This window comes from Sphingomonas sp. SORGH_AS_0789 (genome assembly GCF_031453055.1).
In the GTDB taxonomy this organism is placed as follows: domain Bacteria; phylum Pseudomonadota; class Alphaproteobacteria; order Sphingomonadales; family Sphingomonadaceae; genus Sphingomonas.
This window is the reverse complement of the sequence record NZ_JAVIYV010000001.1, coordinates 3,219,710-3,277,380: the sequence shown is the minus strand read 5'-3', so window position 1 is coordinate 3,277,380 and position 57,671 is coordinate 3,219,710. Positions and strand designations below refer to the sequence as shown.

General features: G+C 65.3%; 47 protein-coding genes (1 of these 47 cut by a window edge). 18 read left to right on the top strand and 29 right to left on the bottom strand.

All coding sequences use genetic code 11. From position 1 onward, the window contains the following. Window positions 1-80 precede the first annotated feature (80 nt). From QE360_RS15000 to QE360_RS14990, 3 genes are all read right to left on the bottom strand, one after another. Entirely contained in the window at window positions 81-983 is a 903-nt protein-coding gene (locus tag QE360_RS15000) for a restriction endonuclease (protein WP_309702758.1), read from the bottom strand. Window positions 984-1,511: 528 nt separating this feature from the next. Beyond that, window positions 1,512-2,324 carry a DUF6250 domain-containing protein gene (locus QE360_RS14995; protein WP_309702756.1) on the bottom strand — a complete coding sequence of 271 codons (813 nt, stop codon included), beginning with the start codon at window positions 2,322-2,324 and terminating at the stop codon, window positions 1,512-1,514. Between the two features lie 2 nt (window positions 2,325-2,326). After that, window positions 2,327-5,512, bottom strand: coding sequence for a TonB-dependent receptor (locus tag QE360_RS14990; RefSeq protein ID WP_309702755.1), 3,186 nt, complete (start codon window positions 5,510-5,512; stop codon window positions 2,327-2,329). A 400-nt stretch (window positions 5,513-5,912) separates the two neighbouring features. On the opposite strand from QE360_RS14990, the gene QE360_RS14985 reads away from it, so the two are divergent. Both QE360_RS14985 and QE360_RS14980 read left to right on the top strand, forming a co-directional pair. Next, window positions 5,913-8,552 (top strand): TonB-dependent receptor domain-containing protein, encoded by a 2,640-nt coding sequence (locus QE360_RS14985; protein ID WP_309702754.1) that lies wholly within the window; start codon window positions 5,913-5,915, stop codon window positions 8,550-8,552. Next, window positions 8,552-9,631 (top strand): histidinol-phosphate transaminase, encoded by a 1,080-nt coding sequence (locus QE360_RS14980; protein WP_309702752.1) that lies wholly within the window; start codon window positions 8,552-8,554, stop codon window positions 9,629-9,631. The genes QE360_RS14985 and QE360_RS14980 overlap by 1 nt, the downstream gene beginning before the upstream one ends. 58 nt (window positions 9,632-9,689) lie before the next feature. On the opposite strand, the gene QE360_RS14975 is transcribed toward QE360_RS14980, so the two are convergent. Next, window positions 9,690-10,583 (bottom strand): LysR family transcriptional regulator, encoded by an 894-nt coding sequence (locus QE360_RS14975; protein WP_309702751.1) that lies wholly within the window; start codon window positions 10,581-10,583, stop codon window positions 9,690-9,692. 126 nt (window positions 10,584-10,709) lie between these two features. Between QE360_RS14975 and QE360_RS14970 the strand changes: the two genes are divergently transcribed. After that, window positions 10,710-11,681: a quinone oxidoreductase gene (locus QE360_RS14970; RefSeq protein ID WP_309702748.1), complete on the top strand. Its 972-nt coding sequence runs from the start codon at window positions 10,710-10,712 to the stop codon at window positions 11,679-11,681. On the opposite strand, the gene QE360_RS14965 is transcribed toward QE360_RS14970, so the two are convergent. Then, on the bottom strand, window positions 11,581-12,090 hold the full coding sequence (locus QE360_RS14965; protein WP_309702747.1) for an efflux RND transporter permease subunit: 510 nt from the start codon (window positions 12,088-12,090) through the stop codon (window positions 11,581-11,583). The two genes, QE360_RS14970 and QE360_RS14965, sit on opposite strands and share 101 nt — an antisense overlap. Between QE360_RS14965 and QE360_RS14960 the strand changes: the two genes are divergently transcribed. Next, window positions 12,071-13,225 carry a nitronate monooxygenase family protein gene (locus QE360_RS14960; RefSeq protein ID WP_309702745.1) on the top strand — a complete coding sequence of 385 codons (1,155 nt, stop codon included), beginning with the start codon at window positions 12,071-12,073 and terminating at the stop codon, window positions 13,223-13,225. The genes QE360_RS14965 and QE360_RS14960 overlap by 20 nt on opposite strands. Continuing rightward, on the top strand, window positions 13,225-13,539 hold the full coding sequence (locus QE360_RS14955) for a 2Fe-2S iron-sulfur cluster-binding protein (protein ID WP_309702742.1): 315 nt from the start codon (window positions 13,225-13,227) through the stop codon (window positions 13,537-13,539). Before QE360_RS14960 ends, QE360_RS14955 begins: the two co-directional genes overlap by 1 nt. 206 nt (window positions 13,540-13,745) lie before the next feature. Here QE360_RS14955 and QE360_RS14950 read toward each other — a convergent pair whose 3' ends face one another. Next, window positions 13,746-16,193: a TonB-dependent receptor gene (locus tag QE360_RS14950; RefSeq protein ID WP_309702737.1), complete on the bottom strand. Its 2,448-nt coding sequence runs from the start codon at window positions 16,191-16,193 to the stop codon at window positions 13,746-13,748. Between the two features lie 216 nt (window positions 16,194-16,409). Here QE360_RS14950 and QE360_RS14945 point away from each other — a divergent pair, with 216 nt between their 5' ends. After that, a complete protein-coding gene (locus QE360_RS14945; protein ID WP_309702735.1) occupies window positions 16,410-17,984 on the top strand; it encodes an alkaline phosphatase D family protein in 1,575 nt (524 codons plus the stop codon). Window positions 17,985-18,088: 104 nt separating this feature from the next. Here QE360_RS14945 and QE360_RS14940 read toward each other — a convergent pair whose 3' ends face one another. The 5 genes from QE360_RS14940 to QE360_RS14920 form a co-directional block, all read right to left on the bottom strand. Beyond that, window positions 18,089-19,201: an S-(hydroxymethyl)glutathione dehydrogenase/class III alcohol dehydrogenase gene (locus QE360_RS14940; RefSeq protein ID WP_309702733.1), complete on the bottom strand. Its 1,113-nt coding sequence runs from the start codon at window positions 19,199-19,201 to the stop codon at window positions 18,089-18,091. 73 nt (window positions 19,202-19,274) lie between these two features. Continuing rightward, a complete protein-coding gene (locus QE360_RS14935; RefSeq protein ID WP_309702731.1) occupies window positions 19,275-21,857 on the bottom strand; it encodes a TonB-dependent receptor domain-containing protein in 2,583 nt (860 codons plus the stop codon). A gap of 189 nt (window positions 21,858-22,046) precedes the next feature. Continuing rightward, window positions 22,047-23,705 (bottom strand): AMP-binding protein, encoded by a 1,659-nt coding sequence (locus QE360_RS14930; RefSeq protein ID WP_309702729.1) that lies wholly within the window; start codon window positions 23,703-23,705, stop codon window positions 22,047-22,049. Between the two features lie 200 nt (window positions 23,706-23,905). Then, window positions 23,906-24,772 (bottom strand): cupin domain-containing protein, encoded by an 867-nt coding sequence (locus QE360_RS14925; protein ID WP_309702728.1) that lies wholly within the window; start codon window positions 24,770-24,772, stop codon window positions 23,906-23,908. Between the two features lie 174 nt (window positions 24,773-24,946). Next, window positions 24,947-25,453 carry an antibiotic biosynthesis monooxygenase gene (locus QE360_RS14920; protein ID WP_307098714.1) on the bottom strand — a complete coding sequence of 169 codons (507 nt, stop codon included), beginning with the start codon at window positions 25,451-25,453 and terminating at the stop codon, window positions 24,947-24,949. A gap of 179 nt (window positions 25,454-25,632) precedes the next feature. Here QE360_RS14920 and QE360_RS14915 point away from each other — a divergent pair, with 179 nt between their 5' ends. Both QE360_RS14915 and QE360_RS14910 read left to right on the top strand, forming a co-directional pair. After that, window positions 25,633-27,126: a PLP-dependent aminotransferase family protein gene (locus QE360_RS14915; RefSeq protein WP_309702726.1), complete on the top strand. Its 1,494-nt coding sequence runs from the start codon at window positions 25,633-25,635 to the stop codon at window positions 27,124-27,126. Window positions 27,127-27,263: 137 nt separating this feature from the next. Further along, window positions 27,264-28,670, top strand: coding sequence for an aldehyde dehydrogenase family protein (locus tag QE360_RS14910; RefSeq protein WP_309702724.1), 1,407 nt, complete (start codon window positions 27,264-27,266; stop codon window positions 28,668-28,670). Window positions 28,671-29,101: 431 nt separating this feature from the next. Here the strand turns inward: QE360_RS14910 and QE360_RS14905 are convergent, their stop codons facing one another. The 4 genes from QE360_RS14905 to QE360_RS14890 all read right to left on the bottom strand — a co-directional run bounded on the left by QE360_RS14905 (window position 29,102) and on the right by QE360_RS14890 (window position 34,303). Next, entirely contained in the window at window positions 29,102-29,824 is a 723-nt protein-coding gene (locus QE360_RS14905; protein WP_309702722.1) for an NTP transferase domain-containing protein, read from the bottom strand. After that, window positions 29,821-30,918, bottom strand: coding sequence for an inositol-3-phosphate synthase (locus QE360_RS14900; protein WP_309702719.1), 1,098 nt, complete (start codon window positions 30,916-30,918; stop codon window positions 29,821-29,823). The genes QE360_RS14905 and QE360_RS14900 overlap by 4 nt, the downstream gene beginning before the upstream one ends. Window positions 30,919-30,924: 6 nt before the next feature. Further along, window positions 30,925-31,773, bottom strand: a complete 849-nt coding sequence (locus QE360_RS14895; protein ID WP_309702717.1) for a CDP-alcohol phosphatidyltransferase family protein — start codon at window positions 31,771-31,773, stop codon at window positions 30,925-30,927. Between the two features lie 199 nt (window positions 31,774-31,972). Further along, window positions 31,973-34,303, bottom strand: a complete 2,331-nt coding sequence (locus QE360_RS14890; RefSeq protein ID WP_309702716.1) for an FdhF/YdeP family oxidoreductase — start codon at window positions 34,301-34,303, stop codon at window positions 31,973-31,975. 129 nt (window positions 34,304-34,432) lie between these two features. On the opposite strand from QE360_RS14890, the gene QE360_RS14885 reads away from it, so the two are divergent. Then, window positions 34,433-34,678: a hypothetical protein gene (locus QE360_RS14885; RefSeq protein WP_309702713.1), complete on the top strand. Its 246-nt coding sequence runs from the start codon at window positions 34,433-34,435 to the stop codon at window positions 34,676-34,678. Between the two features lie 95 nt (window positions 34,679-34,773). On the opposite strand, the gene QE360_RS14880 is transcribed toward QE360_RS14885, so the two are convergent. From QE360_RS14880 to QE360_RS14860, 5 genes are read right to left on the bottom strand one after another with little or no spacing between them, the layout of a single operon-like run. Beyond that, the gene (locus QE360_RS14880) at window positions 34,774-36,195 is read right to left on the bottom strand and encodes an efflux transporter outer membrane subunit (protein WP_309702712.1); all 1,422 of its coding nucleotides are present in this window, start codon (window positions 36,193-36,195) and stop codon (window positions 34,774-34,776) included. Further along, window positions 36,192-37,085 carry an HlyD family secretion protein gene (locus tag QE360_RS14875; RefSeq protein ID WP_309702710.1) on the bottom strand — a complete coding sequence of 298 codons (894 nt, stop codon included), beginning with the start codon at window positions 37,083-37,085 and terminating at the stop codon, window positions 36,192-36,194. Before QE360_RS14875 ends, QE360_RS14880 begins: the two co-directional genes overlap by 4 nt. A gap of 4 nt (window positions 37,086-37,089) precedes the next feature. Next, complete coding sequence (locus QE360_RS14870; protein WP_309702708.1) at window positions 37,090-37,314, bottom strand: DUF1656 domain-containing protein; 225 nt, start codon at window positions 37,312-37,314, stop codon at window positions 37,090-37,092. Further along, complete coding sequence (locus tag QE360_RS14865) at window positions 37,311-39,320, bottom strand: FUSC family protein (protein ID WP_309702707.1); 2,010 nt, start codon at window positions 39,318-39,320, stop codon at window positions 37,311-37,313. The genes QE360_RS14870 and QE360_RS14865 overlap by 4 nt, the downstream gene beginning before the upstream one ends. Window positions 39,321-39,324: 4 nt before the next feature. Then, on the bottom strand, window positions 39,325-39,744 hold the full coding sequence (locus QE360_RS14860; RefSeq protein ID WP_307098736.1) for a MarR family winged helix-turn-helix transcriptional regulator: 420 nt from the start codon (window positions 39,742-39,744) through the stop codon (window positions 39,325-39,327). 215 nt (window positions 39,745-39,959) lie between these two features. Between QE360_RS14860 and QE360_RS14855 the strand changes: the two genes are divergently transcribed. Continuing rightward, entirely contained in the window at window positions 39,960-40,400 is a 441-nt protein-coding gene (locus QE360_RS14855) for a hypothetical protein (RefSeq protein ID WP_309702705.1), read from the top strand. Continuing rightward, window positions 40,397-41,323 carry a cation transporter gene (locus QE360_RS14850; RefSeq protein ID WP_309702703.1) on the top strand — a complete coding sequence of 309 codons (927 nt, stop codon included), beginning with the start codon at window positions 40,397-40,399 and terminating at the stop codon, window positions 41,321-41,323. The genes QE360_RS14855 and QE360_RS14850 overlap by 4 nt, the downstream gene beginning before the upstream one ends. 6 nt (window positions 41,324-41,329) lie before the next feature. Here QE360_RS14850 and QE360_RS14845 read toward each other — a convergent pair whose 3' ends face one another. Next, window positions 41,330-43,153 carry a DUF885 family protein gene (locus tag QE360_RS14845; RefSeq protein ID WP_309702701.1) on the bottom strand — a complete coding sequence of 608 codons (1,824 nt, stop codon included), beginning with the start codon at window positions 43,151-43,153 and terminating at the stop codon, window positions 41,330-41,332. A gap of 77 nt (window positions 43,154-43,230) precedes the next feature. Then, window positions 43,231-43,686, bottom strand: a complete 456-nt coding sequence (locus tag QE360_RS14840) for an Lrp/AsnC family transcriptional regulator (RefSeq protein ID WP_309702699.1) — start codon at window positions 43,684-43,686, stop codon at window positions 43,231-43,233. Window positions 43,687-43,778: 92 nt separating this feature from the next. Here QE360_RS14840 and QE360_RS14835 point away from each other — a divergent pair, with 92 nt between their 5' ends. Continuing rightward, window positions 43,779-44,090, top strand: a complete 312-nt coding sequence (locus QE360_RS14835; protein ID WP_309702697.1) for a cupin domain-containing protein — start codon at window positions 43,779-43,781, stop codon at window positions 44,088-44,090. Window positions 44,091-44,309: 219 nt separating this feature from the next. On the opposite strand, the gene QE360_RS14830 is transcribed toward QE360_RS14835, so the two are convergent. The 4 genes from QE360_RS14830 to purM are packed head-to-tail and all read right to left on the bottom strand — an operon-like array spanning window position 44,310 to window position 46,891. Further along, window positions 44,310-44,909, bottom strand: a complete 600-nt coding sequence (locus QE360_RS14830; RefSeq protein ID WP_309702695.1) for a hypothetical protein — start codon at window positions 44,907-44,909, stop codon at window positions 44,310-44,312. Further along, the gene (locus QE360_RS14825; RefSeq protein ID WP_309702693.1) at window positions 44,906-45,193 is read right to left on the bottom strand and encodes an MmcQ/YjbR family DNA-binding protein; all 288 of its coding nucleotides are present in this window, start codon (window positions 45,191-45,193) and stop codon (window positions 44,906-44,908) included. The genes QE360_RS14830 and QE360_RS14825 overlap by 4 nt, the downstream gene beginning before the upstream one ends. Then, entirely contained in the window at window positions 45,190-45,768 is a 579-nt protein-coding gene (purN, locus tag QE360_RS14820) for a phosphoribosylglycinamide formyltransferase (protein WP_309695423.1), read from the bottom strand. The genes QE360_RS14825 and purN overlap by 4 nt, the downstream gene beginning before the upstream one ends. Then, window positions 45,758-46,891: a phosphoribosylformylglycinamidine cyclo-ligase gene (gene purM / locus QE360_RS14815; protein ID WP_309702691.1), complete on the bottom strand. Its 1,134-nt coding sequence runs from the start codon at window positions 46,889-46,891 to the stop codon at window positions 45,758-45,760. Before purM ends, purN begins: the two co-directional genes overlap by 11 nt. Before the next feature lie 59 nt (window positions 46,892-46,950). Between purM and QE360_RS14810 the strand changes: the two genes are divergently transcribed. From QE360_RS14810 to QE360_RS14795, 4 genes are read left to right on the top strand one after another with little or no spacing between them, the layout of a single operon-like run. After that, window positions 46,951-48,210, top strand: a complete 1,260-nt coding sequence (locus tag QE360_RS14810) for a heavy-metal-associated domain-containing protein (RefSeq protein WP_309702689.1) — start codon at window positions 46,951-46,953, stop codon at window positions 48,208-48,210. Then, window positions 48,207-48,815: a chromosomal replication initiator DnaA gene (locus QE360_RS14805; protein WP_307098758.1), complete on the top strand. Its 609-nt coding sequence runs from the start codon at window positions 48,207-48,209 to the stop codon at window positions 48,813-48,815. The genes QE360_RS14810 and QE360_RS14805 overlap by 4 nt, the downstream gene beginning before the upstream one ends. 24 nt (window positions 48,816-48,839) lie before the next feature. After that, on the top strand, window positions 48,840-51,005 hold the full coding sequence (locus QE360_RS14800) for an RNA degradosome polyphosphate kinase (protein ID WP_373424612.1): 2,166 nt from the start codon (window positions 48,840-48,842) through the stop codon (window positions 51,003-51,005). Window positions 51,006-51,022: 17 nt separating this feature from the next. Next, a complete protein-coding gene (locus QE360_RS14795; protein ID WP_309702687.1) occupies window positions 51,023-52,504 on the top strand; it encodes a Ppx/GppA family phosphatase in 1,482 nt (493 codons plus the stop codon). On the opposite strand, the gene QE360_RS14790 is transcribed toward QE360_RS14795, so the two are convergent. Both QE360_RS14790 and rnd read right to left on the bottom strand, forming a co-directional pair. Continuing rightward, entirely contained in the window at window positions 52,482-52,784 is a 303-nt protein-coding gene (locus tag QE360_RS14790) for an I78 family peptidase inhibitor (protein WP_309702685.1), read from the bottom strand. The genes QE360_RS14795 and QE360_RS14790 overlap by 23 nt on opposite strands. After that, on the bottom strand, window positions 52,781-53,959 hold the full coding sequence (gene rnd / locus QE360_RS14785; RefSeq protein ID WP_309702683.1) for a ribonuclease D: 1,179 nt from the start codon (window positions 53,957-53,959) through the stop codon (window positions 52,781-52,783). Before rnd ends, QE360_RS14790 begins: the two co-directional genes overlap by 4 nt. Before the next feature lie 149 nt (window positions 53,960-54,108). Between rnd and aspS the strand changes: the two genes are divergently transcribed. Continuing rightward, complete coding sequence (gene aspS / locus QE360_RS14780; RefSeq protein ID WP_307098767.1) at window positions 54,109-55,923, top strand: aspartate--tRNA ligase; 1,815 nt, start codon at window positions 54,109-54,111, stop codon at window positions 55,921-55,923. 95 nt (window positions 55,924-56,018) lie between these two features. Here aspS and QE360_RS14775 read toward each other — a convergent pair whose 3' ends face one another. After that, window positions 56,019-56,669: a carbonic anhydrase gene (locus QE360_RS14775; RefSeq protein ID WP_309702680.1), complete on the bottom strand. Its 651-nt coding sequence runs from the start codon at window positions 56,667-56,669 to the stop codon at window positions 56,019-56,021. A 153-nt stretch (window positions 56,670-56,822) separates the two neighbouring features. Here QE360_RS14775 and lipA point away from each other — a divergent pair, with 153 nt between their 5' ends. Then, window positions 56,823-57,671, top strand: partial view of a lipoyl synthase gene (lipA, locus tag QE360_RS14770; RefSeq protein WP_307104519.1) — the 5' portion only. 75 nt of this gene lie beyond the right edge of the window; the window shows 849 of its 924 coding nt (coding positions 1-849); the start codon lies at window positions 56,823-56,825; the stop codon falls past the right edge of the window.

Below are 57,671 nucleotides of genomic sequence, written 5' to 3'. Positions count from 1 at the left end.
TATGACCGGCCCAAGTCTTGGTTTGGTCGATCGAAGAAGAGGGCGCAGAACCTTGCCGTTCACTTGCCAGCGACGCGTGCCTAACTTGCGGGCGCCAAGAAATAGACCGGAACGATCGGCAAGCGACGGCGCGCCTGATCGGCCAGTTTGGAGTAATTCTGAACCCAAAGATCGAAAAAGCGCCGGGCATCGATCAGCGTGACGCGTCGCGTCTCCTGATTGCGGGCATAATCCTGCGCATCCTTCGTGAAACCGGCCAGGCAGATATAGATGCCGACGTCGCCGGGTGACAGCGTGGCCAGAAACGACTTCAGCCCATCGCTATCGACCTTGGACTGCCAGCGCTTCACCTGTGCCTTGATCCGTGGCCCGACGGTGGCCAGGGGATCGGTGAAGGCGATGATGTCGACGCCGTTATCCTTGCCAGGCGGCGAGACCCAGGAAACGTGATAGCCCATGCCGCGCAACAGATCGGCGACCATCTCCTGAAATTCGAACGGGTCGCTGGAGTGCAGGAACTGGGAAATTTCGGTCCAGGCGTGATCGAGGGCCGCTTCCACGGTGACGCTGAGTTTCTCTGCCGCTTCTTCAATCGCATCGGGCTGCGCCGCTTCGCCGGGCATCACCTCTGACGCATCGCGCTGGGCCTTCCATGCGCCATACAGCCGACACGCTTCCTTGTAGAAGGCTTCGGGATCGACATGGGTTTTATAGGCCTTCTGCCCGATGTCCGTGACGCTCCAGACCCCGCCGCTCTTCAGGAGCCAGCCAGCCTTCACGCAGTCGACCGTCGCAAAGCGCAGGATCTTTTCGAACCGCTCGCCGCCGGAGGGATAGTGCCCCTTCTCGAATGCAGTGAGCGGGATGGCGGTGCGGACGGCATTCATGGCGGCTGCGGCGGCCATACCCTCCGGCTCGGCAAGAAGGGCTTCGAACAGCTTGCGCAGAAACTCACCTGTCCGACGCCGTGTGATGTTCGCCATGTTTCGCTTCGTATCCTTGAGCGTTCGCTCGCCTGATCGCTGCTCTTTATCGTCTCAAATACAGCCCGCATACCGCTTCAGGTTCGTCAAAGACATTCTCCGCCATCATCGGGCGATAGACAGCAATCGATGTGTCTGGCCGATCTTATCCTCGAAGTCCCGGAACGCAGGCGGCGGGGTCGATGACCAATGTCGCAAATAGGATCTGGCGCAAGGCGGAGGCTTGCTCGGCTGTACGCCATACTGTACCCCTCGCTGTGCAACCTGCGGACAGACGGGTTGCACGGTAACGCAAAATCAATGACTTAGCGCGCGGTAAAATTAGGTCAGGAATCCTGTCTCCCCGACCATTTCCAAGAATCTCAGTTTTCGGCCGTTTTTTGATGGCCGGGCCGACGCTCTACGTAGCACATTTACGTAGCAGTCCAAAAAATGGTCGCTCATCCCGGCATCTTCGCGAGGCGTGAATCAGATCGCGACGCTCACATCAATCAGGCCCGCTCGCGGTGGGTCGGTCGCATCGGTGGTCTACTCCAGATTACGGCCAGAGGTGATGGAGATAGGGCGCAGGCGCCAATGGCTCTGCGTCGTGCGAAAGGCGAACCAGCCTTGCCGATAGGGCGCCGCGTCACGATAGGCGAAGAGTAGGCGGCCGTCGCGCGTCACGGAAATCCCCTCGTGATCGGCGGTCAGCACGATCCGGGTCCATCGATTGGGGTATAGCAGGTCGCGCGAGCGGGCGGGCGCACGCTCTCCGATCAGCGGACGGTTGCCAGGCTGACCCACATAACGCCGCATCCGAACGGTCGTAACGATCCGGGTCCATCGATTGGGGTATAGCAGGTCGCGCGAGCGGGCGGGCGCACGCTCTCCGATCAGCGGACGGTTGCCAGGCTGACCCACGTAACGCCGCATCCGAACGGTCGTATTCCGATTGCCACCGATGCCGACATAATAGGTGGCGAGGGCGTCATAATCCTCGAACCTGCCATGGCGACCGGCAGCCAACACCGAACCGTCCGCGACGGCGGGGTCGGTTGCCATCCAGAAGGCGTTGAGGTCGCTCACTTGATCGTTGGGTCCGCCCGCCGCGACAGCCTTTGCCTCGAACACGATGCGAACCGGCATCGCCAGACGGCGGGCGTACCACAGGGTCAAACCGCGCGCCGTGTCGATCTCGACTCCGTCTCCACCGAGGAAGGTGACACGCGCCGCCGGGTCCTCCGCCTCGATCCGCCATGCGGACGGCGGCGGCGTTCGGGCCCGAACACAGGCGGCAGACGCGCTCTTCGCGAGCAGCGCAAGACCGACCAGCCCGGCTGCGATCAGAACCACCCGCATATTTACAGTTTCAGCTGCGCGCCAAGGAACACGCGCCGTCCGACATCGGTAAATTCGATCGGCCGCGCATCGTCGATATAGGATCGCGTCAACTGATTGGTCAGGTTCATCGCCTCGACAAAGACCGAATAATGGACGCCCAGGCGAAGCTGTACCTTGGCATCGACATAGGTTTCGCCGCGCCGGTACACGGGGCTGTTGCCGTTGTTTGCGCTGGCGGCCTGATAAAGCCAACTGCCCCGCCGGTTGTAATTGATCCGGGCGTTGAGCCAGTGGCGGTCGAAGAAGATGCTGGCATTGTAGGTGAATTTGGACAGTCCGGGGAATTCGGACAGCGGCTCGCCCGTCGCTTGGTTGGTGAGGCCGCTGTTGATCGAGCGGCTACAAGTGATGTTCCCGCTGAGCCCGAACCCGTCAAATGGCGCGGGCAGGAAGCCGAGCACGGTCTGGGCACTTGCCTCGATCCCGTCGAGCTTCGCGCCGAAGCCGTTGAGCGGTTGGCGTACCGTGTACAGCGTGCCGTCGCGAAAAAGGTCCACGCCCGCCACCGTCGCGGGGGGCAGCACGAAGCTCTGGATGTCCTTGTAGTAATAACCGATACTGATCGCGGTATCGCGGTTGGGATACCAGGCGGCATTCAACTCATACTGGTCGGCACGATAAGGTTTCAGATAGGGATTGCCTGCCGAGCAGGTGTCCTCACCCGCGATCGTATCTGCCGTGTCGATCACGCAGTTGATCGCGGGGGAAAGATCGCTGGGCTTGGGCCGTGCCAGGTTCTTGGCATAGCCCAGTCGAATGAAAAGGTCGGGCCGTACTTCCAGTGCGGCATTCGCGGCGGGCAACCAGTCATGATAGCGATTTTGCAGCGTGATCTGCTGAACCGCGACCGTCGCGGTTTCGATCACCGCCGGGATGGTGCCGACCCCGGTTCCCGGCCGTACGCGATTTTCGCGGCGCGTGTTGCTGCTGACCGAGCGGTCGCGGGTCGCCGTATAGCGCACCCCGACATTGCCCGTCAGCGGCATTCCGAACAGACGTGTGTCGATATCGGCCTTCAGATAGCCCGCGACGATACGCTCGTTGATGACGTAATCGGGAATTTGGGGAAGGCCGTCCGCAAAGCGCACGCGATCCTGGTTGAATCCCGACAGGTCATAGGAACGCGACAAATTGGCATAGTCGAACAATGGGATGGCCAGTCTCTGGGGCGCGCCCTCCGCTCCTGAAATCCCGGTGAACAGCGGCGCTCCGCCGGTCAGCCCGCTATTGGCCGCGAGGAACTGCTGATACTGCGCTGTGGTGAGGTAATAGGTGTTGGCCGCCGCTCCGCCCGCGGGAACCGGGCCGATCACGGTCGTATAGGATATGTTGTTGTTATACTGGTAGACGGCGGGCGATGCGGCGATCCCGGCAGACGGAACCGCGGTCACGGCCGCCCTCAGCAGGCGGGCGCCACCCGCCCCGTAGGATACCAGATCCTGGTTCCGAAACTGACCACCAAAAGCGATGGCCTTGAGCGGCCCCCAACTGACGGCATAGGTCGCATCCAGCTTCAACTGGTCTTCCGAGGCATCGTTCTGGCCGGGGCGATATTGCAGCACGGGGCCCGTCTGATTGAGCAACTGCCCATTCGCGCCGCGCCGCGTGGCGTCGGCATAGCTGAATATGGCGGCGGGATCGAACGCCGCCGGAAACTGAAGGATGGGCAGACCGTCGGGGTTGCGCCGGTCGATCATGATACCCGGTACGCACGTGGTGATCCCCACCAAGTTCGTCTCATCGATCCGCGACGCCCTGGAGGTTGAGGCTAGGCCGATCAGGTGCAGCCGGTCCAGATCCCATTCGAACCCGGTCTGGAAATAGCGGCTTTCCTCGTCGTAGCGAAAGTCGCGGCGCTGCACCCCGACGATGCCGTTCGCGCCACGATAATTGGCAGTCGCGCCATCGGTTGCGGCGTTTACGCCGTTCAGCGCGGTCAGCACGCTGGTCAATACATGGTTCTCGGTCGTGACCGTTCCCACCGTCGGACGCGGACGGGAAGCGCCGCCGGCGGCGTTGGTGGCCAGCGGCGCGTCCAGGTTATAGCGCGTCAGGTCCAGGGTCCTGCCAGTCCCGCTGCTCAGATTGACGGTGTAGTTGGTGTCGCGCATCCGTTGGTTGCGCCAGTTAAGCTGCGCCTGGGTCCAGATCGTGAAGTTATCGGCGACGCGATACTGCAACTGCCCGTCGAACGAGGTCCGGGCATCGAATCGATCCAGCACCCGGTATCGTGCGGAGTTGGGAGCCCAGTCGAAGAACTGGGTCTCGCACGCCAGCCGTGCGGCGGTGGCCTTGGCGGCGGTTCCGCCCGTCGTGCCCGCACAGCTTTCATAGGTCGAATAGGCCGCATAGTCCGGGTCGGCGACGGTCTTTTCGCTCGACCGGTCGAGATCGAAATACCGCCGCCAGTCGGTATTTGCGATGGAGTCGCCGCGTGTGTCGACCTGACTGTGTGTCACGTTGAGCAGCACGCCGAGCCGACCGTCCAGCAGGTCGGCGCGGCCCGCGGTAAGATTGACGCGCGGGCGCCATTTCTGCGCCAGGTTCAGCCGCTGCGCCTCGCCCTTGATGCTGAAGATGGGCTTGAGCAGTTCGAGCGGACGACGGGTCTCGACGCGCACCGTCCCGCCGATACCCCCCTCGGTCAGATCGACCGTATAGCCCTTATAGACATCGATCGACTTGACCAGCTCGACCGCCAGTTCGCGAAAGTCGCCGCTCCGCTCGCCGCCGGCGCTCTGCTGGCTGACGCCGTTGATCTCGATTCGGTTCAGATCGGGCTCGACGCCGCGGATCGACACCTTGCTGCCCTCGCCGAAGTCGCGCTGCAGCTGCACGCCGGTGATTCGGGCCAGCGCCTCGCCGACGTTCTTGTCGGGGAAGCTGGCGATGTCGTCGGCGACGATCGAATCGACCACCGTATCCGCCTGCTTCTTGCGCGCGATCGCCGAACGTAGCGAGGCCCGCGTCCCGACGACCGTGATGTCGGCCGCAGTGGCCAGGGGATCGGTCGGAGAAATCTGATCATCAGCGGGGGCCGCCAAACGCCCTTTTTGCTGTGCCAGCCCCGGTTGCGCCATCGCGATCAGCGCCGCACCGGACATGGCGAATTGCACCGCTCGACGGCGGCCGATGACCAACGACATTATGATACCCCCTTATTCAGATGGGAGTTAGGTAGAAAAGCGGTGAGCGGTCCCGCGACAAAGTTTTTCCTGCGTCCGAGCAGCTAATAGTTGGGACGGGGGAGGGGGCATGGTCTGAAGCGGCACTCGCCCGAGTGCGTGCAAGCCTTCGCTGAAGATCGGCTTCAATCCTTATGCATGCTGGCCAAGTGCCGTTTGAGCGCGGATATTCGCATGGGCTGGAAGCAGCCCGGCCGCCTGGCGGAATGGACATTCCAAGGCGGCGGCGCGGCAGGAGCGAAAGGTGGGTCTGAGCTTGCCCGTACACAATCATTTCTATCAAAAGCCTATCGAACCGATAGGATATTATGTCGATGCAAATGCCAACAGGCGTCGCAGGGTCGGCAAGGGGGGTTGATGGATGAAGATCGTCGTGATGAGTCTGTTGGTCGGCGCATCGCCCATGGCGACCGCAGCGGCACAAGACGCGGCCCCTCGAGCGAGTATAGAAGAGTCGAAGACGGGCGACGAGATCGTGGTCACCGGGACGCGCACTGGCGAACGTACCGTCACGACTTCACCGGTACCGATCGACGTACTGCGCGGCGACGACCTCCGCGCCTCGGGCTATCAGGAGACGAGCGAGGTGCTCCGCCAGCTTGCGCCGTCCTTCTCCTTCGCCAATCCGACGACGCCGGACGGCAACACCCATATCCACTCCGCTTCGCTGCGGGGGCTGTCACCCGACGAGACGCTGGTGCTGGTCAACGGCAAGCGCCTCCATGGCGCGGCCTGGGTGAACACCGGTGGCACGATCGGGAAGGGCGCGACGCCGACCGACCTCAACCAGATTCCGGCGGCAGGGATCGGCCGTATCGAGATCCTGCGCGACGGTGCCTCGGCGCAATATGGCTCCGACGCGATCGCAGGCGTCATCAACATCCTGCTTCGGACCGATACCGCACTGCACGCCACGGCCAGCGCGGGCACGACCTATGACGGCGGTGGCGACACCTATGAGGTCTCGCTGGGTGGCGGGCTGAAGCTGGGCGAGGGCGGCTTCGTCAACGTCACCGGCTATTATCGCGATCATCAGGCGGCGAACCGTGCCCAGCCGGACACGCGGCAATTCTATTTCGGCCTTTCGCCCACGGGCGCGCCTCAGCCATTGTCGTCGCGCTATGGGGCGGGGATCGGGCTCAATCCGCCCGGCGGCGTCACGGGAACGCGGCTCGACCCGCGCGAGGCCAGCGTCGACCGCAACGTCTGGCGCTTCGCCGATCAGGGTGACATCAAGGACGGCTCCGTCCTGGTCAATCTCAGCAAGCCGCTCGGTAGCGTCGAACTCTATGGATTTGGCGGCTATCGCTTGAGCGAGGCGAAGAGCAACGCCTCCTTCCGCCGCCCGGGGCAGGACGAGAATGTCCGTGCGATCTACCCGAACGGCTTCCTGCCTTTCGTCGATACCGAAAGTACAGACTATACCGGCGCGCTCGGCCTGCGCGGCGATCTGGCCGGTTGGAAGTGGGACCTGTCCAGCGTCTATGGCGGCAACCGCATCGAGTATCGGACACGGAACACGCTCAACGCCACGCTGGGGACCGCCAGCCCCACGCGCTTTTACAACGGCCGCTATGGCAATTCGCAGTGGACGACCGACCTGACCCTGTCGAACAGTGTCGAGGCGGGGCTGGCTGCGCCGATCGACGTCGCGATCGGTGCCGAATATCGCCGTGACGGCTACAAGATCGGTGCCGGCGAGCTGGCCAGCTATCAATATGGGTCCGCACGCGTACTCGACGGCCCCAATGCCGGCGCGATCCCGACGATCGGGTCGCAGGGTTTCGCGGGCATTCAGCCGAGCGACGTGGTCGATGTCCACCGCGACGCGATCAGCGCCTTTGCGGAAGCCGGACTGGAACCGCTGCGCGGCTGGACGGTCGATCTCGCCGGACGCTATGAGCATTATTCGGACTTCGGCGACACCTGGAACGGGCAGGCGTCGACGCGCTTAGCCTTGCCTGCGGGGTTCGCCCTGCGCGGGTCCATCGGCACCGGCTTCCACGCGCCCAGCCTCGCCCAGCAATATTTCAGTTCGACCAGCAGCCGGACGATCGTCAACAACACGACCGGTTTCCCCGAATTCGTCCTCGTCCGCACCGCGCCGGTCGGCTCGGCCCTCGCCAAGGCGCTCGGCGCCCAGGCCTTGAAGCCCGAGACGTCGACCAACTTCGGCGGTGGCCTGACGTACGCGGCTGGCCATCTGACGGCGTCGGTCGACTATTATCATATCGACATCGACGACCGGATCATGCTGTCGTCCAACTATGTCGATGCGTCGGGCAGCCGCCGTCTGCGCGACTATCTCGCCGGCATCGGCATTCCGGGCGTGACCAGCGTCCGCTACTTCACCAACGCGGTCGACACCCGGACGCAAGGTGTCGACGTGACCGCGGCCTATGCGACTCCGCTGGGCGGATGGGGCGATCTGAAGCTGACGGCAGCGTATAATCATAACCGGACACGGCTGCGCCGTATCGCGGCGACGCCCCCGCAAATTACGGCGCTGGGTATCACCACGCCGCTGTTCGACGTCGTCGAACGGACGCGCGTCGAGCGCGGCCAGCCGCGCGACAAGGTAGCGCTGGGGACGACCCTCCGGACCGGGCCGATCACCTTCGATGTGCGCGCCACCCGCTATGGCCGGGTCGAGCAAGTGGCGCTGACCAACCAGACGCCTGCCGCCGTCGCCCTGATCGCGCAAGGATCGACGCCCTATCGCACATTGCCGACCCAGTCCGGGACGCGGGGCAATGTCGATGTGATCCAGCAGCTGGAGCCGAAATGGGTGACCGATTTTAGCTTCACCGGGCAGGTCAACCGCAACCTGGCGGTGACGGTGGGCGCCAACAATCTGTTCAACGTCTACCCGACCGAGAACATCCGGTCGACCGCCGCGCTGACCGGCGCCGATACGTTCGGCGTCTTTCCGTACAGCGAATTCTCACCCTTCGGATTTAGCGGTGCCTTTTATTATGTTCGTGCCCGAGTGAGCTTCTGATGGCGGCGCTGCTCAACCGGCGCGAGTGGATCGCGATGGGCGCGGCGGTGGCCGCGACACCGGCGATCGGCACTGGTCTTGCCGCACGGACCCGGCTGTCACTCAACGAGAACGCCTGGGGACCCTCGCCAAACGTCGCGCCCGCCATCCGTGCGGCGGCGGTCGGCGTGGAGCGCTATGTCGAGCAGGCCGAGGTGGACGCGCTCGCCCGGCAGATCGCCCGCCTCGAAGGCGTCGCGCCCGAGCAGGTCGTGATCGGCGAAGTGCTCGAAGCACTCGGGCTTTTCCTGGCGCGCAGGCGGGCAGGGGGCGGCGAGATCGTCTTCTCGGCGCCCGGCTATACGGCGCTGGTCGATGCGGCGGCCCCGCTTGGTGGTCGGGGCAGGCCGGTGCCGCTCAATGTGCGTTTGGAGAACGACCTGCCGGCATTGTCGCGCGCGGTCGGCGGGGACACATTGGCCGTGTCGCTGGTGAACCCCCACAATCCTTCCGGTACAGTGAGCGAGGCGGGAGCGTGGCACAGCTTTCTCGCTGATGTGTCCGGCCGGACGCTGGCTGTGGTGGACGAGGCGTATCTCGAATATGACGACCTCGCCGAGCTGTCGGCGATCCGGCATGTGCAGGCGGGGCGCAATGTGTTCGTCTTCCGTACCCTCGCCAAGATCTATGGGCTGGCGGGGCTGTCGATCGGTTACGCCATCGCGCAGGCTCCGCTGGCGACCGCCTTGCGTCAGGCGGGGATCGGCGCACCGCATTCCCTGTCCCGTCCCGCGCTTGCGGCTGCAGGCGCAGCGCTGGCCGACCAGGGCCATGTCGCAATGGTGCGCGACCGGACGGCGGGGGAGCGGCGGCGACTTCACACGGCGCTCGACGCGCTGTCGCTCCGCCACACCGATGCGCGCGGGAACTTCGTCTTCTTCCGCACGCCCGCAGCAAGCCGAATCCGCGCTGCGGCCGCCACCGCAGGCATCGAGATTGCTCGGCCCTTCCCCCCGCTTGATGACTGGGTACGCGTGACGGTCGGACGACCGGCGGAGAACGACCGCTTTCTTGCCGTGCTGCGGCAGGTGGCCGGATGACGAACGCTCCGGATCTGGCGGCGATTGCCGATGGCTTCCGGAAGCTCGAAGCATAACCCTATGCATCGTCGCTGAACGCCGAGACCGCCATGTCGACAAAGGCGCGCAGGCCTGCCGTCATGCGACGATCGGGCAGGCGGACGAGCGTCAGCGGACGAGGTGCGGGCGCGTAATCCGCCAGGACGGGGATCAGGCGCCCTGACGCCAGATCACCGTCCAGCGTCACGCGCGATTGCAGGATGATGCCATAGCCCGCGACCGCCGCTTGCCGCAGGGCGGCTGCGTGATTGATGCGCAGGCGGGGCGGGGGCAGCGGTACGACATGCTCACCGCCCGGACCGACCAGCGTCCATCGGTCGTCCGCACCGAATTGCGCGAAGCCGATCAGCCGATGTCCGCGCAAGTCGACGGGCGTCTCCGGATGACCGTGTCGCTCCAGATAGCCCGGCGCGGCGGCGAGCATCAGGCGATAAGGGGCAAGCGGATGGGCGACCAGCCAGTCATCCTCCAGCGCACCGATCCGAAAGGCCAGGTCGAAGCCTTCCTCGATCAGATCGACCTTGCGGTCGCCCAGCACCAGTTCCGCCTGCATGTCCGGAAAGCAGTCGAGATAGGTGGCCAGCAAGGGCGCGACCCGTTCGGTGCCGAAGGCGATCGGCGCCGCGATGCGAAGCCGACCGACCGGCGTCTGCGCCACCTCGGCCCCCACCGCCTCCGCGATCGCGACATCCGCCAGCACGCGGCGACAGGATTCGGTGAAGCGCCGACCGGCCTCGGTCGGCGACAACCGCCGGGTCGTCCGGTGCAGCAGGCGGGTGTCGAGCCGCGCTTCCAGTGCATTGACGTGCTTGGCCACCATCGTTGCCGAGATGTCGTGCGCCTTCGCCGCGGCGGTGAAGCTGCCGAGGTCGACCACCGATACGAAGATCGCCATGCTGGTCAATCGGTCCATTACAAACCCCTGGTTCGAAGACGTCGCAGCCTATGCGGCTGTTTCCGACACTGTCCAGCAGGCATCCTCCGTTCATTGGCAACTAAGACAAGGATGATCGGCGATGGGTGTGTCGAGGATAGTGCGGTGAAGGCGTTGTTTTTCGATCGGTTCGGGGGCCCCGAGGTCCTGCGCTATGGCGATCTTTCGGATCAGGCTCTCGACGCTGGTTCGGTGTTGGTGGAGACCAGCGCGGTCGGCCTGAACTTCGCCGACATCTATCGCCGTCAGGGCATCTATGTGCTGGACGGCGAAGCGCCATGGATCGGCGGCTATGAGGGTGCCGGGCGCATCGTCGCAATCGGGACCGGCGTCGATCGCTGGCGGGTCGGGCAGCGGGTCGGGTTTCTCGACGTGCCGCGCGCCCATGCCGAACGGGTGTACGCGCCCGCCGATCGTCTGGTCGCGCTGCCGGACGATATCGACGACCGCACCGCCGCCGCGCTGTTGCTGCAAGGCGTGACGGCGCAATATCTGGTCGAGGATAGCGGCAGGCTGTCGGCAGGCGACCGGGTGCTGGTCCAGGCCGCATCGGGCGGCGTCGGGCGGCTGCTGACCCAGATGGCGGCGGCGCTGGGTGCCGAGGTCCATGCGCTGGCCTCGACCCCGTCCAAGCGCGAACAGGCGCGGTCGAACGGCGCGAGTGCGGTCTATGGCTATGACGATTGGGTGGTGCAGGTGCGGCGGGCGACCGGAGACGGCGTCGACCTGATCTATGATTCGATCGGCACCACGCTCCACGACAGCCTCGCCGCCTTGCGTCCCGGTGGCCGCGTGGTGATCTTCGGCAAGGCGGGTGGTCCACCGCCCGCGATCGATCCGCTGTCGCTGATGGAGCAGTCGAAGGGTGTCGTCGGAGGCGATCTCTGGACCTATCTGAACCGCACCGAAAGCCGACAGAGCCGCGCCGACCGCCTGTTCGCGGCCCTGCGGGCCGGCACGATCACCGCGCCCGCGATCACCACCTTCCCGCTGAGCGAAGGGGCGGCCGCCCATCGACTGCTGGAGGATCGCCGCTTCGCGGGCAAGATCGTCCTGATCCCCGACGGTCCCCGGTAACGGTGATCGTAGCCAAGCCCAAAGTGTCGGCCGAACTCTCGAAATAGAGGAGGTTCTTCACGCTCGACAGCGCGCGCTGGACGAGTGAGACGACGCTGTCGTTCAGCGTCTGCGGCGTGTCACCGGGATAGCTGGCGAAGATGCTGACGGTTGGCGGTGCGATGCTGGGGAAGCGGGCGACGGGCATCTGAGAAATCGCGATGACCCAGGCGAAGACCGGGCGGTCGATGAAGAATTGCGCCATGGCTAAGCCCGTCGTGCCGCCACTCCAAGAGCGTTGGTTGACCAGGATGCCGGGCGGGGCTCGGCCCTGCCCCTCGACGATCACGGTTTCGCCCGCGCGCAGCCCCAACTGGATGACATAGCGGCCCTCAACCAGCGGGCCGAGCGTGATGCAGCGGAGGGGCACCCGGTCCTACCTGCCGACCACGCTGACCTGCGGCGTGTCGTCGCCCGCGCCGGTAACGGCCTGTTGCGGCACGGTCAGCGCGGACGAACATGCCGCGCAACAGCCGCTCGCCGGGATTTGGCACCTCGAGGCGGACCAGCGCATCGCCGGTGCCCGGATCGACGGCGATTCCGCCCAGCTGAATGTCAATGGCGGGCGATCGCGCTCGGCCATCCGCTGGGGGCAAGCGCTATGGTCTCCAAACCATGTGCGAAGGGGGGGGCCGGGGATGCTGACCGCACTGACCCAGCCGACGCCTGACGATCTGCGGCGGGAGATCGACCGCTGCCGGACCATGACCGACAAGCCGTTCGGAGTGAACCTGACGATCCTGCCGTCCGTCTCCCCGCCACCCTATGCCAAATATCGCCGGGCGATCATCGACAGCGGCGTGACGATCGTCGAGACGGCAGGGCATCGTCCCCAGGAGCATGTCAAGGATTTCAAGGCGCACGGCATCACGGTGATCCATAAATGTACCGCCGTACGCCATGCCGTGTCGGCCGAGCGGATGGGCGTCGACATCGTGTCGATCGACGGGTTCGAATGTGCCGGGCATCCGGGCGAGGATGATATTCCGGGGCTGGTCCTGATCCCCGCGGCGGCCGACAAGGTGAAGATCCCGATGCTGGCGAGCGGCGGTTTCGCCGATGGCCGGGGGCTGGTCGCTGCGCTGGCTTTGGGGGCAGAGGGTATCAACATGGGCACCCGTTTCTGTGCAACGGTCGAGGCCCCGATCCATAATGGGGTCAAGCAACTGATCGTCGCCAATGACGAACGCGCGACTAACCTGATCTTCCGTCGCTTCCACAACACCGGGCGGGTGGCCAAGACCAGCGTATCGGACCGGGTCGTCGAAATCTCCGCGCGGCCAGACGCCATGTTCGAGGATATTCGGCCGCTGGTGTCCGGCGCCAAGGGACGGACGGCTCTGGAAACTGGTGATCTCGATGCGGGGTTGGTATGGGCCGGGCAGGTGCAGGGGCTGATCCATGACGTGCCGACCTGTCGACAGCTGATCGAGCGGATCGTCGGCGATGCGCAAGATCTGATCGCCGGTCGCCTGTCCGGCTTCGTCACCCAGGGAGCGGCGTAATGGCGACGGTCGAGGTCATTACCCGTGATGGCGACCGTTTCGAGGTCGAAGGCGCTGATGATGTCAGCGTCATGGAAGCGATCCGGGATGCCGGTATCGACGAGCTGCTGGCGATGTGCGGCGAATGCTGTTCCTGCGCGACCTGCCACGTCTATGTCGAGGCGGGGGGAGGGGACTTGCCGCCGCCCGGCCCCGACGAAGACGATCTGCTCGACAGCAGCGCCTATCGCACCGACCGATCCCGCCTGGCCTGCCGACTGACCATGCGGGATATGGGCACGGGCTACCGGATACGCATCGCGCCCGAGGATTAGGATGGGCGCGATCTCATCCGCCGCACGCCCTGGCCGGACTGCGGGAGGTCGGGTTCGTCGACATGTGACCTCCATGAGAAAGGCTTGAAGGACGGTTCGACGTGTCCTTCAACTAAAAGCTACTTACGGCTCGCCTTTGCCTGTTTCACGTCAAATCCGCACCACCATCCTTCGAGGCCAAACATCTAAAGCGCGCATGTTGCGGATCAGAGGCGACCGCGCACCGTGATCCCGAAAGTTCGCGGTGCGCCCGGATACCCCTGTACGATCCCGGTCGACTTGGTCACCCCCAGCAGGTTCACGTAATAGGCCTTGTCGAACAGATTCTCGACCCAGAGCTGAACCTCCAGCCGCTTGTCATCCATCAACAGGCCGACCCGCGCCGAGGTCAGCGCATAGCCCGCAATCTCCGCCGCCGGATCGAGCGTGATCGTCGTGTTCTGCCGGGTCCGCCAGTTGACGTCGACCAGACCATAGAGCGCGCTGTGGTCCGACACCGGTCGGGTATAGTCGGCGGTGATGTCGGTGGTCCATTTCGGCGCCCAGGCCACCTGCCGCCCGGTCAGGTCGCAGGTCGGCGCGCTGATCTGCACCGGGCAGACCGAGTTGCGGAACGAGGCATAGATCGCCCGGTTATAGGCCAGGAACCCCTTCAGGTGCAGCGGGCCCAGAAACGCCTCGCCTTCGCTCTCCACGCCCTCGGACACCAGCGCGCCGACATTGGCCAGGAACTTGGTGGCGGTGTTGCCGACACCGATCGACTGGTTGGCCTGATAATTCTTCACATAGGTATGGAAGGCGGTCAGGTTGAAGACCAGCCTGCGATCGAACCACTCGGTCTTGATCCCCGCCTCGATATTATCCGCCTGTTCGCCGTCGATGTGCTGGCCCGCGCCCAGCGCGATCGCCGTGGCGATGCCCTTGTCCGGATTGCTGCTGTTATAAGGCAGCAGGTTGAACCCCTTGGATTTATAGCCTCGCGCGCCGGTGACATAGACCATGACCGTATCGACCGGTTTCCAGTTCACGCCGACCTCGCCCGACAGCGAATTGTCGGTGACATGGTCGGCCGCCGAACCGAGCTGTGCATTCGCGCCGCTGGACGACAAGGCGAGGAGCTGCGCGGTGCTCAGGCCACCACGATTGGCAATGACGCCGTCATAGCGCATCCGCTTTTCCTCCCAGGTCTGACGAAGCCCCAGGTCGAAGGCCAGGCGACGGGCTTCGTCCGGATGCCATGTGGCATGGCCGAATACCGCGCTGGTCCGGGTGTTGAACACCGCATGGCTGTCAAAGCCCGCGCCGGTCAGCGCCGAGGCCCAGCCGCCCTTGCCCCACATCAGGCCATTGGCCGGATTGGTGCCGAACAGCGTCGCGTTCGGATTGCCCGCCCAGAGATGATATTGCGACCCGAAGCGGATGCGCGAGTCGACATCGAGCTGCTGCCGCGAGAAGAAGGCACCGACCAGTCCCTCCAAGGGATGGCCGGTGACCGAAGCCCAGCGCACCTCCTGCGACCATTGCTGGACCCGGTTGCACGAACCGTAATCGCGGATCGCATCCAGCTGGGTATAATCGTTGTCGTTGTTGGTGAAGCAGGACCAGCGGCTCCACGCGCCAATCGAGGTGATGGTGCCGAGCGCGTGCAGGTCGATGTCCTGCTGCAGGCTCAGCGCATCGGTTTTGGTCTGCGCGTTCAGCGGGGAGTCTATGTTCATCTCCCGCTTTTCCTTGGAGCTGACGAGCAGCGTGTAACCGGCCGCCGCCATTCGCGCCTGCAGAGCGCTTGGGTTGTACACGCCCAGCGTGATCGGCCCCATGGAAGGGAAAGCCTGGGTCGCATGCGTGCCGATCACGCGGATCGTCCAATCCTCGGTCGGATTGGCCAGCAATTGCGCACGCACGCCTTCGCCCTGCCGCGCATTCTGCCAGCGACCATTATAGACGTTGCGGTAATAGCCGTCGGTGCTGCTGGAAAAGGCCGAGAGCCGCAGCGCCAGCTTGCCGTCGATCAGCGGGCCGGTGACGGTCCCCTTGATCTGGCGGAACCCCTGATTGCCGATGGTGAACTCGGTCGCGGCACCCAAGGTATAGCTGGGCTTCAGCGTGTTGATCAGGACCGCGCCCGCCGTCGTGTTCTTGCCGAACAATGTGCCCTGCGGCCCGCGCAACAGCTCGACGTCGGCGATGTCGTTGAAGTCGTTCGACACCATGCCGAGCCGCGCATTATACACCCCGTCGACGAATACACCGACCGAGGCGTCGATGCCGTCGGTGTTGAAGCCGTTATTGCCGATGCCTCGAATGCCCAGGTTCAATTGCTTGGGGTTGGTCAGATAGACCGAGAAGGACGGAAATTTGGTCTGGAAATTGGTGAAGTTGACCAGGTTCTGCCGCGCCAATTCCTGCGAGGTGATGACGGTGACGGGGATCGGCACCGACTGGATATGCTCGTCCCGCCGACGTGCGACGACGACCAGGTCGCCCTGATCGGGGGCGGCGGCGTCCGAACCGGTATCGGCGGCGGCGGGCGAAGCCGGAGCTTGCGTCGTCTGCGCGTGAAGCGGCATGGCCCAGAGCGCCACACCCGCCAGCGACAGGGACGCGACGCTATAGCCCGTGCGGCCCCCGCCGCGCGAAGTCTTGACAACCATTTTCATTGCTCCCCCAAGGACTCATGTCCGCATTTCGGGGGCGGATAGGCACGGTCAGGGTCATTTTCATGACAGATTTGCAGACACTACGATGACAATGTTGTCGCAACGGCAACATTTTTTTCATCTCCCTATCACTGGCGCTCGGATACTCTGGCGAGCGCAAGAAATGGGGCGTAAGGCGCAGCCATATCTTCCTTCAGGAACCGTGATCCCATGACCTTTCGTCCCTCGCGTCGGCAGATCATCGGCGCCCCCATAACGATGGCACCGTTCGTCATCGCATCGGGAGGCATGGCGCTGGTGCGCGGCCCTGCTGCTCCCCTTTTCTCACTCGGCGTCGCATCGGGCGAGCCAAGCGCCGATGGCGTCGTCTTGTGGACGCGGCTCGTGCCCGAACCGCTGGCGCCCGGCGGCGGCTTGGGCGACGCCCGCGTGCCAGTCCGCTGGGAAGTCGCCGAGGACGAACAGTTCCGCCGCATCGTCCGTCGCGGTGAGGTACGCGCGACGCCCGAGGACGGCCACAGCCTGCATGTCGAGGTCACCGGCCTGCGCCCCGCCCATGTCTATCATTACCGTTTTCTCAGCCTGGGGCAGGTCAGTCCGGTCGGCCGCACCCGGACCGCGCCCGCCGCCGACGCGACGGTCGATCGGCTGCGCATCTGCTATGGTTCGTGCCAGAAATATGAGGTCGGCCATTATGCCGCCTGGACCCATGCGATCGCGGAAGACCCCGACCTGATCCTGTTCCTGGGCGACTATATCTACGAGGGCGCCCCCAATCCCAAGGCGCTGCGCCCCCATCTGAACCCCGAGCCGTTCGACTTGCCCGGCTATCGGCTGCGTTATGCCAGCTACAAGCTCGATCCGCTGCTTCAGGCCGCTCATGCGGCGGCCCCCTGGATGACCATCTGGGACGATCACGAAGTCGCCAACGACTATGCCGGACAATGGGACCAGCATTATGGCGATCCTGCCCGCTTCCTCGCACGGCGGGCGGCCGCCTATCAGGCCTATTGGGAGCATATGCCGCTGCGCCGGGTATCGCATCCCGCCGGGCCATGGGCGCGTCTCTATCGTCGGCTGGACTGGGGGCGGCTGGCGCGGATCGTCATGCTCGACGACCGGCAATATCGCGACGATCGCCCGTGCCAGCCCGCCCCCGATGCCAACGGCCAGCGCCGTTACGATTATCTGGTGGCCGATTGCGCGGCCCGGCACGCCCCCAAGCTCTCCATGCTCGGCGCACGGCAGGAGGGCTGGCTGAACGAGGAACTGGGCGGGCGACGGGCGCGCTGGAACCTGCTCGCACAGCAGACCCTGATGACGCCCTTTCCGACCAACGATCCCAAACAGCCGGACAAGGGCGCAATGTTCCACTCGGTCGACCGCTGGGAAGGCTTTCCGGCAGCGCGGGACCGCATCTTCCGACGTTGGGTCGCGGCGGGGACGGCCAATCCCATCGTGTTGAGCGGCGATATCCATGCCTTTGCCGCGACCGATCTGCGCGACCCCGACCGGCCTGACGGCGCGCCCATCGCGTCGGAATTCGTCGGCGGGTCGATCACCTCGCTCAACCCCGATCCGCTGTTCAAATCGACGGCCGCGGCGACGACCGGCTTCCACTATGCCGAAAATCTGGTGCGCGGCTATGGCCGAATAGACTTGTCGGGCGGCCATTGCGACGTGACCTTTCGTGGCCTGGCCGACACAAGCGATCCGCGATCACCCATCGCCGACCTGGCGCGGTTCACCGTAGAGGCTGGAAGGCCGGGGCTTCAGATGGCCTGACACCATGATTGGAGCAGCCGGCATCGGACAGCGGCATGGCTACTCCGCCCAGAGGTTCCGCGACAATCGCCGCCCGTGCGGTGCGCCGCGGAGTCGCTACAATGCTAAAACAGTACGACCGAGCGGATGCTTTCGCCCTTGTGCATCAGGTCAAAGCCCTTGTTGATCTCCTCCAGCGTCAGCCGGTGGGTGATCATCGGATCGATCTCGATCTTGCCGTTCATATACCAGTCGACGATCTTGGGCGTGTCGGTGCGCCCGCGCGCGCCGCCGAACGCGGTGCCACGCCAGTTGCGGCCCGTCACCAGCTGGAACGGTCGCGTACTGATTTCCTTGCCCGCCTCGGCCACGCCGATGATGATCGAGGTACCCCAGCCGCGATGGCACGCCTCCAGCGCGGTGCGCATCACCTCGGTATTGCCGGTCGCGTCGAAGCTGTAATCCGCGCCGCCATCGGTCAGCTCCAGGATCTTCGCGATCGTCTCCTCGCGCGACAGGCCCTTGGAATTGAGGAAGTGGGTCATGCCGAAGCGGCGGCCCCATTCCTCGCGCGCCGGGTTCAGGTCGACGCCGATGATCCGGCCCGCGCCCGCCAGCTTGGCGCCCTGGATGACGTTCAGGCCGATGCCGCCCAGACCGAAGACGACGATATTCTCGCCCGGCTGGACCTTGGCGGTGTTGACCACCGCGCCCACGCCCGTCGTCACGCCGCAGCCGATATAGCAGCTGGTGTCGAACGGCGCGTCCTCGCGGATCTTGGCGACCGCGATTTCGGGCAGGACGGTGAAGTTCGAGAAGGTCGAGCAGCCCATATAATGGAAGATCGGCTGGCCCTTGTAGCTGAACCGGGTCGTGCCGTCGGGCATCAGCCCCTTGCCTTGCGTCGCGCGGATCGCGGTGCACAGGTTGGTCTTGCCCGACAGGCACGACTTACACTGGCGGCATTCGGGCGTGTAGAGCGGGATGACATGGTCGCCCGGCACGACGCTGGTCACGCCCGCGCCCACCTCACGCACGATACCGCAGCCTTCATGGCCCAGCACGCTGGGGAAGATCCCCTCGCTGTCCAGACCGTCCAGCGTATAGGCGTCGGTGTGGCAGATGCCGGTCGCCATGATCTCGACCAGGACCTCCCCGGCCTTGGGTCCTTCCAGATCGAGTTCGACGATTTCGAGCGGCTTCTTCGCTTCGAAGGCGACGGCGGCGCGGGTCTTCACGACAAGAATACTCCAGTGACAGAATAGGAAGGTCGGTGGAGAAGGGGGGATCGCGGGGGGATCCCCCCTGTCTTCAGAAGCGAACAGTGGCTTCCACGCCGAAGGTCCTGGGCAGGGCCCGAACCAGATAGCCCGCTCCGGTGATGCCCTCATTGGGATAGCCGCCCGGAAAGTAGAGCCTGTTCGACAGGTTCTTGCCCCATACCGAAAGGGTGTAGCGATCCGTCACATAGCTGATACGGCTGTTGAACACCCAGTAATCGCCCTCGCCATTTGTATAGAGGCCCGTCGCAAGGTTCTTCAGGACGCCGCGACTATAGTCCTTGAACGAGTCGTAATAGAAGCGGCCCGAATAGGCGGTGTCGCCATGTACCTTGATCGTGCCGGCCCCGACATCCGCCGCATCCCAGTCGAAGCCCAGGTTGATCGACGACTTCGGCGCATAAGGGAAGGGGTTGCCGCCGACGCTGACACTGCCCGCGCCCGATTGAACGCAAGACCCTTTCTGTGCCGGATACAGGCCGCTGAGGTTCAGCGCCGCGCAGCTTGCCTGATCGAAATCCTTATACTTGCTGTCGAGCAGGCCGAGCGACGCGCTGAGCGTCAGGCGATTGGTGGCGGCGAATTCGACATCCAGTTCCAGCCCCTTCATCGTACCGTCGAGCGTGATGACGTTCGCCGTCACGCTCTGGTCGACGACCTGGCTCTGCTGGTTCTTGTAATCATAATAGAAGAAGCTGCCGTTGACCTGAAGCCGGTTGTCAAGGAACCGGGTCTTGAACCCCACCTCATAGGCGTTCACTTCTTCCGGTTTGACGAAATAGACCTGCGGCGAGCTGATATAGGCCAGGCCGTTGAACGTTCCGGCGCGATAGCCGCGACTATAGCTGGCATACAGCATGACGCCGTCCACCGGCTTCCAGTCCAGTATGGCGCGGCCTGAGATGCGGCTGGTCTTGCCGTCCTTGTTGACGCCGCCGGGCATGCTTCCCCCGGTTGCCGGGATCACCACGGCGCCGGCCTCGTTATAGACCGGCGACAGGAAATAGGGCGCGCCATAGGCGGAAACGGCGAGCATTCGCGCATTGCCCGCGTCGTCATAATAGGTGGTGATGCCATCACGATATCGGGTGATGTCGGTCGTGTAGCGCAGGCCCGCCGTGAACTTCACCGTCGGGGTGATTTCATAGCTGCCTTCGCCATAGACGGCCCAGCTTTCGCGCTCCTGCCGGAAATGCTGCTTGCCCAGAATGCCCGTCGGGACCGAGCCGGCGGACAACACCTTTCCGTTGAAGCCGCCCGCCGGGTTGAACCAGGTCGCGGGCAGGCCGACGGCGGCACGCACGTCGCTCAGCAGGTTGAAGATGTCGATGGCGTTGTTCGACGTGACCGAATCCCAGCCATAATAGGCGCCCGCGATCATCTTGAACGGGCCGCTGCTGTAATCGAGCCGCATATCCTGATTGAAGGCCTTGAAATCGGACCGATAGCCGTTCGAACAGAGGCGCAGCGGGCCGCTGTCGCAATCCGTCTGTGTCTGGAGATAGAGGCCGGAATCATAGCCGGTGATCGAGGTGAGGCTGAGCCGGTCGGCAAGGTCGGCCTTTACCGTCAACACCGCCCCCTCGGTGCGGGTAACGGCGCGGCCGACGGTATCCTGTTCGATCTCGGTATCCGACAGTCCCGCCCGGCTGTAGCTGCTCGGCAGCAGACCGGCGCCCTTGGAGCCCAGTGCCTGGAACAGGGGCGAGAGGATGAAATTGGGGTTTTCATAGTCGAACAGGCCCGGGTTGGACTTGTAGGGGCCAGCGCCGAGAGAGGCCGCCGCGCCTCCGGTCGATTTGGACGCATAGCCCTTCAGCGTGATGTCGAGCGCGTCGACCGGCTTGAACCGCATCGTGCCGCGAAACGCATAGTTCTCATCGCCGCCCGGATCGCGACCCGTCGCGAAATTCCGCCCGGACGCGCCGCCTGCCGCCGTCTTGTTCAGACCGGCGGGCATCAGATTATGGATATAGGGATCCATTTTGACATAGGTGCCCGCGATACGGATACCGAACCGGTCTTCGACGGGGGTCAGTTCGATCGCGCCTTCGAAATTCCAGCGGTCGTAATTGGCATAGCCCACCGTCAGATACCCATTGTTGCCCTTCAGGGCGGGCTTGCGGGTGATGAAGTTGATCGCACCGCCGGTGGTGTTGCGGCCATAGAGTGTCCCCTGGGGCCCGCGGACCACTTCGACCTGATTCAGATCATAGAGTTGCTGGCCCTGGCTCGCGCGGAAGGTCTGATAGACCTCGTCGACATAGACGCCGACCGGCGATGCCGCGCTTGCGCTGAGTTCGGTGCCGACACCGATACCGCGCAGGGTGAAGTTGGGCTGCTGCGAACCATAAGCCGATGACACCTGAAGATTGGGCATCGAACCGTTCAGGTCCGACGTGTCGAACACGCCCTGGGCGGCGAGTTCCGACGACGAAATGGCCGACACGGCAACCGGAACGTCCTGAAGGTTCTCCGACCGCTTGGTGGCGGTCACGACGATCTCCTCCAATCCTCCGGCCTGCGTCTGCGCCTTGCTCGCATCCTGCGCGAATGCCGGCATCGCCGTGCATGTCGCGATGGCGAGAATGCTGATGCCCCCGACCCTTTTCATGTGAAGCTCCCTGATAAGGTCACTGCATCTGAGTGCATTGGTGACCCGTTGCGCCTGGGCATCAGCAGTCAGGGATAATGGGGTGCGTGGATCCTGTCGCACAGCCCCGAACGCTGGTGCCAAGGCTCAAGGTGCCGGATATCTGCCCCTCTTCTTAGGACCTGTTCGCCGCTTTTTGATGGGGCCAGTTCAGCTTTGGTCCTGTTCCATGGCGCGCAGCATGAAGCGCTGTATCTTGCCGCTGGGGGTTTTCGGCAGTTCCGACAGGAACGCAATCAGCCGGGGATAGGCGTGCGCGGACAGTCGGGTTTTGACATGCGCTTTCAGGGCATCGGCCAGCGCTGGCGTCGGCGCAAATCCCGCGTTCAGGACGATGAACGCCTTGACCAACTCGGTGCGGTCCGGGTCCGGCACGCCGATGACTGCGGCCTCCATCACGGCGGGATGTTCGATCAATGCGCTTTCGACATCGAAGGGGCCGATCCGATAGCCCGATGAGGTGATGACGTCGTCGGCACGTGCGATGAAGCTGACGCTGCCGTCGGGGCCCAGCTCCACCGTATCCCCCGTCCGGTAATAGCCGCCACGGATGGCGGGCGTGGGTTGTCGCCAATAGCCGTCAAACCAGAAGAGGGGAGACCGGGCGATGTCGATCGCCAATTCGCCCGGTTCGCCCAGGCCCCGTTCGCGGCCGTCCTCACCCAGCACCGCGACCCGATAGCCGGGCATCGCGACCCCGGCCGAGCCGATACGGACGGCGTGCGACAGGCCGTGATGGTTGTTCACGAGCATGCCGGTTTCCGTCTGGCCATAATGATCGTGCACCGGCACCACGAGCTGGGCATCGAACCACCGGATGACCTCGGGATTCAGCGGCTCGCCCGCACTGCTTACGATGCGCAGCATGCCCTTTACCCTGGCAGCGACCGCGCCGCCCCCCGCCATCAGCAGGCGATACGCGGTGGGCGAACCGGCGAGATTGGTGACGCCGAGCCGGGCGATAAGATCGATGGCGGCCTCGGCGGAGAAGACGCCATCATGCAGGATCGTCGCCCGGCCGAGCAGCAACGGCCCGGTGATCCCGTAATAGAGACCATAGGCCCAACCGGGATCCGCGATATTCCAGAAAAGGTCCTCCGCTCGCAGGTCTATCGCCCATCGCATATAGGCGCCGATCGCGATCAGCGCCTTCAGGGGCACACCCACGCCTTTGGGGAGGCCCGTGGACCCCGATGTCGACATCATGAGGAAAAGATCGTTGCCCGTGCGCAGGACCGGCTCGAAATCGGTCGACATCCCTTCCACCTCTGCCCGGAAGTCGATGTCGCCCGCCACGAGCGGCTCTTCCGGGGTGCGGACGACCGCAATCGGTGGACATTGCGCGATGTCCGTCAGCTTCGGGCGATTGGCGCTGTCCGTCACGACCAGCACGGCCTTGCCGATGCCCAGCCGGTGCGCGATCGCCTTGGGGCCGAAGGCGGTGAACAGCGGCTGATAGGTCGCCCCGATCCGCCAGACGCCCAGGATCGTCGCGACCAGCTCCAGCCTTCGCGGCAACAGGCCCGCTACGACGTCGCCGGGCCGGACGCCGTGCGCCGCCAGCATATGCGCGACTTGCGCCGACAGGTCGCGCAGCGCGGCGAAGCCATGATCACGGCGTGTGCCATCCGCCGCGATCGTGATGAGCGCCACATCGTTGCTATCGGCATAGCGGTCGCAGCATTCGACACAGGCGTTGATACCGTCCGACAGATGGCCCGAAAGCCGCGCTCGCTCCCGTTCAATGCAAAAATCCTCGACCGACTCCCTGTAATCAGGGACGGCGACCGATGCCGATAGGCCGGTCATACGTTCGATCCTCTCCACGATCACGCCGCATTGATGCGGTCTCTCGGGCTTCCCACCTTGATTGTTGAATTGCCGCTGCGCCTAGCGGGAGGAGGCGTCGGCCTGGATCCATGATGATGCGTTCGCCCCTGCGGACGGCGCCTGCCGGACCGGGGTGGCGGCCCCCAGAGGTCCCGCCACCCGTCACCGCGATCCCGGCGTTATTCGGGCAGTACGTCCCGCGTGATGACCCACAGCTTCTTCGAGAAGGGGCCCTTCGACGTCCATGTGATGTGCATGCCGGAAGACAGGCCGATCGTATCGCCCGCCTTGAAATTATGGACCTTGCCGGTGTCGGTTTCCACCACCTCGACCTCGCCTTCGAGCAGCAGGATCGTCTCGTCGCCCAGCACGCCGGTATAGGGGGTCTTGAGCGCGCCCTTTTCATCGACATCGCTGCCCGCGATGCCCTTGCCCGACCGCCAGACGCCGCTCATCATCGTGCCCGTCGAACCGCCGGAGCGCAGGAAATAGAGTTCGCCTGCGACCAGGGGGCCTTCGGCGGGTTCGTCGAAATGATATTCCAGCCAATCGGCGGGATTGTCGCTGGTGTGCGAGATCAGCAGATCCTGCGGAGCGTTGCTCGTCGGTTCGCTGCCGTTCCAGATGCACCACCATTTCTTGAACGATGGCCCCTCGATCTCCCACTGCACTTCCAGCCCCTTGGGCGAGTTGATGATGGAACCGGGGCCGACCTTATAGCGCTTGCCGGTGGAAAGGACGGTGAGCACGGCGGTGCCGTCGATCACGCAAGCCACCTCGTCGCCCAGGGGCGAGGAATAGACGATGGTATGCGACCCGTCCGCCGTCGCGCCCGGCGCGGTGGGGCCAGTGCGCCAGAAACCGGCCGACAGCGATCCCGACATGCCCTCGGGCCGGGTCACCACATATTCGCCGTGCACCTGCATGCCGAAACGGGGCTCGACCCATTCGAACGGCAGCCATTTCTCATTGGGTTCGTTCTGCACGCCGCCATGAACCGCGTAACGCGGCAATTCCTGCACTTGCGCCGCCAACTGCGTTGCCATGCCAAATCTCCCTTGAACGAGATTGAACCGTAACCGGCCGATCGGGAAAACCATTCGGTTCCCCCCGAACGTCGACCAGGCTTGACTATCAGAGCATCACGACCGACGGCCTAGCGCCATCCCTGGCCTTTTTGATGGGGCCAGATGGCCGCATTCCACCGCCGTCTCCGCCGTTTACGCCTCCATCGACGGGGCGGTCAGCGAAATGGTCTCCGCGAGGAGCGGCACATCCTTGAACACGGCGAAGCTGCTGGGCGTGTTCGGCATGACGGGGAAGTTGAAATTGCACTGGGGGCAGGGTTCGGCGAGAACCTTCTGCTCTTCCTGCAGCTCGAACGCCTTGTCCTCGACCAGCCCGCAATTGGGGCATACGCGGAGAAGCCGCGTGTTGGTCAGTTCGAAATTGGTGATGATGTCTTCCATGATCGCACCACGCGCCGCCCATGCCTTGGCGTGCTTGTGGTAGGTTGCCTGGTGCCAGTCCTTGAGCGCCGCGCGGTTCACCCAGAAGCTGACCTCGTTGAACCAGGTCGGGTCTTCGGGATGGACCCACCATGTCAGATGGAGGAAGCCGGGCAACTTCATCAGGTGATTGCGCGTATCGGCGAAAATGACCTTGAACTTCTCGTATCCGTCCGGGCTGGAAAAGCGCACACGCTGCATACTGAGATAGATGGACATGGGATTCTCCGCTCAATGAGTCCAGCCCGATAAGCTGTGCGGTGAGGATGAAGAGCGACTTGGCCAGTCGGTAGGGCCAGTATAGCGGAAGATGATGGTGCCAGATGCTGACGGCTCTATCATTGGCGCGACCGTGCGATAGGATCGGTGCAGCTGGGGTAGCGAAGGCATGCCTGACGATGACGATGAACCTGATCATTCGTATCGACCGCGACGACGAGCGATCGCTGCAGGTGCAGATTTACGAGGCGGTGCGCGACCAGATCCTGCAAGGCACATTGGCCGCGGGCAAGCGACTGCCCTCGACGCGCAGCATGTCGGACCAGTTGGGCATCGCCCGCAATACCGTGACGCTGGCCTATGAACGCCTCGCCGCGGAGGATTATATCACCTCGCGGGCCAAGGCGGGCATCTTCGTCAACGACCGGCTGCCCGACGCGACCGTCCTGCTGCGCAATGGCCATTCATCGGTTCAGCCCAGCCGCAAGCGGCTCCGGTTGGGCAAGAATCCCAGCTTTTCCGGGCGGGCGCCCCGATTGTGGCACGAAAGGCGATCGCGGCCGCAGTTCGATTTCTTCGTCGGGCGGCCGCGCCCCGACAGCTTCCCGACCAGCTTCTGGCAACGCACGATCGCGCGGCATCTCGCTTATGCCCATGGCATCCAGACCGAATATAGCGATCCGCGTGGACTGGCCCCGCTGCGCGAGGCGATTGCGGCGCATCTGGGCGAAACGCGCGGGATGGAAGCCAGCGCCGATCAGATCATGGTGACCTCCGGCATCCAGGGGGCGCTCAACCTGCTCGCCCGCATCTTCATCACCGATCGTACGAAGGCGAGCGTGGCGGTCGAGAATCCCTGTTACCAGGGTGCGGCCTTTCTCTTTGGAAGCTATGGTGCCAGCATCCGTCCGATCGACGTCGACGAACAGGGTATCGTCGTCTCGCAACTCGAAAGCTTCATGGGCAATCTCGTCTATGTGACGCCGTCCCACCAGTTTCCGACCGGTTGCACGCTCAGCCTCGACCGGCGGCTGCACCTTCTCGACTGGGCCTATCAGACGGGCAGCTATGTCATCGAGGATGATTATGACAGCGACTTCCGCTATGACGGACCGCCACTGACCGCGCTTGCCGGACTGGATCGCCGGGGTCACGTCATCTATCTCGGCACCTTCTCCAAATCGATCGGCGCGGGGTTGAGAGTGGGTTATGCGGTCATGCCGCGTCATCTTCTCGATCAGGCGCGATTGGTGAAGACGTTGACCGACCATGGCGCGCCATGGCTGGAGCAGGCGGTGATCGCGGATTTCCTGAAGGAAGGCGCGTTTCTCCGCCATCTGCGCCGAATCCGCCGGTCCTATATGGGCGCACGAGACCAGGTGATCCGGTCGATCGAAGAGCATTTCCCTGGCGGCGTGCTGATGGGGCGCGAATGCGGGATGCACATGATGTGGACGCTGCCACCCGATCTGCCGTCCGCGAACGACATGCAGCGTATCGCGCTGAACTGCGGCGTCGGCCTGTATCCGTTCGCGGGCGCCGCGACGCAGGAATATGGCAATCCCGGCCGCTTTCGCGAACGCTCGCTGGTACTCGGTTATACCGGGCTGTCGGAGGAGGCGATCCGCGAAGCCTTTACCCGTGTCGCCACCGTCATCGGCCAGCGCCGCTAGGCCGCCCCAACTGGTCCCACTCTTAAGGCCGGATTTGGCTCTAGGGGGTGGACCGAAAGCTTCTTAGCCTTCCTGAAATTCCTCGACGTTCCCTTCGCCAGGTGGCCGACGTCGACGACTATGCAGGAGGATGGGATATGCCTGGTTACCGGCTTCTGATCGACGGTCATTTGGTCGATGGCGCGGATAGGATGGAGGTCATCAACCCCGCGACCGAGGAGGTGCTGGCCTTATGCCCGCGCGCCTCGACAGGGCAGTTGGATGAAGCGGTCGGGGCGGCGAAGCGCGCCTTTCCGGCCTGGGCGAAGACCCCGATCGCGGAGCGGCGCGCGCTGATCCTCGATCTTGCCGATTGCATGGAGGTGCATGCGGAAAGCCTGGCGCGTCTGCTGACCCAGGAACAGGGCAAGCCATTGAGCGAAGCCACGGCCGAGATCGCCTATAGCATCGCCTTCATTCGCCAGCTCGCGACCCATGACCTGCCGGTCGGGGTGCTGGAGGACAATGACAGCCGCCGGGTCGAACGGCATCGTCGCCCGCTGGGGGTGGTGGGGGCTATCATCCCCTGGAACTTCCCGGTGCTGATCGTCGCCTTCAAACTGCCTTTGGCGCTGCTGGCGGGCAATACGCTGGTCATCAAACCGGCACCAACCACGCCCTTGTCCACGCTGCGCTTGGGCGAGATGATGGCCGGGATCTTCCCGCCCGGCGTGGTCAACGTCATCACCGATCAAAACGATCTGGGCACCTGCCTGACGTCGCATCCCGATATCGCGAAGATCAGCTTCACCGGATCGACCGCAACCGGTCGGAAGGTGATGGAAAGCGCGGCGGCGTCTATCAAGCGCCTCACGCTGGAACTGGGCGGCAATGACGCGGCGATCGTCCTGCCCGATGCCGACCCGGTGAAGGCGGCGACGGGCATTTTCGGCGGCGCATTCCTGAACGCCGGACAGGTCTGCATCGCCATCAAGCGCGTCTATGCCCATGCCGACATCTATGATGCGCTCTGCGCGGAACTGGCCAGGCTCGCCGAAGAAGCCGTGGTCGATGATGGGTTGAAGCAGGGCGCACAGATCGGGCCGCTCCAGAACCGGGCGCAATATGACAAGGTGAAGGCGATCATCGAAGCGGCGCGATCGGATGGCACGATCATCGCCGGGGGCGAAGTGCTGGACCAGCCCGGCTATTTCATCCGGCCGACCATCGTGCGCGACATCGAAGACGGTGCACGGCTGGTCGACGAGGAACAGTTCGGGCCCGTGCTTCCCGTCATCCGCTATGACGATCCCGAAGACGCGCTGGCACGCGCCAATGCGTCCGATATGGGGCTGGGCGGCTCGATCTGGTCGTCCGACCGCGATGCGGCGCGTGACCTCGCCATGCGCATGGAGGCGGGCACGGTCTGGATCAACAAACATCTCGATTTCGGGCCCGGCATTCCGTTCGGCGGCGCGAAACAATCGGGGCTGGGCGTCGAATTCGCGGAGGAGGGATTCCACGAATTCACGCAGGTTCATGTCATCAACGAAGCAAAGGCCTGACCGGCCATGGCGTAGGCCGCAAACAGGATCGATACCGGCGGTCACAACCTTCATGGCCGCCTATAACTCAAGAGGCCCAGTGGCCTCCTACCCTACGAATACAACCTAGGGCCGATAATGCCTTTCCTTCCCTCGCCCCTCGCAGAGGGGAGAGGGTTGCGCAGACTTGGCCTTTGCGAAAGCAAAGGCTTAGTCGGAGCTGGGTGAGGGGTGGGCGCTCGCTTGGCGAGCGCGCGAGCCTTTGGGCTCGCTCAACCCCTCACCCAAGCTGCGCTAGCCAGCAGGCTGGCAAGCTTCGCTAACCCTCTCCCCTGTCCAGGGGAGAGGGGAAGAAGAAGCAATCCTGAATGTCGATCGGCCTTAAAAGTCTGTACGTCAGAGCAAGACCGGTTCATCGTCGATCCGATCCATCAGATGCCGGGACAGAACACCTAAGCGTCGACTACGCCAAGACGACTTGATGCCATCCATGTTTCTGCAATGCGCCATGCCCGCTCATCGTCCACATCGATCCATCCCAGATCGCTGCAATCCGTGATGCCAGCGGCCCGGTCGGTTACCAGGCACCGCATTCCCTCGGTGAGCGATGGCCTGTCCAATCCGCGGAGCGCGTCGAAAAGGCCCTTGCCGACCTTGAACACCCCCATATCGAAGCAGTCATAGAGGGCGAGACCCTTGCCGATGCCGACCAAGCGGTCGCCCTCCGTCTGAACGCACGTCACGTCGTCAAGATCGATCCAATCGCTATCGATCCGGCGGTCGATCCCGAGCGACGCGCCGCCGCCCGTATCGGCGGCGGCCATTCGCCGATAAAATGCTGGCTCGACCAGATGGTCGCACATCGCCAGGATCGCCTCCTTACCGCCCAGCAGCGGTTCGGCCGCCAGCAATGACGAACCGTTGGGATGCCGATGATCCTTTACCCGTACTGTTTCGACGTCGATCGGCCAGTCCTGCGCCGCGACATAGGCTTCGATCGTCTCTGCCTCATAGCCGACGACCACGACCGTTCGCGCCAGCCCTGCATGCGCCATACCGAGCACGGCATGGGCAAGCAGTGTCCGCCCGTCGACCAGGCAAAGGGGCTTGAGCGCGGCGACAGCGCGAAGGCGGGAGCCTTCGCCTGCCGCGAGAACAATACCGGTCTCGATCATTCCGCCGCTTCGGCAATGAACTCATCGACCGCCTGGGCCGCCAGGTCATCGGTCATCTGGAAACGCGGATGCTTGCAGAAATACGCCGATGCCGCGTCGATCGGCCCCGCCAAACCGCGATCCTTGGCCAGCTTGGCGCACCGGATCATATCGATGGCGACACCGGCACTGTTCGGGCTGTCCTCGACCGACAGTCGCAATTCCAAGTTCATCGGCACACCGCCGAACATCGTCCCTTCCATCCGCAGGAAGCAGATCTTGTTGTCGTTCTGCCAGGGCACATAGTCGGACGGGCCGATATGAACATTGTCGTCATGCAGCCGCTCCGCAGCGACCGACTGCACCGCCTCGGTCTTCGAGATTTTCTTGGAGGCGAGGCGGCGATGATTGGACATGTTCAGGAAGTCGGTGTTGCCCCCGGTGTTGAGCTGATAGGTCCGCTCCAGCTTGACGCCCCGCTTGGCGAACAGATCGGTCAGCACGCGATGAACGATGGTGGCACCGAGCTGCGCCTTGATGTCGTCGCCGATAATCGGCACGCCAGCCTGGGTGAAGCGTTCCGCCCAGATGGGGTCGCTCGCGATGAACACGGGAATATTGTTCACGAACGCCACGCCCGCCTCGAGCGCGCATTCGGCGTAGAACTCGCTGGCGGCCTGCGAACCCACCGGCAGATAGTTCATCAGCACATCGGTCTTGGTCTCGCGCAGGGCGGCGACCACTTCTGCTTTGGACGCCTCCTTTTCATGCGCGAGCAGGAATGTCCGATTGTCGTCATAATCCGACATATGTTCGGCGACGCCGTCAAGCACATGCCCCATCCGTACCTTGGTCCCAGTGGCAGGCACGGTTTCGCAAAAGACGGCGGTGCAATTGGGCTTGGCGAAAATCGCCTCCGACACGTCCCGGCCGACTTTGCGCTGATCGACATCCCAAGCCGCGACGACGCGGATATCGCTCGGCTTATACCCGCCAAGGTCCCAGTGCATGAGCCCGACGGTCTCATTTGCGCCCTCGCGATAATAGGAAAGACCCTGCACGAGAGAACTGGCGCAGTTTCCTATTCCAACGATAGCGATATTAATGGCCGACATTATTTCTTATTCCCTCTTATTTGCCAGAAAAGGATCTGCCGGTACTGCACTCAGACGATTTTCGACGATGCGGTGCTGGAAAAGTCCGAAGATGAGGATGACGTTCAGTGGGATGAGTTCAAACCACCAGAACAGGCGGGGATTGGCGAAAAGGCAGGCAAGGAAAATGGCGTAGACCCGCACATTGGCGGACAACAGGCTCATCAGCCGCATAGGTCCGACAGCTTGGGCGGCATATCTCGCCGCAAACTCGGAGGGCGCATGGTGCTGCCCCAGCACATGATCGAACCGCGCGGCGACGCGATCCAATAGTCCCCAGCAAAGGTCATAAAGTCGAACCAGCGGATTGCGGCTCGGGGCAGGAGGGGCGATCATCGCCACCGCATTGCGGCGACGGTGAAAGCGGGCCCGCTCGCTCTCGTACATGTTGGATTGGACCATGTGCGCAATGCCTGCCGCCACGGCCAGCGCCCAGCCTTCCAATGTGCCAATCGACAAGGCCAGCGAAACATAGATCAGGATGAAGACGCCGTGATCGCACAACCCGTCCAGCACGCGCCCCAGCGGACTGGCGGTGCCCGTGGCCCGCGCGATCATCCCGTCCAGGCCGTCGGCGACAAGCCAGCCGACCGACAGCAGCAAGCCGACCAAGGCAAAAGGCCACATTTCCCACTGCGTATAGGCCAGCGCCGCCAACGTGCCCAAAGCCAGCCCGGCCAGGGAAACGGCATTGGCCGAAATTCCGCGCGCGATGAACCAGGGCAAAAGAAAGCGCGCCGCTGGATGAATAATCCAGAGATTTGTCGGATCTTCTATCCGGCGGTCCCGTGACATGTCGGGGATGGTAAGCGTCATCAAATCGTAATGTATGGACTAAGCCCTACGAATAGCAAGCGATTTGCAAAGGGCCTGCCAAGCGTCGATTCAGGCCGGTGGGCGTGACGGGCTTGCATCCGCCGAAGTGCGCTAAATCAACGTGCTAGGCTCAAGATCCCTTACTGTTTGCGGGGAGCGCTTGCCTGCGCTCGGCTTCCCAAAAGACCGGTTCCGCCGGTCATGCCGTCGAACGATCCTCCATCCCCGGCTCGACTATCGCATCGCCGTCGCTTTCGACCGTCACGGGAATGGATTTGGCGGCGGGCGTCTTGCTGCCCACGGCATAATGCCACACCGGCATCAGGACGTTGCACTCGGGATAATAGCCGCCGATGCATCCGACCGGGATGTCATAGGCGACGACGATCATCCCCGACAAATGCCGGTCGACCCCGTCATCGGCGACGGTGCGCAACGTCACCGCCTGCCCGACCTTCAGACCCCGGCGTTCGATGTCGGATCGGTTCATCAGCACGATGTTGCGGATGCCGTCGATCCCCCGGAAACGATCGCTATAGCCATAGACGGTGGTGTTGAACTGGTCGTTGCTGCGCAATGTCATCAACCGCAGCACGTCATGGCCGACGTCCGGCATATCGAGATCTTCGTCGAGTGCCTCAGGCGTGACGAAATTGGCGCGGCCGGTATCGGTCTGCCATTCGCGCCGCTTGGCCGGCAGGTCGCGCTGGAAGCCGCCGGGCTCCCACATGCGTGTTTCATAGTCATGGAAATTGTCGGGGAGCGTATGGGCAATCTCCCGCCGGATCTCAGCATAGTCGGTCATATAGTCGTCCCACCGCACCTTGGGATGGGGCTCGAACACCTGTTTGGCGAGTTCGCATAGCAACCGTATCTCGCTGATGAGATGCGGAGAGGCTGGTGTGCGGATTCCGCGATTGCCATGTACGCAGCCAGACGTGTCTTCCATCGACAGCGCCTGCTGGCCGGCCGCCGTCTCGTCTATCTCCAGCCGCCCGATCACCGGCAGGATATAGCTGATCTCGCCGGGGAGCAGGGCGGTGCGGTTGAGCTTGGTCAGGACGTTGACGGTCAGCCGCATCCGCCGCCAGGCAGGTTCCATCCGGCCCTGGTCCGGGATGGCACGGGCGAAATTGCCGCCCAGCATGAAGAACGCCTTCACCCGCCCTTCGAGGATCGCCTCGCACGCTTCGACCGTGTTGTACCCCGCCTCGCGGGGTGGCTCGAAGCCGAATTGTTCACCCAGCCGGTCGAGCGGGAAAAGCTCGGGCTTTTCCGTGATGCCGACCGTCCGTTGGCCCTGGACATTGCTGTGGCCGCGCACCGGACAGATGCCCGCGCCCGGCCGTCCGATGTTGCCGCGCATCAGGAGGAGGTTGACCAGCATCTGCACCGTCTCGACCCCCGCACGGTGCTGCGTCAGGCCCATGCCGTAAATGCCGATGGTCGACGGCGCACGGGCATAGATCAGTGCCGTCGCTTCGAGATCGGCACGGTGCAGTCCGGAACGCCGCTCCAACTCGTCCCAATCCTGCGCCCGCAGCCAGTCGGCGAAGCGCGCGAACCCATGCGTGTGCTCGTCGATAAAGGCGAGGTCGAGGATCGGTGGTTCACGCGCCGCCAAGGCATCGTCGTGCAGCGTCAGCACCGCCTTGCAGATACCCGTAATCGCGGCCAGATCGCCGCCATTCTTGACCTGATGATAGTCCGAGCTGATCCGCGTGTCCTTGCCGGTCAGCATCTCGGTCGGCGACTGGGGGTTCAGGAACCGCTCCAACCCTCGCTCGCGAAGCGGGTTGAAGGTGATGATCGGCACCCCGCGCTGGCTGGCTTCCTGAAGCGGGTGCAGCATGCGGGGCGAGTTGCTCCCCGGATTCTGGCCGAAGAACATCAGGCAGTCGGTCTTGGCGAAGTCCCCCAGATCGACCGTGCCGACGCCCTGGCCGATACTGGCGGGCAGCGCGACCGAGGTCGTTTCATGGCACATGTTCGAGCTGTCGGGCAGGTTATTGTTGCCATAAAGCCGGGCGAAAAGCTGATAGAGATAGCTGCCTTCGTTCGACAACCGGCCGGAGCTGTAGAAGACGGTGCCGTGTTGCTTGTCGTCCACCGCGCGAAGTTCGCGGGCGATCTCTTCGATGGCATGGCCCCAGGATACCGGCACATATTTGTCGGTCGCGGGATCGTAGCGCAGCGGATGGGTCAGCCGCCCCGGCTGTTCCAGATGATAGTCATCCCAAGCCAGCAATTCGCTGACCGTATGTTCGGCGAAGAAGGCGGGCGTGCAGCGGTGCGCGGTCAACTCCCACGCCACCGCCTTCACCCCGTTCTCACAGAACTCGAAGGGGAGCGGCGTGGCCGGTTTGACCCAGGCGCAGCTGTTGCACTGATAGCCGTCGACCTTGTTGTGGCGCGACAGCGCGATGCTGGCGCTGCCGAGCACGCCCTCCCGGCGCAGGATATTGCCGACCGATCGGGCCGATCCCCAACCACCGGAGGGGAGGCGATACGGCTTGTAAGTGGCTTTCATCGGGCATCTCCGGCCGGGGGCGGCGGGCGTTTCCTTGCGAAACATTCGCCGGGTCCTGTCGTTAACCCTGTAGCGGCGGCGGCTATCCCAGATTTAATCTAAGATACGGATTTAAAAAGGAGAAATGCCATGACGGTCGGTCGCGACTATATGCTGAAAAAGACGACGGGGCCCTCGGCTCCGAAATATTTCATCGACACGCAAATTGTGCCGCGACTGGTCAACGCCGTCGGTCGAGGGGAGGTGTTGCTCGACCGTTCGGCTGTCCGCCTTGGTATCCGACCGTCGGTGCTCGTCGGCGGGGCCGCGTGTATCATGGCAGGGCTGCTCTGGAATATGCGGAGCGGCTGGTCAGGGACGACGGATCGAGCGTAGCACGGCCGACCGGAAGGGTGATCCTTATTGAAAGCTGGAACTCCGGTTGCCCGGCCATATCTGGGGAAAACCCCCGGTTTTACTTGTCCGGAAGGCTAAATCTGCCAGCCGCCCCCCAATGCCAGGAACAGCTGAACCTGGTCCGCCGCCAGCCGGCTGTCCGCCGCCGCGAGCGTCTGCTCTGCGCCGATCAGCGTGCGTTGGGCATCGAGGACGGACAGAAAACCCGTGCGTCCCGCTTTGAACAGCCGTTCGGCATCATTCGCAGCGCGAGCGGACTGATCGCGGGCGGCGGTTAGCGCCGCACGGCGATCCAAGTCCCGCGCGTAAATGGTCAGGGCGGTTTCGGTCTCACGCAACGCGGCGAGGACCGTTCCGTCGAACCTGGCATAGGCGGCGTCGGCCTCGGCCTGCGCGCTGGCGATGCGCACGCGGACCCGTCCACGGTTCGGAAACTCCCAACTGATCAGTGGCCCCAGCGAGAATTTATAGGTGTCGCTGCCGAGTGCGTTGCGCAGCAGGCCGACCGAGCCCACCGAGGCGCCGAGGGTGATGCGCGGGTAGAGTTCCGCTTCCGCGACCCCGATCCTGGCCGTGGCGGCGTGCAATTCCAATTCGGCGCGGCGCACGTCCGGACGACGTTGCAGCAGCGCTGCGCCGTCGCCGATCGGAATGGCCCGGTCGAGACGGGGCTCCTGCGTACAGGCCGCAACCTGGCGATCGAACTCGGCGGGCGGGCGGCCGGTCAGCGTCGCCAGACGGAACAGCGCGACCTGCCTGGCCCCGAGCAAGCTCGGCAAGGTGGCGCGGACCTGTTCCTCCTGCGCCCGCGACCGGGTCGCGTCGAGCGCGATGCCGCGTCCGGCGCGGATCAGCCGCTGCGTCAGGGTCGTCGTGCGCGCCTGGAGAGCCACCGCCTGCTGCGCAATGCCGATCTCCCGCCCAGCGGCACAGGCATCGAGATAGGCGCGGGTCGTATCCGCCACGACGGTCGCGCGTGTCGCGTCATAGGCGGCCTGGGTCGCTGCGACATCCGCCCCGGCCGCTTCGACGGCGCGCCGGATCTGCCCGGCAAGGTCGACCTGATAGGAGATACCCGCCCGCGCCGAATAGACGAAGGACGAGGGCAGGGGCGTGCCGGGCAGCAATTCCTCCTCCGCCGATCGCTGGGCATAGCCGGGCGCGGCCTCGATCTCGGTCCTTGGCTGGCGAGCCTGCTCGGCAAGGCCGAGCGCGGCATTGGCGCGTGCGATATTGGCGCTGGCGACGCGCAGGTCCGTATTATGGGCGAGTGCGTCCTCGACCAGTCGGTCCAGCACCGGATCGCTGTACAACTTCCACCAATGGTCCGGCAGTGGGGCAGGGGTGAAGGCCTTGGAAGTACCGCTTACAAAGCCGCCCGTCGCACTGGGGCGTTCCGCAACGGCTGTGGCGGGCCTGTGATAATCAGGCCCCGCCGCTGCACAGCCCGCAAGCAGGGCCGCCATGAAGGAAGAGGCGAGCGGGTGGCGCCTCATGCCCGTACCCCCTTTGGCCGAGCCGGTGTCGCTGGCGGCAATATCTCGACCGTCGCGGTTCGGCCGACCACCAGCGCGATCCCGGCGGGCAGCTGATCGATGGTGATGCGGACGGGGATGCGCTGTGCCAGCCGAACCCAGCTGAAGGTCGGGTTCACATTGGCGAGCAGGTTCGCGCCCGAATTGCGATCGCGATCCTCGATGCCGCCAGCGATGCTCTGCACGTGCCCCGCAATGGTCGCTCCTTCACCCATCAGGCGGATCTGCACGGGATCGCCGACATGGATGCGGGGCAGCTTCGTCTCCTCGAAATAGCCGATGATGTGGAGCGAACTCCGGTCGATGATCGCAAATTCGGGGTGACCGGCACTCGCATAGTCGCCGGGACGAAGCTCCAAATTGGTGACCGTGCCGGCGACGCTGGCGCGTACCATCGTCCGGGCCAGGTTGAGGCGGGCGGTGTCCAGCGCCGTGCGGGCCTGGGCCAGCGAAGCATCGAGCTGGGCGACCTTGGCCATGCTCTGTTCGCGGACTTCCCCGGCGACCAGATCCCCCAGCGACTGGTTGCGTCGGGCCTCGCGTCGCGCCTGGGCAAGCTGCACCTGCTGGGCGGCGACCGCCGCCTGCGCCTGCGCCACGGCCAGCCGGTAACGCGGCCGGTCGACCTCGAACAACGGCGTGCCGACGGCCACCTGCTGGTTATCGCGGACGAGGACCGAGGTGACCAGCCCGGACACATCGGGCGCCACCTGGATCACATCGGCGCGGACCCGGCCGTCGCGGGTCCAGGGATCTTCCTCATAATGCGCCCATAGCCGTTGCCCGGCGAACCCGGCGAGGGCGACGACCATCAGCGTCACGGCGACGCGCAGAAATGCAGTCTTCTTCATTTCACTAACCGAAAAGAGCGGCCACATCGCCGCCGTTGAGGAGCGCGGCGAAGCCCGCCCAAAGGAGAATGGTAAGCGCCACGTCGAACAGGCCACGATGCCAGACGAAGCGATATAGTCGCAGCCGCCCAAGCGCCCAGGCGATCGCTTCCGCAGCGACGAACGCCAGAATGGCGGCGATCAACAGCGGGTGGACATAGACCCCGGCAAGATCGACTTCCCCCGTCATGCCGCTTCCTCCCGCATGTCCCAGGGAGCGGCCCCCGGAAAGAAGTTGCGCCGCAGTCCGGTCAACGCGGCAAGCTCGTTCCACCGGCTTTCGGAAGCCGGCAGGTCGATCGCGGAGGCGATGGCGGCATCGATCCGGGCGAGCAGGGTGGATGCGGGTGCTGCCGTCGTGTCGGGGTCGCCGTTGCGGAAATGCACGGCGATCTCGTTGCGCAACGCGGCCAGCGCTGCGTTATCGTCGCCCCCGCCCGGCGCCAGCTGAGCCACATTCACGCCCACCCGGAGATCGCGCAGCGTCGCCATGGCGACATCGCGGTCCGCCTGGTCGACATCGCCGACCCGCGCGGCGAGCAGCCCCACCCGGTCGAGCATCCGGCTCTTCCAACTGGCGATCGCAAGGCTGGACGGACCAGACGCAAGATCGGCCAGTTCGCGCCAGCCCGCACGACGCAGCCGCCGAACGGCCGTTCCCGCGCCAAGGCTGCGAAAGACACGCGTCGCAAAGATCGCGGCCGCCACGCCGACCAGCTGGGCGATGCTGCCATTGAAGAAACCAACGGCATCGGCGGAGAAGTTGTTGGTCAACGCCAGCCCCCCCGCGATGCCGATGATCATCGGCATCATCCGGCCATACCAGTGCGGCAGCGCGAGCAGGGCACCGGCGATCAGGAGCATCGGGGCCAGCACCAGCGCCAGCATCTCGAAGCTGTGCACCAGTGGAAGCAGCGCAAAGAGATAGAGGGCGGTCAGCGGCAGCGATACGGCGGTCCAGATCAGGAAACCACGCTGGGCCGGAACCGGATCGTCCATCGTCGCAAAGAAACAGCATACGACGGCCGCGATCATCGCCGCCACCGCTCCCTCGGGCCAGGCGGCCACAATCCAGAAAGCGCAGCAGCCCAGGACCGCGATTGCGGTTGCCGCGGCGGACAGCGCCGCCAGCGCATAATCCCGGTGGAGCGGGCGGCGCTGCCGCTCGCGCAGCAGGGCCCGGACGGGCTCGGGCATCGGGGTGTCGGGCGCGGTCGCCTGCACGGCGACATGCCGCGCCGTGTCGAGCGCCACGACCAGTTCGCCGAGACGGGCGAGCAGATTGGCGATCAGTAGGCTACCCCATGACCGCATGGGCTCGTCCGCCGCCAGCGCGGCGCAGCGCGCGACGAGCGCGGCAGGTTCCGCACTGTCGGGCTCGCGGACCCAGCGCCGGACATCGTCGATCAGCGCCGCGACGGGGGCGGGAAGGGCGTGCAGGACCGAAAGGCTGCGTATGCGGTCCTCCACGGCCGAGACGAGCGGGACAAGGAGAACCAGCCTATCCTGCAACGCCGCCAGTACCGCTGTGGTCGGTCGCTGCGCGTCGGTATCGAACGGCACATGTGTGGCCATGACGTGAAGTTCGGTGACGTCTCCGGCCAGGCGGCGGCGCTTCGCATCCGTATGGGCCAGAGGCTCCGGCGCGAGCGAGTCGACGATCCAGCTTTCCGCCTCGCCCATCACGGCCTGGATGCGCGTGCGGAGCAGGGCGGTGACGCTGCGCGGCCAGACGACCGCGTGGACGATAGCGGCACAGGTCACGCCGATCCCGATTTCCTGGGCGCGCAGCACCGCCACCTGGAAAATCGCCTCCGGGTGGGTGACGCTGGGAAACCCGACGAGCGCCGCCGTATAGCCCGCCAGCATGAACAGATAGGATCGCGGCGTACGGTCGAGCAGTGAGACGAACTGGCAGCCCGCAACCCAGAGCGCGAGCGCAAGCGACAGCAAGATCGGCGCGTTGACCAGCAAGGGTATCAGCACGACGGTGGCGCTGGCCCCGACGATCGTCCCGAGGAGGCGGAACACGGCCTTGGATCGGACCGCGCCGGTCAGCGGCTGGCTGGTGATATAGACGGTCGCCATGGCCCAGAAGGGTCGATCCAGCCCGAGCCGGAACGACACGAACAGCGCCAGCATCGCCGCCACGAAACAATTGGCGGAAAACACCGCCTGCCGCACGCCGATCCGCATGGGCTCAATCCGTCTCGGACGCGCCGATCGCCTGGCTGAGCCGTTCCACCACGGTGATCGCGATGGCCAGATCTTCGGCCGGGATATCGGCAAAGAGCGCGGACCGGATTTCCGCCGAGCGGGTTTCTGCCAGCGCGGCGAGCGAACGACCCGCCGGGGTAAGATGGATCGTCTTGGCGCGCTTGTCGCTGGCATCCGGCCGCCGCTCGGCAAGGCCCGCGCGCTCGATCTGGTCGACCAGCGGCACGACCGTCGGCCCTTCGACGCCAAGCTGCTCCGCCAACATGCCCTGGCGCACCCCGTCCTCCATCCGGCCGAGCAACATGACGGCAAGCGCGGACGAGTGCGAAAGCGACAGCCCTGCCAAGGCACGGTCGAGATGCCGCCTGTAGGCGCGGGCCAGCGGGATCAGCGTGGTCGCCAATCGCCGTTCCAGATGACGTCGAGAATCGGACATTTCGAAATATAGATAGCTATCTATCTATTATGGCGCAAATGGTTTGTGGGCCGTTGCGATCGGGGGCGGCCAGCGGGCAGGGCGGACAATATCACGCGCCTGACCCAATGTGCTTGCATCGAAAGGAAAATCCCGCTGCTATGGGTCATGAGGAATGTCCTTCGCATTGGCGCAGACCGTCGATGAAATTCGTCTGGCTGCCGCTTCTCCTGCTCGCGGGCTGTGGCGACATTCCGCGCGACCCCGAGGGAACGCTGGAGACCGTCCGCGCGAGCCGAGCCATTCGCGTTGGGGTGGTCGAGGGTGCCGAGCGAGGGGACATGGCGGTTGCCGACAGGATCCTGACCCGGATTGCCGCGCGGACCGGTGCTGCGCCCATGGTCGTCGGCGGTACGCTCGAGCCGCTGCTTCTCCGACTGGAAGCGGGACAACTGGACCTCGTCGTCGGCGGGCGCTTCGACGCGAAATCCCCCTGGGCGAAGCGCGTCGCGCTCGGTCTGCCGTACCGCCGCCATGACGAAGGCAAGGCCGTGACGGCATCGCATATCGTCGCCCGGAACGGCGAGAATGCGTGGATCACGCTGGTCGAACGCGAAACAAGAGCGGAGGCGCCGAACCGATGAGCAAGGACGTCTTGCCCCCGCATTTGAAACCCGTCTTCGCCCGCGCGCAACGGCTGGAGTGGTGGTCGCTGGCCTGGACGATCAGCGTGATCGCCGTCATGGGGGCGGCGATGGGGGCAAGCCAGGCGATGAAGACGGCCTGGATCGAGGACTGCCTCAGCCTGGTCCCGCCGATCGTCTTCCTGATCTCGGCGCGCCTGGAGAGACGTCCGCCCACCGCGCTCTTTCCGAACGGCTTCGCCCGCGCGCCGAGCGTCGCCTTCGCACTGGCCGCCGCCGCGCTCACCGCTCTCGGCGGCGTCCTGCTGGTAACCTCGGCGATGAGCCTGATCGGGCAGGAGCATGCCACCGTCACCTCGGTGATGATCGCTGGGCGGGAAATCTGGCTGGGTTGGCTGATGGTGGCCGCTCAGGTCTATTCGATCGTCGTGCCGATCGTCCTCGGCCGGTTGAAGCTGCCGCTCGCGCGCGAACTGAACGACAAGACGCTCTTAACGGATGCGATGACGCAGAAGGCCAACTGGATGACGGGGGTAGCCGGGATCGGCGGGGTGATCGGTATCGGGCTGGGCTATTGGTGGGCAGATGCGGTCGCGGCGGGCCTGATCTCGCTGGATATTCTGAATGACGGGCTGCGCTCGCTAAAGTCGGCGGCGGCGGAATTGATCGACGGCGCCCCCCGCGCGCTCGACGGGGAGCGCGTGGCCGACGATGCCTCGGCGCTGCATGCAGCGTTGAACGCCCGCTTCCCGGGCGCCGAAGTGCGCCTGCGCGAGACAGGACGCGTCATCGGCGCCCAGGTCGTCGGTGCCTTGCCGGAGGACGGCGGCTATGATCCGGCGGCGTTCTGGCCGGGCGCCCCGGATCGGTCGTGGCGCCTCGACCATGTCAGCTTCATCCCCCCGGAACGAGGGGCCGAATAGCAGCCGTCAGACAGCGCGGGCCCGTTCCTCGACGATCCGCTCGAGCATCGACAGCGGCATCGCGCCGGACTCCAGCACGTCGTGGAAATGCCTGAGGTCGAAGCGGTCGCCCGCGATCGCCTTGGCCTTTTCCCGCGCGCGCAGCCAGGCGGCGTGGCCGATCTTGTAGCTGCATGCCTGACCCGGCGAGACGCAATAGCGTTCGATCTCACGCTGCGAGCGACCGGGTGCGAAGCCGACCGTGTCGACCAGATATTTGGTCGCCTGATCATGCGTCCAGCGCTTGGTATGGATGCCGGTATCGACCACCAGCCGCGCGGCGCGGAACAGGAAGGATTGGAGATAACCTGCGCGCTCGACCGGCGAGGCATAGCCGCCGAGTTCGTCGGCCAGTTGCTCCGCATAGAGCGCCCAGCCTTCGAGATAGGCATTGAAGAAGGCGATCTTGCGCAGCGGGTGGGTTGGCGCGCGCTGGGCGGTCGAAATCTGGAGGTGATGGCCCGGCACGCCTTCATGATAGGTCAGGCTCGGCAATGTGTATTTCGGCCAGTCGTGCACGCTCTTGAGGTTGATCCAATAGATCGCGGCGCGCGAACCATCGAGCGGCGCGCGGAAATAATAGCCATTGGGCGCGCCGTCCTGAATCTCAGGCGCGACGCGGCGGATCTCGAGCGGGGCATTGGGCGGGTTGGTGAACGCCTGCGGCAGGCGCGCCTGCATCGCCTGGACGCTGGCATTGAGGCTGGCGAGCAGCTCGCCGCGTCCCGCGTCGGTATCAGCGAACAACTGGGTCGGCAGACGGTTGAGCTGGTCGAGGCGCGCGCCGACGCTCCCCTTGTTCAGACCCTGGCTCCGCAGAATGGGTTCGAGCTGTGCGGTCAGCTCGGCCACCTGTTGCAGCCCCATGCGATGTACCGCGTCCGGCGACAGGGTCGTGGTGGTCGCCTGCGCCAGGGCCGCGGCATAGAGCGCCTCGCCGTCCGGCAGCGCCCAAACGCCGGCGGCACTGCGTGCCGAAGGGCGAAGCGACCGCAACAGCGCGATCTGGCGATCAAGCGCGGGATAGACCTGCTGGGCGACGATCCGGGCGGCACGCCCCTGCCAGTCGCCAGCGATGTTCGCCGCGCCGGTGCGGCGGGTCAGGGCCTGGACAAGCTGGCTGTCGGCCGGGGCGGGCGACCGGAGCTTCGCCATCTGGCCAAGCGCGAGATCGATCGAGAAGTCGGGGGCGAGCCGCCCCTTTGCCGCCTCGCGCCGCTGAACCTCGGTTTCGTTATCGAGCTGACGCCCCATCAATGCGAGGCGATCGAGATAGGCTTCGGCATCGTCGGCGGTTTTGACCGGATGGGTCGAGGCCAGAAAATCGGGCAGCGAGAAATACACGCCGTCCTGCTGCGAGATCGGATAGGGCCCCTGCGGCGAGGAGAGGCCGAACTGCTCCGGGCCGACCATGTTGGACTTGATATTGTACAGCACGACTTCGCGGTCGATGCGGGCTTGCGGCGATAACGAACTAGGGTCGACGGCGGCGACGAGCGCATGGGCCTTGCGATTGCGGGCGAGATCCTTGGCGATCGCCTGATAGCTGTTGTCGCTCAACTTGTGCCGCAGATCGGTGTTCGTGCCGGTATCGAAGCCCAGTGAGGTTGCGAATTCCGGCGACTGGCGCACGGTTTCGCCCAGCACCTGGTCAAAGACCGCATTCAGCCGCGCGTCCCCCGGCAAAGCCGCCGCCGGACCGCCCGAAGCCTGCGCGGAGGCCGGACGGGCGGGCAATGCACCAAGCCCGACGGCCGCGGCACCGGACAGCATGAAGGTGCGACGATCCATGAAATTTCCCCGTTTATGAAGCTATTGATGCCACGCTATGCGACGGGGCGGCCATTGCGCAACCCGCCCGTCGCGGATCAGGGCTTTTCCGGGCACCCCGCCCATGCCGACAGGATGACGGTCGTCTCCACTAAGGCGATGCCCTCCACCGCTCGCAGCCGGTCCGCCAATTCCGACAGCGCCTGTGGCGACGCGACCGACACGACCAACACCGCGTCCCGGTCGCCCGCGATGGCATAGATACGCTCCACCTCGGGCCAGGACAGGAGCGGGTCGGTGATCCGCCGACACGGGCGAACCGCCAGGCAAAGCGTCACCAGCGCCTGGACGCCCGCGACGACATCGGGCGCGATCATCGCGCTATAGCCCTGGATGATCCCGTCACGTTCCAGCCGCGCGATACGGGCCTGCACGGCGGTGCGCGACAGGTTCAACGCGCGGGCCAGCGAGGTGGTCGTCCGGCGCGCGTCATGGCGCAACAATGCCACCAGTTTCCGGTCGGTCTCGTCCAGGGTCATGCCGGTCCGGTTCATGGGCGCTTTCGAAACGTCGTCACTGACGGCGATCCGCAATCTCGCCAATCACCTCGTCCCATAGCATGGGAGCCGCGACAAGGGAGGTCGTGATGAAGATCATCGAAGCAGCCACGTTCACCGGCCATCGCCCCTGGGCGGCGCTTGATATCGCGGAGATCGACGGGGTATCGGTTCGGCTCCACTGGACGGACCAGCCCTATATCTGGCACGTTAATGACGGTGCCGAGGTGTTTGTCGTGCTGGACGGCATGGTCGACATGCAGGTGCGCGAGCGGGGCGAGGAGCACGTCCATCGCCTGACGCCAGGAGCGATCTTCCACGCCGAACCCGGCGACACCCATCGCGCCGTGCCGATCGGACCTGCGCGTGTGCTGGTCGTCGAACGGGCAGGGAGCATTTGACCGCTAAGCGACGATCTCCGGGTTGGTAGTTCCCGCCTGCCGTCCGAACAAGCGGCGATCATGGCCGTCTTCGGCATGCAGAAGCGCATCATGTGGTCCATCCTCTGAGCGAGCGCCGATCTGGCGATTAATAGACAAACGCGACATAAGCCGCATCATCAATGCCAATGCCATCATCGCACGATGAATGACCAGCGCCCCTCGAACTCCTGAGGGGCCTTAGCCGTGCTTCGTCGCCCAGGCGGCGTTCAGCTTGGCCATCGTGCCGTGACGGTCCCGCAGCCGCAGTCCTTCCAGGCGCAGCGTCCGGCCTCGCAGCAGGCGACCATGCGTGCTCCAGACCACGTCGTACAGCCCGCTCGCCGTCCGCGCGGTATCGCCGTCCCAATAGCGGGTCGTGATCAGCACCGGCAGTCGGCCTTCCTTCGTATCCGCCTGGCCATCGGTCAGGGCCAGGATCGGGTCGGCGATCGGCCCCGCATCGATCACGGGGTCGCCGACGGGCGCCTGCCGGGCGATCCCCGACTTTGCCGGGAAATCGATCGTCACGTCCTGCAGGTCATGATTCGGGTCGCGCAGCGCGAGGCGGCGGCCGTCGCCTTCGGCGGTCGCGGTCAGGTCCAGCCGGGCACGGTCGTTGCGTTGCGCGCTGGCGGCGGCGGCCTTGTCGGCGGCATCGCTGCGGCGCTGCGACCAGTTCAGATAGAGCGTCAGCGCGGCGACGAGCAGGCCTGCCACGGCCACGAACTCGGCCAGGCTCAGCAATCGCCGCCGCGACTTGGCGCGGTCAGCGGCCTCGTCGCCCGCCGATTGGCTCATCGCCCGCCCGCCTCGAGCAATTCGGTCGGCGCGACCAGTTCCCAGCTGCGCGCGATCCGGTCCTCGACCAGCGTCCAGTCGCTGTCGGCCGACAGCGCGATGCTCGTCCAGTGCGGCGCGGCGCCTTCGTCGGCGACACACAGGTGTAGCCCCGACGCCCCGTCAGCGACCCGCGCAAAGGGCTCGCCTTCGACCAGGAACCGGGTTTCGCCGTCGTGCAGGTCCTCGGTGACACCGGGCAGCAGTAGGGCGATGTCGCGAATGCGGGCCAGATTATCGGTCATCGGCGCACGAACTCCGAGAGGATGCGGGGATAGAGACGATGTTCCTCGACCAGAACGCGCGCGGCAAGTGCCCCGGCATCGTCACCCGGCAGGATCGACACCTCCGCCTGGCCCAGCACCTCGCCATCATCCAGTTCCTCGGTCACGATATGGACCGAACACCCCGCCTTGGCATCGCCCGCCGCGATCGCGCGCGCATGGGTGTCGAGCCCCTTGTAGAGCGGCAGGAGCGAGGGATGAATATTGAGAATACGGCCCTCCCAGCGGCGCACGAAATCGCCCGACAGCAGCCGCATATAGCCCGCCAGCGCGATCACCTCCACGCCCGCGTCGCGCAGCGCTTGGTCGATCGCCGCTTCATAGGCGGGTTTGCCGATCCCCTTGGGCGACAGCGCGAAGGTCGCGATGCCCCGCTCCGCCGCCCAGGCCAGCCCGGCCGCCTCGGGCTTGTCCGAGGCGACGAGGGCGACATGATAAGCCGGGTCGCCGCCCTGCGAAGCGGCGACCAGCGACTGCATGTTGGAACCGCGGCCGGAAATCAGGATGCCGACCTTGACCGGGCCGTCAGGCCGCATGGGTCGCCGTCCAGTCCGCCTTGGCGCTCCAGGTGCCCGCCGAGCCGGTGACGGTGCAGCCACGCTCGCCCGCCTCGATCCGGCCGATGGTCAGTACGGTTTCGCCCGCGTCGGTCAGGGTGGCGGCCAGCGCTTCGGCCTGGTCGGCCGCGACGACCACCGCCATACCGATGCCGCAGTTGAAGGTGCGCGCCATTTCCTCGGGTTCGATCCCGCCCTGCGCCTGCAGGAACGCCATCAGACGCGGCTGTTCCCAGCGATCCGCATCGACCACGGCATGGACGCCCTTGGGCAGGACACGCGGGATGTTTTCGAGCAGACCGCCGCCGGTGATGTGCGCGAGCCCCTTGATCGTCCCGGCCTTGAGCGAGGGAAGCAGCGAGCGGACGTAGATCCGAGTCGGCGCCATCAGCGCCTCGATCAGCAGCCGCTCCTGATCGAACAATGCGGGACGATCGAGCTTCCATCCCTTGTCGGCGGCAAGGCGGCGAACCAGCGAGAAGCCGTTGGAGTGGACCCCCGACGAGGCGAGGCCGAGGATCACGTCGCCGTCGGAAATCCCGCTTCCCGTCAGCACCTGGTCCCGCTCGACCGCGCCGACGCAGAAACCCGCCAGGTCATAGTCGCCCGCCGCATACATGCCCGGCATCTCGGCGGTCTCGCCACCGATCAGCGCGCAGCCCGCGATGCGGCAGCCTTCGGCGATCGAGGCGATGACCCGCTCGGGAACATCGCCCTCCAGCTTGGCGGTGGCGTAATAATCGAGGAAGAACAAGGGCTCGGCGCCCTGTACGACCAGGTCGTTGGCGCACATCGCGACCAGGTCGATGCCGACCCCGTCATGGCGATCATGCTCGATCGCCAGCTTCAGCTTCGTGCCCACGCCGTCATTGGCGGCGACCAGCAGCGGATCGGTGAAGCCCGCCGCCTTCAGGTCGAAGAAGCCGCCGAACCCGCCCAGATCGGCGTCGGCGCCCGGCCGCCGCGTCGCCTTGGCGAGCGGGCCGATGGCGCGGACCAGCGCGTTGCCCGCGGCGATCGAAACGCCCGCATCGGCATAGGTGTAGGGAGCGCCGGTTTCGGCGGGCGACGGGGTGGTGGACGGCGTGCTGTTGTCGGTCATGTTTGCCCGTTAGCTATATCGCGCTTGGATTTCCACGCCTGCTTCGCCAAAAGGCCGCGATGCGTTTGCGATTGCCCTCATTGATGTATGGCCTGACCGCCCTTGTCGCGGTGGGCGCAGGGGGCGGTGCGGTCCTGGCCCAGATCGAAGGACAGGATCGCGGCGTCGCGCCCGTCGACAGCGGCGGGGCCTATGAAGTCACCGGCGTGACGGTCGACGTGTCGGGCAGCACGGCGGAGGCCGCGCGGCTCGGCGGCTGGCGAATCGCGCAGCGAAAGGCCTGGGCGATGCTGGCGCAGCGGCTGGGGCGTGGCGGCGTCGGCGCGTCCGACGGCCTGCTCGATTCGCTCGTCTCGGGCATCGTGGTGGAAAATGAGGAGATCGGGCCGACCCGCTATGTCGCGCGGCTGGGGGTCCTGTTCGATCGGGTGCGGGCTGCCTCGGTGTTGGGCGTGTCGGCCTATGCCGATCGCTCGCCGCCGATGCTGGTCATGCCCCTTCAGATTTCGGGCGGCAGCGCGCAGATGTTCGAGAGCCGGACGCCGTGGCAGCTGGCCTGGGCGCGGTTCCGGACGGGCAATAGCAGCATCGACTATATCCGTCCCTCCGGCACCGGCATGGATCCGTTGCTGCTGAATGCGGGACAGATCGGTCGCCGGTCGCGTGGCTGGTGGCGGACGATCCTCGACCAATATGGCGCATCGGACATCCTGATCCCGGTCGTCCGCCTCTATCGCCAGTGGCCCGGCGGGCCGGTGATCGGCGTCTTCGAGGCACGGCACGGCCCCGACAATGTCCTGCTCGGCACGGTCACGTTGCGCGTCGGCAGCACCGATGCGCTGCCGCAACTGCTCGATACCGGCGTGGCGCGGCTCGATGGCCTGTACCAGCGTGCGCTGGCGGGCGGGACGCTTCACCCCGATTCGACACTCGCGCCGCCGCCCAAGCCGGAGGTGCCGATCACCGACGACAGCATGGGCGGCGACGAACCCGTCGCCGGCCTCGATAGCGCCATCGCCCCGTCGGGCGCGGGGATATCGGTCACGCTGCAATATGATGCGCCCAGTGCCAGCGCGGTCGCCAATGCCGAAAGCCTCGTACGCGGCATTCCGGGGGTCGTGCGGGCCGCCACCACCAGCCTGGCGCTGGGGGGCGTGTCGTTGATGGGCGTGACCTATGACGGCGACCCCGAGCAGCTTCGCCGCGCGCTGGAACAGCGCGGCTATCAGGTTTCAGGGTCCGGCACGACGCTTCGCATTCGTCGCGCCCCCCAAGTCCAGGCGCCTGCGCCTCCATCGGATAATGTGATCACCGGATGAACCAAATGGCGCTTCCGCTGGAATGGCCAGCGGACCCCTTGTCGGACGCGTTCCTGCTGACCGATTCCAACCGGCTTGCCGCGCGCATGCTGGAGCAATGGGAAAAATGGCCGACCATGGCCGCGATCCTGACCGGCCCGCGCAAGTCGGGGCGGTCGCTGCTGGCGCGCATCTTCGCCGCGCGCAGCGGCGGTACGATCATCGACGATGCCGAGCGCGTGCCCGAGGTCCAGATCTTCCATGCCTGGAACACGGCGCAGGCCGAACGCCGACCGCTGGTCATCGTCGCCGACGCCGCGCCGCCGCGCTGGGCGGTCAAGCTGCCCGACCTGCGGTCGCGGCTCGCCAATAGCAGCCTGGCCGAAATCGGAGCACCCGACGACGAGCTGGTTGCCGCCCTGTTCGAGCTGCTGTTCCAGCGGCGCGGCCTCGATGCGCGGCCCGATCTGATCGAATGGCTGACCGCGCGGATCGAGCGTAGTCACCTTTCTGTCATCCGCGCGGTGGATATGCTGGATCAGGGGGCGATGGAACGGCGCGCGCGCTTATCGATTGCCCTTGCACGTTCCACCCTGATCGGGGCCGGTCTGATCGCCGAGCCCTGAGCCCCGCGAACCAAGCGAGAAACGATGACCCGGCCTGCCCATATCGCGCAAATGTCCGAACCGGACGACGATCATGTCACGCGGGAGCCGAACGGGCGCTATTTCAATCGCGAGCTGTCCTGGCTGGCCTTCAACCGGCGCGTGCTGGAAGAAGCGTGCAACACCGCGCATCCGCTGCTCGAGCGGCTTCGCTTCCTGTCCATCTCAGGCTCGAACCTCGATGAATTCTTCATGGTCCGCGTTGCGGGCCTGAAGGGGCAGCAGGCGCAGGACGTCGAGCAGCGCTCGGTCGACGGGCTGACGCCGGGACAGCAGCTGAACGAGATCGTCGCCGAGGCGGACCGGCTGATGGCCAGCCAGCAGGAGGTCTGGGGCGACCTGCGCAACCTGCTCGACGCGGCGGGCATTTTCGTGTTGCGCCGCGATGCGATCGATGCCGAGGCCAGCGCCTGGCTGGAGGGGCATGTCCGCGACCAGATCTTCCCGATCCTGACCCCCCAGGCGCTCGATCCTGCGCACCCCTTTCCGTTCATCCCGAACAAGGGGCTGTCGATGATCTTCGACCTGACCCGCGTGTCGGACAAGGCGCCGATCCGCGAGCTGGTGATGATCCCTGCGACGATGCCGCGCTTTGTCCGTCTTCCGGGCGAGGGGACGCGCTATGTGTCGATCGAGACGATCCTGCGCCGCTTTTCGGGATTGCTGTTCCCCGGCTATGTCGTCAACGGCGCGGCGACCTTCCGCGTCCTGCGCGACAGCGATATCGAGATCGAGGAGGAGGCCGAGGATCTGGTCCGCTATTTCGCCAATGCGATCAAGCGGCGGCGGCGCGGGCGTGTCATCCGGCTGGAGCTGGAGACGGGGATGCCCGACGAACTGGCCGACGTGCTGCGCGACGAACTGGGCGGCACGGATGCGATCATCACCGAGAGCGGGAATCTGCTCGGCATCGGCGATCTCGACATGCTGGTCGATGCGGATCGGCCGGACCTGAAATTCCCGCCCTATACGCCGCGCTTTCCCGAACGGATCCGCGAGTTCGCGGGCGACTGCTTCGCCGCGATCAAGGCCAAGGACATCGTCGTCCACCATCCGTATGAGACGTTCGAGGCGGTCATCGCCTTTCTGAAGCAGGCGGCGGTCGACCCGGATGTGGTGGCGATCAAGCAGACCCTCTACCGCGCGGGCAAGCAGTCGGCGGTCATCAACGCCCTGATCGCGGCGGCCGAGGCGGGCAAGTCGGTGACCGCGATCGTCGAGCTGAAGGCGCGCTTTGACGAGGAGCAGAATCTCTACTGGGCCTCCGCGCTGGAGCGGGCGGGCGTCCAAGTCGTCTATGGCTTCATCGACTGGAAGACGCATGCCAAGGTGTCGATGGTCGTCCGGCGCGAGGGCGGCGACTTCCGCACCTACTGCCATTTCGGCACGGGCAATTATCACCCCGTCACCGCGCGCATCTATACCGATCTCAGCTTCTTCACTGCCGACCCAGCCATCGGGCGCGATGCGGCGCAGATGTTCAACTACATCACCGGCTATGTCGAACCCGTGGCGATGAACCGGGTCAGCCTGTCGCCGCGCGACCTGCGGCACAATCTGATGGCGCTGGTCGATGCCGAGATCGCCCATGCCCGCGCGGGCCGAAAGGGCAGCATCTGGGCCAAGATGAACTCGCTGGTCGATCCGCTGATCATCGAAAAGCTGTACGAGGCGAGCGGTGCGGGCGTCGAGATCGACCTGATCGTGCGCGGCATCTGCTGCCTGCGCCCCGGCGTCCCCGGCCTGTCGGATCATATCCGGGTGAAATCGGTCGTCGGCCGCTTTCTGGAGCATAGCCGCATCTGGGCGTTCGGCGACGGCAAGGCGCTGCCCCATGACGCGGCCAAACTCTTCATTTCCTCGGCCGACTGGATGCCCCGCAACTTCGACCGGCGGGTCGAATATATGCTGCCCATCCTAAATCCGACCGTCCACGATCAGATCCTCGACCAGGTCATGGTCGCCAACCTGCTCGACAACGAACAGAGCTGGGAACTGGAGCCGGATGGCCGCTATGTCCGTGACGAACCGGGCGATCGCCCCTTCAACCTGCATCGGTATTTCATGACCAATCCTTCGCTTTCGGGGCGCGGCGCCGCGCTCGACACCAGCAAGGCGGTGCCCACCCTGTCGCTCCGGCGGCAGCGCTGACCGGGGGCGGCGGAACCATGGCAGCAATCCGCGCGCCGCGTACGGCGATCATCGACATCGGCTCGAACTCGGTCCGTCTCGTCGTCTATCAGGGCCCGTCGCGCCTGCCCGCGATCCTGTTCAACGAGAAGGTGATGGCGGGCCTCGGCCGGGGCCTCGCCGCCACGGGGGCGATCGACCCGGTCGCGCTGGGCAAGGCGCGGGTGGCGCTGGCGCGCTTCGCCAGCTTGGCGCGGGAGATGGGGGTGAGCAGCCTGCGCACCGTGGCGACGGCGGCGGTGCGCGACGCCGCCAATGGGCAGGAACTGATCGACTGCGCCGAGTCGCTAGGTCTTGAGGTCGAGCTGCTATCGGGCGAGCAGGAGGCCAAGGGGGCGGGCGAGGGGGTCTTGTCCGCCATTCCCGATGCCGACGGGATCGTCGGCGATCTGGGCGGAGGCAGCCTGGAACTCGTGCGGGTGCGGGACGGCGGGGTCGAGGACCGGGTGTCCTTTCCGCTCGGCGTGCTGCGTATCCCGGCGCTGCGCGAACGCGGCGGCAAGGCATTCGAGCGGCAGATCGGGCGGCTGATCGAGGAGGCGGGATGGGAAGGCCGCGGTCGGGGCCTGCCCTTCTATCTCGTCGGCGGATCGTGGCGGGCGCTGGCGCGGCTCGACATGACGCTGGCCGAATATCCGCTGCCGATCATCCATCACTATGAACTGACGCCGACCGACATAGCGAGGCTGTCGCGGACCATCCCGCATCTGTCCAAGGCGCGGTTGCGCGACGTGAAGGGCCTGTCGTCCAGCCGTGCCTCGACGCTCGGCGATGCGACCGCGCTGCTGAGCGTCCTCCTCAAGCATCTGGGCAGCAGTACGACCGTGGTGTCCGCCTATGGCCTGCGCGAAGGGCTGCTCTACGGCAATCTGGATGCCCGCACCCGCGCCCAGGATCCGTTGATCGTGGCGGCGCGTGAGGAGGGGCGGTTGCTCGGGCGCTTTCCCGAACATGGCGACCTGCTCGAAAGCTGGATCGCCCCGCTGTTCGCAGGGGAAGCCGCCGCCGAGGCGCGGCTTCGTCACGCCGCCTGCTTGCTCGCCGATGTGGGCTGGCGCGCCAATCCGGAATTTCGGGCCGAACGCGGGGTGGAGATCGCGCTCCACGGCAACTGGGTCGGGATCGACGCGACGGGGCGCGCCATGCTGGCCCAGGCGCTGCACACGAGTCTGGGCGGAGGGCTGGACGTGCCGGCACCGCTCGCCGAACTGGCGACCCCGGCACAGCTGAAGCTGGCGACCAGCTGGGGACTGGCGATCCGGCTGGGCCAGCGGCTTAGCGGCGGCCTGGGGGGGCCGTTGGAGCGGACCAGCCTCGTTCTGGGAACGACCAGCCTGGGCCTCGCGATGCTGGACGACGACCGGGGCTTTTACGGCGAGGCGGTCGAGCGCCGCCATGCCGCGCTCGCCGCCGCGCTGGGGCGGACGGCGACGCGGGTCAGCCGCACCGAATCCGCGTGATCCGTCCCTCGGCATCGGTTTCCAGGTTCAGCCGGTCGGTGCGATAGTCCATCGTGACCGCATCGCCCGGCGCGATCACCCGCAGGGTCCGCGCGCCGGTGCGCTTCAGCACGTCGGCCCGCATCACCTCGGCCCAGCGCTTGCCGATCAGGTCGGCGACGCGGGCCTCGCCGCACTGCATCGGTAGTTCCGCCATCTGCTCGCCGCGCGACGGCGGCGTTCCGGTCGGGGTACAGGCACCGATCGCCATCAGCACGACGAGTACCACGGCCCGGTTCATGCCACCGGATCCTCGGTCCGGACCATCTTCAGCTTGCCGCCCTTGACGACGAAGCCGGTGCGTCCCTCGACCAGATCGAGCGCGTCGCGCCCGAACTGCTCGAACCGCCAGCCATCGAGCACCGACAGGCCGCTGCGAACCCCCGCCGCCAGCATCTCCAGATCGTCCGACCGGGCGAGCAGGCGCGGCGCCACGTCGATGTCGCGCGCGCGGATCTTGAGCAGCAGCTTGAGCAGATCGGCGACCAGCGCGCCCTCGCGCCCCAGCCCCGGCTTGCGATCGTCGCGCGCGGGCAGTTCGTCGGCGTCGAGCGGCGTCGCCGCCTCCAGCGCCTCCATCAGGCGATGACCGATGTCGTTGCCCGCCCAGGTGGCGGAAAGCCCGCGCACCTTGGCGAGATCGGCCTGCTTGCGCGGCGGATGCCCGGCCAGGTCGGCCAGCGTCTCGTCCTTGACGATGCGGCCGCGCGGCAGGTCCTTGGCCTGCGCCTCCAGTTCGCGCCAGCGGGCGAGCGCCTTCAGACGGCCGAGCATGTCGGGCTTGCGACCCGACACGCGGACGCGCTTCCACGCGCTGTCGGGATCGTTGGCGTAATGCGTGGGTTCGGCCAGCCGCTCCATCTCCTGGTCCAGCCATGCGCCGCGCCCGGTCTTGCGCAGCCGTTCCAGCATCTTCGGGAAGATGGCGGAGAGATGGGTCACGTCACCGATCGCATAATCGACCTGGCGCTGGTCGAGCGGGCGGCGCGACCAGTCGGTGAAGCGCGCGCCCTTGTCGATCGGGATGCCGAGCCAGCTGTCGACCAGGTTGGAATAGCCGATCTGCTCGCCCTGGCCCAGCGCCATGGCCGCGATCTGGGTGTCGAACAGGGGGTGGGGGGTCTTTCCGGTCAGGTTGTAGATGATCTCGATATCCTGCCCACCGGCATGGAAGACCTTCAGAACCTCGTCATTGTTGACCAGCAGGTCGAGCAGCGGCGTCATGTCCAGACCCGGCGCCTTGGGGTCGATCGCGGCGGCCTCTTCGGTGTCGGCGATCTGGATAAGGCACAGCTCCGGCCAATAGGTGCTTTCGCGCATGAACTCGGTATCGACCGTGATGAAGTCGGCTTGCGAGAGGCGGGCGCAGAGATTGGCGAGCGTGGCGCTGTCGGTAATCAACGGATGAACGTGCATCGCATGCACATAGCCGCACGCGCGCGGGTTGACAAAGAGGAACGCGCAGGTGCCCCTTCGGCATGTCGAGCGGGCACTGGGGGATTGACAAAACAGGGGTGGGCGGGGAAGCGGCGTCACTTTCCCCAGACGTTCAGAGAATGCTCGCCATGCACGCCTATCGTACTCATACCTGTGCCGCGCTGACGGCCGACGCCGTGGGCCAGACGGTCCGCCTGTCCGGCTGGGTCCATCGCAAGCGCGACCATGGCGGCGTCCTCTTCGTCGATCTGCGCGACCATTATGGCATCACCCAGATCGTCGCGGACAGCGACACCCCCGCGCTTGCCATCCTGGAGGCGGTGCGCGTCGAGTCGGTCGTGACCATCGACGGCGTGGTGAAGGCGCGCTCGGCGGGCACGGTCAACGCCAATCTGGCGACCGGCGAGATCGAGGTCTTCGCGCGCGGCGCCACCGTGCTGTCGGCCGCCGAGGAACTGCCGATGCCGGTGGCGGGCGAGCAGGAATATCCCGAGGATATCCGCCTGCGCTATCGCTTCCTCGACCTGCGTCGCGAGACGCTGCACGCCAATATCGTGCGTCGGACCCAGGTCATCTCCGACATGCGGCGTCGCATGGAGACGGCGGGCTTCACCGAATATTCGACCCCGATCCTGACCGCCTCCTCGCCCGAGGGCGCGCGCGACTTTTTGGTGCCCAGCCGCATCCATCCGGGCAAGTTCTACGCGCTGCCGCAGGCGCCGCAGCAGTATAAGCAGTTGCTGATGGTCGCCGGGTTCGACCGCTATTTCCAGATTGCGCCCTGCTTCCGCGACGAGGACCCGCGTGCCGACCGCCTGCCGGGCGAATTCTACCAGCTCGACCTGGAAATGAGCTTCGTCACCCAGGAAGAGGTGTGGGAGACGATGGAGCCGGTGATCGGCGGCATCTTCGAGAAGTTCGCCGATGGCCGCACCGTCACCCCCACGGGCGAGTTCCCGCGCATTCCCTATTCGGAGTCGATGCTGAAATATGGCAACGACAAGCCCGACCTGCGCAACCCGCTGATCATCACCGACGTCTCCGAGCATTTCACGACGTCGGGCTTCGGCCTGTTCGAGAAGATCGTCGGTTCGGGCGGCGTGGTGCGCGCGATCCCGGCGCCCAAGACCGCCGAGAAGAGCCGCAAGTTCTTCGACGAGATGAACGAATGGGCACGTGCCGAGGGTCATGCGGGTCTAGGCTATGTCACCCGCAAGGGCGGCGAGTTCGGCGGTCCGATCGCCAAGAACCACGGCACCGAGGGCATGGAGGCGATCTATGCCGCGCTGGGCCTGGGCCCGGATGACGGCCTGTTCTTCGCGGCGGGCAAGGTCGATGCGGCCGCCAAGCTGGCCGGCCTCGCCCGCACCCGCGTCGCCGAGCAGCTCGGCCTGATCGAGGAGGGGGCGTTCCGCCTCTGCTGGATCGTCGACTTCCCCTTCTATGAGTGGGACGAGGACGAGAAGAAGGTCGAGTTCGCGCACAACCCCTTCTCGATGCCGCAGGGTGGCATGGAGGCGCTGACCACCGCCGATCCGCTGTCGCTCAAGGCCTATCAGTACGACTTGGTCTGCAACGGCTTCGAGATCGCGTCGGGTTCGATCCGAAACCAGTCGCCCGAACTGATGGTCGCCGCGTTCGAGAAGGTCGGCCTGTCCAAGGCGGATGTCGAGGAGCGTTTCGGCGGTCTCTACCGCGCGTTCCAGTATGGCGCGCCGCCGCATGGCGGCATGGCCGCTGGCGTCGACCGGATCGTGATGCTGATCTGCGGCGCGCAGAATCTGCGCGAAATCTCGCTGTTCCCGATGAACCAGCGTGCCGAGGACCTGCTGATGGGCGCGCCAAGCCTGCCCAGCAACAAGCAGATGCGCGAGCTGTCGCTGCGCTCGACCGCCGAGCCGAAGAAGGACGTGGATCAGGTCGTCGCCGCTTCGGCGGGCTGATCCCGCCTGACGGGCACAGAAAAAGGGCGGGCGCCGGATGCGGCGTCCGCCCTTTTTTCGTGTCGTGTCCGGGCCGAGGGCCCGGACCGGCTCTCTCAGGCCGCGACCAGCGACGGGGAGGCGGGCTTGAACTCGCTGCTCTCGTCCATCAGGTGCAGCACGCCGTCGGCGATCGCGAAATAAGCGCCGCGCAGGGTCAGCTTGCCCGCCTCCTCACGCTTGGTGACGAAGGGGAAGGTGCGCAGATTGGCGATCGAGGTGCGAACCGACTCGAGCTCCATCTCGCGCATCGCGTCCGGGCTGTCGCCATGCTTGGCGATGACCTTTTCACGCGCACCGTCGAGCAGGTTCACCCAGTCGGAGATGAAGCCGCCTTCGCCCTGCGGGGCATGGGCGAAGCCCTGGGTCAGCGCGGCCTTGCAGCCGCCGCATGCGCCGTGGCCCATGACGACGACGTCGGTCACTTCCAGCTGCGTCACCGCGAATTCCAGTGCAGCCGACACGCCGTGATGCCCGCCGCCCGTCTCGAACGGGGGAACCAGGTTGGCGACGTTGCGCACGACGAAGATCTCACCGGGCAGCGTGTCGAAGATCTGGGCCGGATCGACGCGGCTGTCCGAGCAGGCGATCACCATCACCTTGGGGCTCTGGCCTTCCTTCAGTTCGGCCCAGCGGTCGCGCTGGCGACGCCAATCGGAGGTCCGAAAGCGCTGATAGCCATCCACGAGGTCGTTAAAGTCGGTCATTGCTCTCTCTTATCCAGTTAAGGAAGCCACGCTATAGCAGGCGAACCCGGGCATGGCCGTTTCGGTTCCATATCAAAATGTGTCTGTCCACGGATATCGCGCTGCGTGTCAGCGGGCATTGTGTCCGACCGGCTGCATCGCTATTTCGCGGGCATGAACGAGTTGACACCGTTGGCCGCGCCCGCGCGCGCGCGCAAGCCCGACTGGATCCGCGTCAAGGCACCGACGAGCGCCGGTTTCGCCGCGACCCGCGAGCTGATGCGCGCCAAGAGCCTGACGACCGTCTGCGAAGAGGCGGCCTGCCCCAATATCGGGGAATGCTGGTCGAAAAAGCATGCGACCGTCATGATCCTGGGCGACACCTGCACCCGCGCCTGCGCCTTCTGCAACGTCAAGACCGGCATGCCGCGCAAGGTCGATGCGATGGAGCCGCAGAATGTCGCCGATGCAGCGGCGCAGATGGGCCTGAAGCACATCGTCGTCACCTCGGTCGACCGCGACGACCTGCCCGATGGCGGCGCATCGCAATTCGTGAAGGTCATCCAGGCGCTGCGCCGCACGACCCCCGATACGACCATCGAAATCTTGACGCCCGATTTCCGCAACAAGGCGCAGGCCGCGATCGAGTCGATCGTCGAGGCGCGGCCCGACGTGTATAACCACAATCTGGAAACGGTGCCCCGGCTTTACCCGACGATCCGTCCCGGCGCGCGCTATTACGCCTCGCTGCGGCTGTTGGAGAGCGTGAAGCGCCACGATCCGTCGATCTTCACCAAGTCGGGCGTCATGCTGGGGCTGGGCGAAGAGCGGCTGGAAGTCCATCAGGTGATGGACGACATGCGTTCGGCCGACATCGATTTCCTGACCATGGGCCAGTATCTCCAGCCGACGCCGCGCCATGCCAAGGTTGCCGAGTTCGTCACGCCCAAGGCGTTCGACGCCTATGCCTCGATCGCCCGCGCCAAGGGCTTCCTGCTGGTCGCCAGCTCGCCTTTGACGCGG

Bases quoted from the DNA above. Each gene is read 5' to 3' on its own strand.
- QE360_RS14810 (WP_309702689.1), top strand. From the start codon at position 46,951: ATGCGTTTGCGATTGCCCTCATTGATGTATGGCCTGACCGCCCTTGTC.
- purM (WP_309702691.1), bottom strand. From the start codon at position 46,891: ATGACCGACAACAGCACGCCGTCCACCACCCCGTCGCCCGCCGAAACC.
- QE360_RS14805 (WP_307098758.1), top strand. From the start codon at position 48,207: ATGAACCAAATGGCGCTTCCGCTGGAATGGCCAGCGGACCCCTTGTCG.
- purN (WP_309695423.1), bottom strand. From the start codon at position 45,768: ATGCGGCCTGACGGCCCGGTCAAGGTCGGCATCCTGATTTCCGGCCGC.
- QE360_RS14895 (WP_309702717.1), bottom strand. From the start codon at position 31,773: ATGACGCTTACCATCCCCGACATGTCACGGGACCGCCGGATAGAAGAT.
- QE360_RS14950 (WP_309702737.1), bottom strand. From the start codon at position 16,193: ATGGTTGTCAAGACTTCGCGCGGCGGGGGCCGCACGGGCTATAGCGTC.
- QE360_RS14870 (WP_309702708.1), bottom strand. From the start codon at position 37,314: ATGACGGGGGAAGTCGATCTTGCCGGGGTCTATGTCCACCCGCTGTTG.
- QE360_RS14825 (WP_309702693.1), bottom strand. From the start codon at position 45,193: ATGACCGATAATCTGGCCCGCATTCGCGACATCGCCCTACTGCTGCCC.
- QE360_RS14945 (WP_309702735.1), top strand. From the start codon at position 16,410: ATGACCTTTCGTCCCTCGCGTCGGCAGATCATCGGCGCCCCCATAACG.
- QE360_RS14955 (WP_309702742.1), top strand. From the start codon at position 13,225: ATGGCGACGGTCGAGGTCATTACCCGTGATGGCGACCGTTTCGAGGTC.
- QE360_RS15000 (WP_309702758.1), bottom strand. From the start codon at position 983: ATGGCGAACATCACACGGCGTCGGACAGGTGAGTTTCTGCGCAAGCTG.
- QE360_RS14905 (WP_309702722.1), bottom strand. From the start codon at position 29,824: ATGATCGAGACCGGTATTGTTCTCGCGGCAGGCGAAGGCTCCCGCCTT.
- QE360_RS14835 (WP_309702697.1), top strand. From the start codon at position 43,779: ATGAAGATCATCGAAGCAGCCACGTTCACCGGCCATCGCCCCTGGGCG.
- QE360_RS14910 (WP_309702724.1), top strand. From the start codon at position 27,264: ATGCCTGGTTACCGGCTTCTGATCGACGGTCATTTGGTCGATGGCGCG.
- QE360_RS14890 (WP_309702716.1), bottom strand. From the start codon at position 34,303: ATGAAAGCCACTTACAAGCCGTATCGCCTCCCCTCCGGTGGTTGGGGA.
- QE360_RS14920 (WP_307098714.1), bottom strand. From the start codon at position 25,453: ATGTCCATCTATCTCAGTATGCAGCGTGTGCGCTTTTCCAGCCCGGAC.
- QE360_RS14800 (WP_373424612.1), top strand. From the start codon at position 48,840: ATGACCCGGCCTGCCCATATCGCGCAAATGTCCGAACCGGACGACGAT.
- aspS (WP_307098767.1), top strand. From the start codon at position 54,109: ATGCACGCCTATCGTACTCATACCTGTGCCGCGCTGACGGCCGACGCC.
- QE360_RS14850 (WP_309702703.1), top strand. From the start codon at position 40,397: ATGAGCAAGGACGTCTTGCCCCCGCATTTGAAACCCGTCTTCGCCCGC.
- QE360_RS14980 (WP_309702752.1), top strand. From the start codon at position 8,552: ATGGCGGCGCTGCTCAACCGGCGCGAGTGGATCGCGATGGGCGCGGCG.
- QE360_RS14875 (WP_309702710.1), bottom strand. From the start codon at position 37,085: ATGAAGAAGACTGCATTTCTGCGCGTCGCCGTGACGCTGATGGTCGTC.
- QE360_RS14775 (WP_309702680.1), bottom strand. From the start codon at position 56,669: ATGACCGACTTTAACGACCTCGTGGATGGCTATCAGCGCTTTCGGACC.
- QE360_RS14790 (WP_309702685.1), bottom strand. From the start codon at position 52,784: ATGAACCGGGCCGTGGTACTCGTCGTGCTGATGGCGATCGGTGCCTGT.
- QE360_RS14795 (WP_309702687.1), top strand. From the start codon at position 51,023: ATGGCAGCAATCCGCGCGCCGCGTACGGCGATCATCGACATCGGCTCG.
- QE360_RS14935 (WP_309702731.1), bottom strand. From the start codon at position 21,857: ATGAAAAGGGTCGGGGGCATCAGCATTCTCGCCATCGCGACATGCACG.
- QE360_RS14900 (WP_309702719.1), bottom strand. From the start codon at position 30,918: ATGTCGGCCATTAATATCGCTATCGTTGGAATAGGAAACTGCGCCAGT.
- QE360_RS14830 (WP_309702695.1), bottom strand. From the start codon at position 44,909: ATGAGCCAATCGGCGGGCGACGAGGCCGCTGACCGCGCCAAGTCGCGG.
- QE360_RS14855 (WP_309702705.1), top strand. From the start codon at position 39,960: ATGAAATTCGTCTGGCTGCCGCTTCTCCTGCTCGCGGGCTGTGGCGAC.
- QE360_RS14930 (WP_309702729.1), bottom strand. From the start codon at position 23,705: ATGACCGGCCTATCGGCATCGGTCGCCGTCCCTGATTACAGGGAGTCG.
- QE360_RS14915 (WP_309702726.1), top strand. From the start codon at position 25,633: ATGACGATGAACCTGATCATTCGTATCGACCGCGACGACGAGCGATCG.
- QE360_RS14925 (WP_309702728.1), bottom strand. From the start codon at position 24,772: ATGGCAACGCAGTTGGCGGCGCAAGTGCAGGAATTGCCGCGTTACGCG.
- QE360_RS14840 (WP_309702699.1), bottom strand. From the start codon at position 43,686: ATGAACCGGACCGGCATGACCCTGGACGAGACCGACCGGAAACTGGTG.
- QE360_RS14985 (WP_309702754.1), top strand. From the start codon at position 5,913: ATGAAGATCGTCGTGATGAGTCTGTTGGTCGGCGCATCGCCCATGGCG.
- QE360_RS14845 (WP_309702701.1), bottom strand. From the start codon at position 43,153: ATGGATCGTCGCACCTTCATGCTGTCCGGTGCCGCGGCCGTCGGGCTT.
- QE360_RS14885 (WP_309702713.1), top strand. From the start codon at position 34,433: ATGACGGTCGGTCGCGACTATATGCTGAAAAAGACGACGGGGCCCTCG.
- QE360_RS14865 (WP_309702707.1), bottom strand. From the start codon at position 39,320: ATGCGGATCGGCGTGCGGCAGGCGGTGTTTTCCGCCAATTGTTTCGTG.
- QE360_RS14880 (WP_309702712.1), bottom strand. From the start codon at position 36,195: ATGAGGCGCCACCCGCTCGCCTCTTCCTTCATGGCGGCCCTGCTTGCG.
- QE360_RS14975 (WP_309702751.1), bottom strand. From the start codon at position 10,583: ATGGACCGATTGACCAGCATGGCGATCTTCGTATCGGTGGTCGACCTC.
- QE360_RS14990 (WP_309702755.1), bottom strand. From the start codon at position 5,512: ATGTCGTTGGTCATCGGCCGCCGTCGAGCGGTGCAATTCGCCATGTCC.
- rnd (WP_309702683.1), bottom strand. From the start codon at position 53,959: ATGCACGTTCATCCGTTGATTACCGACAGCGCCACGCTCGCCAATCTC.
- QE360_RS14995 (WP_309702756.1), bottom strand. From the start codon at position 2,324: ATGCGGGTGGTTCTGATCGCAGCCGGGCTGGTCGGTCTTGCGCTGCTC.